This window comes from Pseudomonas sp. E6002 (genome assembly GCF_013385565.1).
Classification (GTDB): Bacteria; Pseudomonadota; Gammaproteobacteria; order Pseudomonadales; family Pseudomonadaceae; genus Aquipseudomonas.
On record NZ_JACAPT010000015.1, the window covers coordinates 45,932 to 101,799 of the forward strand.

Sequence of the window (55,868 nt, forward strand, 5' to 3'; positions counted from 1 at the left end):
CCACCGAGAAATTATCCGCGTAGTAGCGGTGAAACTCCCGCAGCGACTCAATCAGCATGTAGTTGACCGGCATCCACAACGGCCCGCGCCAGTTGGAGTTACCGCCGTACAGCCGCGAATCGGACTCCGCCGGCTCATAGCGGGCACACAGGGTATTGCCATTCATCTTCAGCGCCAGCGGTTCCTCGGCGAACGCTTTCGAGAGTGAACGAACCCCAAAGGTGGAGAGAAACTCCGACTCATCCAGCATCCGCCGCAGCAAATCCTTGGTCCGCTCCCCCCGCAACAGCGCCAGCAGCAGGCGATTACCCTGCCCCGGCTCGTTCCAGCGCGACACCAGCTTGGCCAGGTCCGGCCGGTGTTTCATAAAACCCAGCAATCGCTCGCGCAACCCCTCCAACCCTTCGTGCTCGCGCTGCTCCAGCACCAGCACCGCAAACAGCGGCATCAGGCCGACGATGGAGCGCAGGCGCACCGGTTCGCTTTCACCGCCAGGCCGATGCAGCACGTCATAGAAAAACTGGTCCTGCTCATCCCACAAGCCTTCATCGCCATTGTCGACGCGGTTGATCGCCCCGGCGATGTACAGGAAGTGCTCAAAGAACTTCACCGCGATATCCACATACACGACATTGCGCTTGGCCAACTCCAGACCGATACGCATCAGGTCCAGCGCGTACGCCGCAACCCACGCTGTGCCGTCCGCCTGGTCCAACTGATAACCCGGCGGCAAATCAGCCGAGCGATCAAACAGCGCAATGTTGTCCAGCCCGAGAAACCCACCCTGGAACAGGTTGCGGCCCTCGGCGTCCTTGCGGTTGACCCACCAGGAAAAATTCAGCAGCAGCTTGTGGAAGATCCGCTCCAGGAAATCCATGTCGCCCACGCCATTCAGCGCCTTGTCCTGCTGATACACCCGCCAACTGGCCCAGGCATGCACCGGCGGGTTGGCGTCGTCGAAACGCCACTCGTAGGCCGGCAACTGACCGTTGGGGTGCATGAAGCGGTCTTTCACCAACAGCAACAGTTGCTGCTTGGCATAACCGGGGTCGATCAGGGCAACGGCCACCGCCTGGAACCCCTGGTCCCAGGAGGCATACCACGGATATTCCCAAGTGTCGGGCATCGAGAGAATGTCGAAATTCGACAAGTGCCGCCAATGGGTATTACGGATATGCAAACGCTCGGGCGGCGGCGCGGGCTGGGCCGGGTCGCCGTCGAGCCATTGATTCACGTCGAAGTAATACAGCTGCTTGGACCACAACAACCCCGCCAGAGCCTGGCGCTGCACGTTGCGTGCGTCTTCATCGGCGATGCCCTGCTGCAGCGCCGCGTAGAAATCATCAGTCTCCTGACGGCGTTCTTCGAACAGCTTGCGCGCATTGATCCACGGCGCCTCCGCCGGGGCGAAGCGCAGGTACAGGGTTTTGCTTTCCTGGCCCGCCAGTTCCAGGATGAAACGCGCGGCCACTTTCGTGCCCGAATCCCGGCGAATCGCCGATTCCAGGCCCGTAGTCACATAGTCGTTGATCCCGTCCTTGAACGGCCCCGGCGCCGGTTGCCCGTCCAGCCTGGGGTAGTTGGTTTCGTTCTCGCAGAACAGCCATTCCACCCCATCCTGGCCCCAGGCACTCAGGTGGCGATCGAACAGCTCATGGTGCCGCGCCACCACCTGTTCGCCCTCCAGGCGCAACTCGGGCCTGGGGGCATCGTGGGTCCAACTCCAGTCGTTGCGCGCCCACAGGTGCGGCAACACCTGCAGGCGTGTGGATTGGTCCGAACGGTTGTGCACGGTAATGCGCATGAACACATCATCGGGCTGGTGCTTGGCGTATTCGACGGTGACATCGCAATAGCGGTTGTCTTCGAAAACCCCGGTATCGAGGATCTCGTATTCGGCATCTCCAAGGCCACGGCGGGCGTTCTCGGTGATCAGGTCATCGTAGGGAAAGGCCGCGTGAGGGTATTTGTAGAGCATGCGCATGTAGGCATGGCTCGGCACGCCATCGACGAAAAAGTACAGTTCCTTGACGTCTTCGCCGTGGTTGCCCTCGGCGTTGTTCAGGCCGAACAGGCGTTCCTTGATGATCGCGTCGCGCTCGTTCCACAGCGCCAGGCCCAGGCACCAGCGCTGGGCCTTGTCGCTGAAGCCCGCCAGGCCATCCTCGCCCCAGCGGTAGGCGCGGCTGCGGGCATGTTCGTGGGGGAAGTAGCGCCAGGCATCGCCGTCGGCGCTGTAGTCTTCGCGCACCGTGCCCCATTGCCGCTCGCTCAGGTAGGGGCCCCAGTCACGCCAGCGCTCGCCGTCAGGCTTGGCCAGGCGCTGGCCTTCAATCGTTTCCAGAATGTTCGTCGCAGGCTGTGCCGTCATCGAGTCTTCCGTCGCGTTCAGAGGTGACGGCCAGTGTAGAGCCCTTCGACGGTGAGATGCACGTGAAGCTGACGTCATCCAGCTCATTCATTTGCAGAATGAAGTCCAGAGGAATCTTCGTTTGCAAGGCGCCGGCAGGCCCAACAAAATCAGGCATCCGTGCTTTTCCTCTCTATAGCCGCCAGGAATTTTTCTATGCCCACCGTCAGCCCTGACGAGATTCGCAAAGGCTTCTCCAAAGCCATGTCCGACATGTACCGCGATGAAGTGCCGCTGTATGGCGCACTGATGGAACTGGTGGCCGAGACCAATGCCCGGGTGCTGGAAACCGACACCGCGCTGGCGCAACAACTGAAGCGCACCGGGGAAATCCAGCGCCTGGACAGGGAGCGCCACGGCGCCATCCGCCTGGGCACCGCTGAAGAACTGGCCATCATCAGCCGCCTGTTTGCGGTGATGGGCATGCAGCCGGTGGGCTATTACGACCTCACGCCGGCCGGGGTACCGGTGCACTCCACCGCCTTTCGCGCCGTGCATGAAAGCGCCCTGCAAACCAGCCCCTTCCGGGTGTTCACTTCGCTGCTGCGCCTGGAGCTGATCGAAAACCCGGAACTGCGGGCCTTCGCCCAGTCAGCCCTGGCCAAGCGTTCGATCTTCACCCCACGCGCCCTTGAGCTGATCCAACAAGCCGAAGCCGACGGCGGCCTCGACGCCGCCCATGCCGAAGAGTTTATCCAGCAAGCCCTGGAAACCTTCCGCTGGCACCACACCGCCACCGTCACTGCCGCGCAATACCAGCAACTGAGCGACCAGCACCGGCTGATCGCCGACGTGGTCGCCTTCAAGGGCCCGCACATCAACCACCTGACACCGCGCACCCTGGACATTGACCAGGTGCAGGCGGCAATGCCCGGCAAAGGCATCACCCCCAAGGCGGTGATCGAAGGCCCGCCCCGCCGCCAGTGCCCGATACTGCTGCGCCAGACCAGCTTCAAGGCCCTGGATGAAGCCATTGCCTTTACCGATGCCAAGGGCAGCCACAGCGCGCGCTTTGGTGAAATCGAACAACGCGGCGTGGCGCTGACCCCCAAGGGCCGCGCGCTGTACGACCAATTGCTGAATGCCGCACGGGATGAATTGGGCGCGTTTCCGAATGAGGCCAATGCCGGGCGCTACACCGAATTGATGGAGCAGCACTTCCAGGCGTTTCCCGATAATTACCAGCAGATGCGTGAGCAGGAGCTGGCGTACTTCCGCTACTTCGTAACCGAGAAAGGCTTGGCCGCCCAGGACAAGTTTAAAACCCTGGACGAACTGATCGCCGCCGGCCACGTGGACGTGGAGCCGTTGGTATACGAAGATTTTCTGCCGGTGAGTGCGGCGGGGATTTTCCAGTCGAACCTGGGGGATGCGGCGCAGAGTCACTACGCGGCCAACTCCAACCAGGCCGAGTTTGAAAAGGCCTTGGGTCGCCAGACTATCGACGAGTTGAAGTTGTACGGTGAAACCCAGCAGCGCTCGATTGACGAATGCAAGCGCGCGCTGCTGGCTTGAAAGAGAGAGTTCGCCCGGCCACAGCGCATTCCATGCGCCGTCTAAGAGCCCCAGTGCCGGGCGAACGGTTGGCATGATAGGCAGCGGCGGTGCTGCTGTCTTTCGGGCAATTCTGAACAAATCTTCTACTTGGCCGTCGCTTTCTCCAGTTGCTCGACGATCTTGTCTTTGATCAACAGGCGTTTCTTCTTCAGCTTCTCCAGCTCCTCGTCACCGCCGCTTGAGGACTCAAGCTCCAGCACCTCCTTGTCGGCGCTGTCGTATTGGTGGAGCAGCGAATCCAATCGGTTATCGCTCGCCCTGCGTTCATGAATAGCTTCCTTGCTCAAACCCAGGTCCTGATACAGGTCGTGTTTCACTGGCATGGAGTACCTCCGCAAGTTGATCATTGACTGAATGCCCCTTGAAGCTAGCCCATCCGGCGGGCTCTTGTCATGTTTGAGATCAACCTGTCGCGTTTGCGTCCCCGTTCGTCGCGGGGCAGACGATTTCATAAAACCTTTGGCGCACGCTGCCCTCCACTGTAGATCGTCACCCGATGGAGAACAGGTTCCATGAATCACGCTGCCAACGCTGTCGACACCCAGTGCATCAACACCATTCGTACCCTCGCCATGGACGCTGTGCAAAAGGCCAACTCCGGCCACCCCGGCACTCCCATGGGCCTGGCGCCCGTCGGTTACACCTTGTGGAGCCGCTTTCTGCGCTATCACCCCGAGCACCCCGACTGGCCCAACCGTGACCGTTTCGTGTTGTCGGTGGGCCATGCCTCGATGCTGTTGTATTCGCTGCTGCACCTGGCGGGCGTGGTGGAGATTGACGCCCACGGCAAGCGCTCCGGCCAGCCGGCCATCAGCCTGGACGACATCAAGCAGTTCCGGCAGATGAGCTCCAAAACTCCCGGCCACCCCGAATACCGCATGACCACCGGCGTAGAAACCACCACCGGCCCCCTCGGCCAGGGGTGCGCCAACAGCGTCGGCATGGCCATGGCCGAGCGTTGGCTGGCCAAGCGTTTCAACCGTGACGACCAGGTGCTGTTCGACTACAACGTCTACACCCTGTGCGGCGACGGCGACATGATGGAAGGCATCAGCAGCGAAGCCGCGTCCATCGCCGGGCACTTGAAGCTGGAGAACCTGTGCTGGATCTACGACAACAACACCATCAGCATCGAAGGCCACACTGAACTGGCCTTCAGCGAAGACGTGATCAAGCGTTTCCAGGCTTATGGCTGGCACACCTTGCACGTCACCGATGCGAACAACCTGCTGGCCCTGAGCGACGCGCTGAGCACGTTCCAGAAAAACACTGGGGCACCGACGCTGATCGTGGTCGACAGCGTGATCGGCTATGGCTCGCCCCACAAGCACAACACCGCGTCGGCCCATGGCGAGCCTTTGGGCGAAGAAGAAATCCGCCTGACCAAAGCCGCGTACGGCTGGCCCGAAGACTCAAGCTTCCTGGTGCCGGATGAAGCACGCACGGTCCTGCGGGATGCACTGCTCAAGCGCAGCAAGCCGCTGTATGAGCAATGGACTGAGACCCTGTCCCACCTCGAACAGTACGAACCGGAACTGGCCGATGAACTGCGCCGCATGCGTGCCGGCGAGATGCCCGAGCATTGGCAGGAGCAACTGCCGAGCTTTGCCACTGATGCCAAAGGCGTCGCCAGCCGTGCCGCCGGTGGCGAGGTGTTGAATGCGTTTGCCAAGCAGATCCCATGGCTACTGGGGGGCTCGGCCGACTTGTCGCCGTCCACCAAGACCAACCTGACGTTCGACGACGCCGGGCGCTTCAGCGCCGAGAACTACGGCGGGCGCAACCTGCACTTCGGCATTCGTGAACATGCCATGGGCGCGATTGCCAACGGCATGGCGCTGTCATACCTGCGGCCCTACACCTCGACCTTCCTGGTGTTCAGCGACTACATGAAACCGCCGATTCGTCTCGCGGCGATCATGGAACTGCCGGTGGTGTTCGTGTTTACCCATGACTCGATTGGTGTCGGCGAAGACGGCCCCACTCACCAGCCCATCGAACACCTGACCCAGTTGCGGGCGACGCCGGGGTTGCTGACCCTGCGCCCGGGCGACGCGAATGAAACCCTGGAAGCCTGGAAGATCGCCCTGGCCCAGACCCATCGGCCAACCTGCGTGGTGCTGTCGCGGCAGAACCTGCCGACCCTGGACCGCACGAAATACGCAGCGGCGACGGGTACATCCCGTGGTGCTTATGTGCTGGCCGGCGCCGATAAGCCCCAGGTGATCCTGATGGCCACCGGCAGTGAAGTCAGCCTGGCGGTGGAAGCCTATGAGCAACTGAAGACTGAAGGCGTGGCGGCGCAAGTGGTGTCGATGCCCAGCTGGGAACTGTTCGAAGAACAGGACCAGGCCTATCGCGACAGCGTGCTACCACCCGCAGTGAAGGCACGCCTGGTGGTGGAACAGGCCGGCCCGTTGGGTTGGGATCGCTACGTGGGGCAAACCGGGGCCAAGGTGGTGATGAACAGCTTTGGCGCCTCGGCACCGCTGTCCAAGTTGCAGGCCAAGTTCGGCTTTACCCTGGACAATGTGGTGAAGCTGGCGAAGGAGCAAGTCAGGCTCAACAGCTGAGCCAGTGCATGCATGCCGGGCGTGGCCTACCGAGGGAAACCTCGGCGCCACGCCCTGCTGCTCATTTCCCGCCGGTGACATCCAGGAACGTACCGGTGATGAAGGACGCCTCGGCGCCTGCCAGCCACAGGATCGCCCGAGCCACTTCTTCAGGCTGACCGCCGCGGCCCATGGGGATCGAATCCTTCACGCGATCAACCCGCCCTGGCTCCCCGCCACTGGCGTGAATGTCGGTGTAGATATGCCCCGGGCGGATGCAGTTGACGCGTATTCCCTCCCTGGCCACTTCCTTGGCAAACCCGATGGTGAAGGTCTCGAGAGCCCCCTTTGATGCGGCGTAGTCGACATATTCGTTGGGGCTGCCCAGCCGGGCGGATGCCGACGAGATATTGATCACGGCACCACCCCGCCCCTGGTGACGAAACGACATGCGCTTCACCGCTTGCTGGGCACACAGCATCGGCCCGATCGCGTTGACCGCGAAAATCCGCTGCATCCGCTCGAACGGCAAGTCTTCGACCCGGGACTGCAATGCGTTGATCCCGGCGTTGTTAACCAGCACATCGATGCGCCCGAACGTCCGATCTATCGCCGCAAATAACTGGACGACCTGCTCCGGGTCTGCGCTGTCCGCGCGTACAGCCAACGCCCGGCGCCCTGCCGCTTCTACATCCGCCACCACCGCGAGGGCGGCAGACTCATCGGAAACGAAGCTGATCGCCACGTCATAACCTTGTGCGGCGGCCAGCCGCGCGGTGGCGGCGCCAACGCCACGACTTCCACCTGTTATCAGAATCAGCGGTGCCTGCGGGACGGTATCCATTGCGCGAACCTTCATGTGGTGGTGGAAAATGCTTTGCCTGCTGTCAGCCGATCAGGATGGTGCCCGTGGCAATCACCACGCACGCCAGCACCTTGCGGACCGTCAGTGTCTCGCCCAGGAAGAAATAGCCGATCAGTGCCGCAAACAGCACGCTGGTCTCGCGCAAGGCCGAGACCGCGCCCATGGGCGCACCGGCCATGGCATAGATAATGATTCCGTAGGCCAGGAGCGACACCAGCCCACCGGCGAAGGCCGTGAAAAACCCGGGCCGCAGGCTGAACAGACTTTTCGGGCCCCGCAGGCCGATATACACCGCCGGCATCAACACGCCCCACAAGGCGCACATCCACACCGTGTAGGCCATCGGCGCACCCGACAGGCGCGCGCCGATGCCGTCTGTCACGCTGTAGGCGGCAATGAAACAGCCGGTGCCCAGGGCGTATGGCAGGCTGGGAACGGCGAGCCGGCGCCCCCTGAACGCCAGGGAAATGATGCCGCCCGACACCAGGGCAATGCCCAGAAGCGAGCTGGCCGAGACACTCTCCCCGGCAAACACGGCGGCACCCAAAGTGATCAGCACCGGCGAGGAGCCCCGTGAAATCGGGTAGGTCTGCCCCAGGTCTCCGACTTTGTAGCTGCGCACCAGGAACAGGTTGTAGCCCACGTGCAGCACCGCTGACAGCACCACATAAAACCAGCTGGCTGGCGCCGGAGGGTCCAGGAACACCGCAACGCCGCCACTGGCGATAGCGACCGCCAGGCACATCACCGTCATTGACCAGAGTCGGTCGGCGCCGCCACGCAGCAGCGCATTCCAACTGGCGTGCAGTAAGGCAGCGAAGAGGACCAGGAGAATAATGGGATAAGGCATGGGCCCATCCTAAGCAAACCGGCGCCTTAACTGAAGCGAAGTCTGCTCATTGAAGAATGAGCAAATCCTCATGCTTTATTCGTAAGCCAGTCCGGCGTTTACGGCTTCCTGCATCAGCCAATCACGAAAGCTGACGATATGCGGCTGGGACTCGATGCCTTTGGGGCAGACAAAGTAATAAGCGACCGGTGACGGGAACGGCACATCGAACAGCCTCACCAGGCTGCCATCGCTCAGCTCTGACTCCACATGCCCACTGCGCGCCAATGCAATGCCCTGGCCGAGCAAAGCCGCCTCGATCGTCATGTTGGTGTCCGCAAACCTGACACTTTCCTTGAGCGGCGCAATCGCGAGCCCGACGTGCTGGAACCAGACTTCCCACTTCGGCACCAGGTCGGCGCCGTCGCGCATCAGCAAGGGATAGCGCAGCAATTCGGCGGGTGTGTGTGGCCGGCCAAAGCGTTTCAACAGATCGGGACTGGCCACCGGAAAAATCTGCTCGCGGAACAGGAACTCCGAGTACAGCGCCGGGTAATTCCCGTTGCCCAGGCGGATCGCAACATCAGCCTCCGCGCTTGAAAAGTTGATGATCTTGTCGCTGGAGTCGAGGGTGACCAATATTTCAGGGTGCCGTTGGGCCAGGCTCGGCAATCGGGGCAGCAGCCATTTCAGCGCGAAGGAATAGGTGGTACTGACCTTGAGCCGGACCCTGCCCTTTTGCTCGCGCAGGTCCGCGAGTGTCGCCTCAAGGTTCATGAAAAACTCGCGCACGATCGGCGCAAGGGCTGCTCCGGCAGGCGTCAGGCTGAGTGACTTGCCCCGCTGGAACAACTGCAATCCCCAGAGTTCTTCAAGGTGCTTGAGCTGATGGCTGACGGCACTCTGGGTGACATGCAACTCTTCTGAAGCCGAGGTGAAGGTTGCGTGGCGTGTGGCAACCTCAAAGGCGCGCAATGTCGAGGTGGGTGGCAGGTCTCTCATGGCATTGCTTCACCGTTTATGAATAGATGCTCATGATAGAACATCTATCCATTGCGCTGTAGGCCGCCCCTCAACCCAGCTGGAACCGCGCCGTGTTGTCGCTCAACGCCCGGCTGCCCTTGCTCAACCTATCCGCCGCCTGGTTCACCGCCCGCGCGCCGTCGAGCAAGCGCCCGGCGGCCTGGTCAACCTGCTGGATATTGCCGCTCACTTCATCCGCCGTCGCTGCCTGCTCCTCAACCGCCGTGGCGATCTGCGCCAGGGTGTCAGTGACGCTCTGCACCGCGCTGGCGATCTCCCCCAGGCGATGGCCTAGGCCCGTGACGGACTCGGCATCGGTCACCGCCTGCTCACAGGCCACGCCCATCAGGGTGACCGCCTGGCTCACCGTCGCGCGCAAACTGTCGACCGTGCCGGCGATCTGCGCCGTGGAGGCCTGGGTCCGTTGCGAGAGGCTGCGCACCTCATCGGCCACCACCGCAAAACCCCGCCCCTGTTCACCGGCCCGCGCAGCCTCGATGGCAGCGTTCAGCGCCAGCAGGTTGGTCTGCTCGGCGATACCCCGAATGGTGTCAACCACCGACTGGATCTGCTGGCCCTGCTGGCTGACGCGCTCCAATGCATCGGAGGTGTCGGTCAAGCGCTGGTTGAGTTGCTGGATACTCGCGGTGGTGCGCTGGCTGTCGCGGCTGCTGTCTTCGGCAATCTGCCGGGTTTTCTGCGCGCTGCCGGAGGCCTGCTCGCAGCTCTTGGCGACGCCCATGGAGGTCGCGGCCAACTGTGTGGCGGCCGCTGCAATCTGGCTGATCTGCTGTTGCTGGTCTTCCACTTCGGTCAGCGTACTGCCCGATTGTGAATTGAGTGTCAGCACCGCAGAGCCCAACTGCTGCGTCTCGTGATTGACCCCCAGCAGGCTGGTGCGCAACTGCACCACCGCCACGTTGAGCGCCGTGCTGATGGCCGCCAATTCATCGCGCCCTTCCACCGCCACTTCAACGCACAGATTACCGTCGCGCAGGGATTCGGCCAGGGTGGTGATGCCGCTGGCACTGCGGCGAATCGATGCCTGCAAGCACACGAACAGGTACAGGGCTGCCAGCGCCAGCACGCTGAACGTGACCGCCACCGGGATGAATTGCTTGAGCGAGCTGTCGCGGTAGTAACCCAGGCGCGCGTCCAGCGAGGTCAGCGACTGTTTACGCAACGCGCCGAGGGTACCGAGCATGCCATCCACACTGCGTTCGAAGCCGGTGGTATCGAGCTTGATGGTGCCCCCGAACACGCCTTCGTCCAGGGTCTTCAGTTCGTTGTCCAGCAGTTGCAAGCTGTCGTCGTATTGCGCGATCCAGGTTTGCAGCCCCGGGTATTGCTTGGCCTTGAGGGATGCGGCGGCCTTGACCAACTGGTCCCTTGCGTCGCCGATGCGACCGCGCAAATCCCGCATCTGCAAACGGCTTTGCAGGGTGAACTGCCCCGATGCGATGGATGACTGCCCGACGCTCGCCATACGCCCGATACGCTCGATCAGGTCGGGGGTTTGCTGGGTGGAAATCTGCATCAGCAAATAGGTTTCAAGCCACGGATCGAGGATCAACCCGGTGTCCATGGTGATCTGTTCGCGCAGGGTTTGCATCGCGCTCAGCGCAGACGTGAAGCGGTCATAACCATCCGGCCACCAGCCCACGGTGCGCAGGGATTGGGAATCCATGCCTGTGACCGAGGCTTGCAATGCCTCAAAACGTGCAAGGGTGTCCGGGCGGGCGTTCTGGGATTTGAGGGCCTCGCCCAGGGCCTGCACGCTTTGCAGGATCAGCGGGAAATTGGTATCGACCGCAGTCATGGCCGCCTTCGCCGCGGGTGTCTGGTCGTGGAGGATGTCGGCGGCTTTCCAGCGCGCCGCCAGGTTGCGCTGGGCGGTCAGTTGGGCGTCCAGGGCATCCAGCGCCAGCAGTTCGCGCACCCCGGATTGCTCATTGGAAATCACCGTCAGCTTGGTGCGGTACTCCTGCGCGATCATCCACAGGCTGCCCGCCAGGGGCAGCATGAACAGGAAAAACAGGATCTGGAACTTGCGCGCGAATCCAAAACGTCCGAGCAGGCGGATACCTGGCGACAACACACTTTGCATGTCCGACTACTCCTAGAACCACTCGCCTCTACAGCGAATCAAGCTTTGAAATGATTGACGGCAAAATGCCATGTCATTGATTAAGCTGGCTCTAGCAAGAAACGGACCGCTGTTGTCGGGCCCGCTGGATAGGCGGGACGTCGTGCAAAACACGCTGTACCGTGCGCGAAAATGGGGCGAAAGCACTCAGCGCAGGTGGCAGAACGGTAACCGTCTGACCAATACCGCAAGCGTGAGGGCGGCCGACAACCTGTGGCGAGGGAGCTTGCTCCCGCTGGGCTGCGAAGCGGCCCCAAAACAGGCACTGGTAGTCCGTCAGGTCGATATCGATTGCAGGGTTTAGGGCTGCTTCGAAGCCCAACGGGAACAAGTTCCTTCGCCACAGGATGGGTGCTTGCTGAATCAGGATTGCCGACTGGCAAACACCAACACTTTCTCCAGCATCCGGTCACAGGCCTCAAGCTGCGCAACGCTGATGAACTCGTCAGGCTTGTGCCCCTGGTCCATGCTGCCCGGTCCACATACCACGGTGGGAATGCCCGCCTGATCAAACAGCCCGCCTTCGCTGCCGAACGCCACTGTGCCGTATGCCTGAGAGCCACAGAAGTCGGCAACCCATTCAGCCGCCTGGCTCTGCGCTGATGTCGACAACCCTGGGTAACTCGACAGCTCACTGAAGTGGATTGCACACTGCCCGCTCACCGCCTGCATCGCGGGCAATAAGGTGTGCTCGGCGTAACCCCGCAGTTGGTCCGCGACGTGCCAGAGATTCTGTGCGGGCAGTGAGCGCACTTCGAAGTCGAAGCTGCAGTTTTGCGGGACGATATTCAGGGCGTTGCCACCGGCAATCATGCCGGTTTGCACGGTGGAGAACGGCGGATCAAAACTCCCGTCGTGATGTTGCGGCGCCTTGAGTTCTTCACCGAGCCGGCCCAGTTCGATGATCAACAGCGCGGCATATTCGATGGCGTTCACACCCGACGGCGCATACGCCGAATGGCACGCCGCGCCATGTACCTCGCAACGCATCGCCAGCTTGCCCTTGTGGCCCAGCACCGGCTTGAGTTCGGTCGGTTCGCCGATCACGCACAGTAACGGCTTGACGGTTTTTGCATGGAACGCTTCGATCAGCGATCCCACGCCCAGGCAGCCCACCTCTTCATCGTAAGACAGCGCGATATGCACCGGCATGCGCAGCGGTGCCTGCACCAGCGCCGGTACGCTGGCCAGCACGCAGGCGAGGTAGCCCTTCATGTCGGCGGTGCCACGCCCGTACAGCTTGCCATCCTTCTCGGTCAGTTCAAACGGCGCAACGCTCCAGCACTGACCGTCTACAGGTACGACGTCGGTATGGCCCGAAAGCACGATACCGGGCACCTCCGCCGGACCTATGGTGGCCAACAGATTGGCTTTGCTCTTTTGCTCGTTGAACAACAATTCACAGCTCACGCCATGGTGCTGCAAGTAGTTGCGCACGAAGTCGATCAGGGCGAGGTTGGATTCGCGGCTGGTGGTGTCAAAGCTGACCAGGTGCGCCAGCAGGTCACGGCTGCGGCTCATCGGTCATCTCCCGGCACCGCGTAGCCAGGGGCGCTTTGCGGGTTGATGGCGCGGTCGATATAGTCCTGCATTTGCCCGCGATAGGCCTGCCAGAGTTGGTCCAGGGTGCCGATCGGATCCACGTCGGCCCAGTCCACCCGCAGGTTGACGATGGGCCACAGGTGGTCACCGACCACCACCAGCGCGGCAGAATGTACTGGCCCCGCCTCGCCGCCTCCCGCCGCCCCCGCCTGCATGGAGGCGAGCAACCGGTCGGCGAGATGCCCGGGCGTATCTTCGAAGGCGCGCACCATGGCTTCGATCACACCGGTATTCGCCAGCATGTTCCCTGCCGCCACGCATTGCTCGCCGCTGACCGCGTGGTGGATGCCCAGGGTCTGCGCGCCGCTGAAGTGTGCGGTTCGGCCAGTGCTATCGATCACTGTCACCTGGCGATATTCGCTACGGCTCTGCGGGGTGAGCGCGGTGGCCAGCGCCTCGCTCGGGGCCATGCCCTGGGCCAAAAGGTCCAGGGTTTGCGGGCCGAGGGCCGGCAACGTGATGTTCTGCGACGCCACCGCGCCCACGCCGGGGCGCAGCCACGGGCAACGGGCGCCCACGGCAATGCTCGACGAGCTGATAGCGATACCCAACTGGCCGGTTTCGGCACAGCGGGCGACAACCGAAAAGGTCATGGGGGTTCCTGCCTGTGAGGGGTGAAATCAGTCGAGCAACGAAGGGTCGGCGTCGATCATCAACTGCTTCATTTCTTCAAAATGCCGTTGCGAGAAATCCGTGATGCCTTCCCATCCCCGCGCGGTCTTTTCAGCCACTTCGTCAGACAGTATCCGCAGCGGCTGGCCGGTGGACCACGCCGTGACGAGGATCTGGCAGGCGCGCTCCAGGGTCCAGATATCATCGAATGCCTCGCCGATGGAGGTGGCTGTGACCATCACCCCATGGTTGCCCATCAACAAGCGGCTCTTGCCATCCAGCAAACCGGCGAGGCGCTCGCCCTCGGCCTCGGTGTCGGCCATGCCACCGTACAGCTCGTCCACCGCCACGCGATTGAAATAGCGCGCGGTGTTCTGGTCGATCGCAGGGATATGCGGCTTGGCCAGGCAGGCTACCGCCGTGGTGTACACCGGGTGCAGGTGCAGCACGGCGCGGGTTTGCGGCAACAGCCGGTGAATCTGCCCGTGGATCGACCAGGCGGTAGCGTCTACCTCCGGATGATCGGCACCGCCGGCGTCGTCGGCATTCAACAGCAGCATGTCACTGGCGCGGATACGCGAGAAGTGCTTCCACTTCGGGTTGAGCAGGAACTGTTTGCCGTCGGCCGACACCGCCGCGCTGAAATGGTTGGCCACTGCCTCATGCATGCCAAGGTGCGCAACGATGCGGAAAGTTGCCGCCAGGTCGATGCGGGTTTGCTCTTCAAGTGATAACGCCATGTAGCTTTCTCCGCAGGACAAGTACCCCATAATCTGTAGTGAGCAAGCTCGCTCGTCACAGGTATGGCGTGTTCCTTAAGTGAACAGTTTCCGGTCAGGACTTCGGCATCAGCTCGGCGATGTCGGCATCGGTAGGCGCCTGGAAGTTGTATTTCTTGAGCAAGGCGGCGTATTCAGGGGTGGCGCTGAACTTCTTGATGCCTTCGATCAAGGCGTTCTTGACCTCGTCATTGCCCTTCTTCACACCAAAGCCGTTCAACACCGGGTAGATCAAGGTATCGGAAGAAATCACCACGCGCCCGCCGAGTTTTTCCACTGCGCCACGGGCCACGGCCGCATCGGTGATCTGCGCTTCAACAGCATGAGCCAGCAAGGCCTGGGTGGTTTGCGGGTCGGTACTGTACTCGCCGATCGCGATCGGCTTCAGCCCTTTCTTCACACAGTACTCATCCGACAGCTTGTGCATCTGCGCCAGCCAGGAGGTGGCGCCCATCGAGCCGATCTTGTGGCCGCAGAACTCTTCAGGGGTCTTGGGCTGGAAGTCGCTGCCCTTGAGCGTCAGGATCGACTCACCGCTTTTCAGGTAGGGAATCATATCGATGACTTTCACCCGTTCGGCGGTGATGTACATCGAAGAGTTGGTCACGTCGAATCGCCCCGCCTGCAGGCCGGTGATCAGGTTGGGAAAGCGCGTGTCGAGGGTCTCGACGGTGCGCCCCATGGTCTTGGCCAGGCCATCCATGAATTCGATATCAAAGCCGGCGGGCTTGTTGTTATCCATGTATTCATAGGGAAAGAAGGTCACATCGGAACCTGCGACGATTTTCCCGTCTTTCTGGAAAGCCGAAGCCGCCAACGACGTCATTGCAACCGCAGCGCCCAGCAGGCACACGGCAATAGGGCGAGCAATCATCTGAAACGCTGTCATGGTAATACCCTGCAAGGTGAGAAGAAGGTTAGGCAGTGACTGAATCCTGGCCGGCCTGTTGCACAAAGAAAGAGGCGCCACGGGGCTTCTGCGGCAAGCGCAGGTGGTTTTCCGTGGAACGCACCAGCCCACTTTCTTCACCGGCCACTATCAGGCCGGCGTGCGCGCTGGGCAGCGGGTTTTCGCCGAATGGAAGCGCGTCTTCAGCGGCGTAGACGCTGATGAACAGGGTGCGCGGCAGTTCGGTCTCGTTAGGGCTTGAAGCGTGCAAAAGACGGGTGTGCATGAAGCACACGGAACCGGCCGGGCCATAACAGGCGACCGGGTCGTGGCACAGGTCGTCGACCACCGTGTCGTCCACCGAACCGGTGAAACGCTGGTCGTGCCAGTGGGACCACAACGGGCCTTTGTGGCTGCCGGGAATCACATTCAACGGGCCATTCTGCGGTGTGACTTCACTGACCATCAGCAAGGCCGTGACGATGTCGTCATTGCTGTGGGGCGTGAACAGGAAGTCCTGGTGCCACTTCACCTGCGTGGCGGTGTGGGGCAGTTTCGAGTTGATCTTGCTGTGATGAAAACGCGTGCCGCCGCCCCCGATCAGTTGCGCGGAGATCGCTGCCATCCGCGAATGCAACGCCACACGCTGGTATGCCGGCGAAATTTCGGTGGGCGAACTCACTCGGCGCAGCGAGGGATGATCCGGGCGATGGTCGCCTTCCAGGTCGAAACGCGCACGGCCATCTGCCGTTTCACCCCAGCCCTGTTCGTGGCTGCGGCTGTCTTCTACCCACTGGTCGAAGTCGTGCTGCAACGCGGCGACTTCTTCAGCCGACAGCACGTCTTGCACCACCAGAAAACCGTCCCGGTGAAACTGTTCAATTTGCGCTTGCTCGATCATGTTGTGGCTCTCTTGTCGCTCGAACGTTAAAGGGGTTACGCCAGCGAGACGTCCTTGAGGAACGCCTCCACACGTGGGTTTTCGCCGCTGCGCAGCGCCTGCGGCGTGTCGTCGCACACCACACGGCCTCTCTCCATGAACACGATCCGGTCGGAGACCTTGAACGCGAAATTCATCTCATGGGTGACGATCACCATGGTGATGCCTTCCTGGGCCAGGGCCTCGATGACCTGCAGGACTTCGTTGACTTTTTCCGGGTCCAGGGCCGAGGTGGGCTCGTCAAACAGCATGATTTGCGGGCGCATCATCAGGGCGCGGGCGATGGCCACGCGCTGCTGTTGGCCACCGGAAAGCTGATGCGGGTACTTCCAGGCGTGATCGAGCATGCCGACCTTGTGCAGCAGCGCGTAGGCTTGTTGCTTCAGCTCATCCAGCTTGCCGAGGTGGTGGTACTTCGGCGCCATCAGCAAGTTGTCGAGCACGCTCAGATGCGGGAATAGATTGAAGCTCTGGAACACCATGCCGATGTTCAGGCGATGCTCGGCGTGCTCGACATACTGCGGCTTCTGCGCGCCGACTTTGTTCAGGTGAATAAAGGGTTGGCCGTTGATCTGGATCTCGCCGTTGTCCAGTTGCTCAAGACCGTTGAGCAGGCGAATCAGGGTGGTTTTTCCGGAGCCCGAAGGCCCGATCACCGACACTACTTCGCCGGGCTGGATCTGCAGGTTGACCGAGCCCAGTACCTCTACATCGTTGTAGGCCTTGTGCAGCAGGCTGGCCTGCAGCGCCGGGCCTTCGGTACTGACAGGGCGTTGCAGGGCGACGTGCTGTCGGGTCGCCAGCGCCAGCACCTCGGCATCAGGTACCCGGGACACGTTGCGTTGATTGACGTCGAGAAAACGCTCGAGCCGTTTGAGCAGGAAGTCGAACACCGTGACGATGAACACGTAGAAAAAAGCCACCGCCGCCATCGTCTCGATCACCAGGAAATTCTGCGAATACAGGCGCTGGCCGACCATCAGGATCTCGGTCAGCGAAATCACCGACACCAACGAGGTCAGCTTGACGATGGAGATGTATTCGTTGGCCAGCGACGGCAGCGCCACCCGCAATGCCTGCGGGATCACCACCCGCCACTGGATCCCGAAAAACTTCAGCCCCAGTGCCCGGGCGGCCTCGCTCTGACCTTTGGGAATCGACAGCAGGCCGCCCCGGTGAATCTCAGCGACATAGGCGGTTTCGCAGATCACCAGCGCCAGCAGGCCGGCCCAGAACGGGTCCGCCAGAATCACCGACGTGGCGGGAATCGCCTGTGGCAGGTTGTAGATGAAGATCAGCAGCACCAGCAGCGGCAGGCTGCGGAACAACCAGATATAGCCACGCGCCGGCAGGCTAATCAGCGCGTGCTTTGACTGCTTGGCCAGGGCCAGCAGGAAGCCCAGCGCGATACTCAGGACCCATGTCAACGAACTGAGCTGGATGACCGTCCATGTCGCCCGCCAGAACTCGGCATCGGCCAGCAAACCAAACATGTAATTCCAGTTGAAAGTCATCGTCACTGTGCTCGACAAAAAAAATGAAAATGCCCACCGAATGCTCAACGTGAAGGTCGAACCCTGATCTGCACCGATGGATTGAGATTCGTGGGGAGAGGCCCTTGGGGTCAATTCGTAAAAGCCGGCCTATTGGGTAGGGAGAACCTACGCAGCGTCACCGTTCCCTGGGTGACGACTGGACTGGTAAAACAGCCTGTCTCTTAATGGGGCGACACCTCGCCCATCAGGCAATCAGCGCCACATCTTGGTGCGAAGCAAACGCGATCCCCTGTGGGAGCTGGCTTGCCTGCGATAGCATCGCCCCGGTGTACCTGGAAGACCGAGGTGCCTGCATCGCAGGCAAGCCAGCTCCCACAGAAAAGCAGGAAAGCACGCGGCTCAGCCCGCGCCGTTCAGGGTGCGCACCGCATGGGCATCAAAAAAGCTCGGGGCCGCCATGCCCGGGATGTACTGGTCTGAAACGAACATGCGGCAACGCTCGGCAAACGCCGACACCACGCGGGACAATTGGGTATTGCTCGCCGTGGCATAGCCCAGCTGCATGGGCCGGTGCGGGCCGGACAAGCGCAGGCGGATCAAGCGCTTGCCGTCCTGGGAAAGATTGGCTTTGGGCCGGGCATTCGCGAAGGAATAGCCGATGCCATTGGCAACCATCGAGCGCACGGTTTCAAGGTTGCTGGAGCGCATGATGATGTTCGGTGTGGTACCGGCCTGCATAAAGAAGCTGAGGAAATATTCCCGACTCCAGGGCGTGTCCAGCAGCACCACCGGGTAATCCTCAAGGTCGAGCATGCTCACCGCCGACAGGCTTGCGAGCGGGTGGTACTCACCCACCATCACATACGGCGGTAATTGCGCCAGCGGCTGGAAGTCGATGTCGTCACTGGTCACCAGGTCGTAGGTCAGGGCGATATCGATCTCGGCGCTGCGCAGTTTTTCCAGCATTTCCTCGTGGTTGCCCTCCACTTGCGTGAGGCGTACACCTGGAAACGCGCGGCCAAAACCAAACACCAGCTCAGGGGTGATCATCGGCGCCAGCCACTCCAGGCAACCCACCCGCAGCGGTCCGCGCACGGTGTTCAGCGACTCGGAAGCGATGGTGTAGAGGTTGGTCATCTGCTCCAGGATCAGCTTGGCCTCCTGCATCACCTGGCGCCCCACTGCCGTGAGGGAAATGCCCTGGGCGTGATGCCGCACAAACAGCTGGATGCCCAACTCGGCCTCCATGTGGGTGATCGCAGCCGAGATAGACGGCGACGACACATGAATGCGCTCAGACGCCGCACTGATGCTGCCTGCCTCACCGGAAGCCACGAAATATTCCAGTTGGCGCTGGGTAATACGACTGAGCATCACGCCTCCACATCATCAATAAGCTGACGCCAAGCCGGCGCCGCCTGCCTCAAACACAGCGTTGCATGGTTCATGCCGATTGCTGTTTTAGCCCGACGCTGACTCCGGCGGATGGCGCTTCGGTTTTGCCTAAGCATTACCTCGCGCAAATGCTGGTTTCGCGCGGGCGAGGCCAATGTGAAGCTGGATTTATTCCGCGCCTCATGAGTTGCCAGCAATGCCCACCCATACCCGTATCCGCATGTTCAACACCAAGCAGACCTACCCCAACCAGGCGCTGGACAACGACCTGTGCCAGGCCGTGCGCGCCGGCAATACCATTTATGTACGTGGCCAGATCGGCACGGACTTCGACGGCAACCTGATCGGCCTCGGCGACCCGCGCGCGCAAGCCGAACAGGCAATGAAAAACGTCAAGCAACTGCTGGAGGAAGCCGGTTCCGATTTGTCGCACATCGTGAAGACCACCACCTACCTGATCGACCCGCGCTACCGCGAACCGGTGTACCAGGAGGTCGGCAAATGGCTCAAGGGCGTGTTCCCGATCTCCACCGGCCTGGTGATTTCGGGTCTGGGCCAGCCGGAGTGGTTGATGGAGATCGATGTGATTGCGGTGGTGCCGGATGACTGGAACCCCAACCAGCAACCATGAGCCACCTGGAGCTTGCCATGCCCCGCACTGTGTATTTCCTCAACGGCCCCAACGCCAACCTGTACGGTCTGGACAAGAACGGCACCTACGGCAGCGAAAGCTTCGCCAGCATCGAAGCGTGCTGCCAGCGCCACGCTATCGAACTGGGCCTGACCCTGGATTTTCGCCAGAGCAACCATGAAGGGGTGCTGGTGGACTGGATTCAGGAGGCCCGGCTCAACGCCGACGCGGTGATCATCAACGCCGCCGGCCTGACCTACAGCTCGGTGCCGATTCTCGATGCGCTGCTGGCGTTCGACGGCCCGATCATCGAAGCGCACATGAGCAACATCTGGAAGCGCGAGGCTTTCCGTCATCACTCCTATGTGTCCAAAGCCGCCACCGGCGTGATCGCAGGCCTCGGCGCGCTGGGCTACCGCCTGGCCCTGACGGCGGTGGCCGAGCTGCTGGAGGCCGATTGAAGGGCTTTGGTTTTGCCTAACCTCTACGTTCAAAAAGCATAATTTCCGGCTGGCGGTTGCTTGATCACACTGATACCGGTCGATGGTCGCTTATCTTTAGGAAGCTCACATGTCAGTTGAAAAGATCAACACCCTGGTGGTGGGCGCAGGCCAGGCGGGGGTCGCCATGAGCGAGCATCTGTCACTCATGGGCGTGCCGCACATCGTGCTGGAGCGTAACCGCATCGCCGAGCGCTGGCGGTCCGAGCGCTGGGACTCGCTGGTCGCCAACGGCCCGGCCTGGCACGACCGTTTTCCCGGCATGAAATTCGAAGGCATTTCCCCCGAGAGCTTCCCGCCGAAAGAGCGCATGGCGGCCTACTTTGAAGAGTACGTGAACATGCTGAAGGCTCCGGTGCGCACCGGGGTTGAAGTGCAGCAAGTGGAACGCCACGTGGGTCGCCCCGGGTTCAAGGTGACCACCTCGGCGGGTGTGATCGAGGCCACCAACGTTGTTGCGGCGACAGGCCCGTTTCAACGTCCGTCCATTCCGAATCTGGTGCCCGCACACGCCACGGTTCAACAGCTGCACTCCTCGGCCTACAAGAATCCCGGCCAGTTGGCCGAGGGTGCTGTGTTGGTGGTGGGCGCTGGCGCATCGGGTTCACAAATTGCCGAGGAACTGCAAAAGGCCGGCAAGACCGTGTACCTCTCGGTGGGCGAACACTATCGCCCTCCTCGCTCGTATCGTGGCCGTGATTACTGCTGGTGGCTGGGCGCGCTGGGCTTGTGGGACGAGGTCAAAATCCAGCCGAAGAAGAAGCATGTGGCGTTTGCCGTCAGTGGCTATGAAGGCGGCAAGACCGTCGACTTCCGCCGCCTGGCGCACATGGGCATTACGCTGGTGGGTGTTACTCGGTCGTGGAATGAAGGCGTGATGGAGTTTGAGCCCGGCCTGGCGGCTAACGTGGCTGAAGGTGACCGTGCCTACTTTGATGTGCTGCGGGATGCCGACGCCTATATCGAGCAGAACGGCCTGCCGTTTGAGCCGGAGTCGGAAGCGTGGGAATTGTTGGCTGACCCGGAGTGCCTGGTGAATCCGATCCTGAGCCTGGATTTGGCTGAGGCTGGTGTGACCACGATTCTGTGGGCCACGGGTTTCAGTTTTGATTTCAGTTGGTTGAAAGTGAATGCGTTCGACGAGAAAGGTGAGCCTTTCCATAAGCGCGGGATTTCGGCGGAAAGCGGGATTTACTTTTTGGGTTTGCCGAACCTGGTGAACCGCGCGTCTTCGTTTATCTACGGGGTTTGGCATGATGCGAAGTACGTGGCCGACCATATTGTCTTGCAGAATGAGTACATGGCCTATAGCAAGCCGTGAGGTGCCTTGCCCCATTGCCTACAGTTGCGTCAGAATCCGCCGGCTTGTGCGCTTGGGTATGGGGCTCTGAGGTTGCTCGGTCGCTGAAACCTCAGTGATCGGGTTTAGTAGCCCGAAGTATTCTAGGCAATGTGCATAAGCATCATCTGTCAGACGTCTTTGTCTGTGCTTAATGGTGGCTGTGTGCAGGGCGCCCTCGGGCGCGCCGGTTTTGTCTGGAATATCCGCTCTACTAACCTGCACACAGCTGCCACCTTTCGTTTAGTGGCGATAAGGCGGGGGCCAAAATGGAGCATCCAGACAATGTTCAAGGTTACCCCTAATCCTCCGGGAACTTCCGATCCAAAACTCCACCAGGCCGCCCAGCGCGCCATGGATCACTACCTCAATCCCAGTTCCAAACCCGCCCCAACGCCCTCAGCCCTGTTCAGCGTTCCCAGCCTCAGCTTTTGCTCGTTCAACTCACCCTCACCGAGGGTAATTTGCTTGTGGATCATGGCAGCACACGCACAGCTTGTTGCCATCAGTATCTCGAAAATACGCGCCGTAATAATCGGGGTGGTAGTGAGGCCTTAATCCAGGCTCTCCTTCACATATCCCGCCGAGCGCCAACGCCGCTCTATAACTTCTTCTAACCGCTTCCCGACTGGGCGCAAGTAGCCCCACCATCTGCCCATTCCCGGGTGCACTCGGGTTGCCATCAAATGGCGCCCCAATGACGAAGATCGGGCGAGGTTCGGTTTCAGCCACCCAACCGGCCCACGGTTTATCCGCATCGCAAAATTTCAACCTGAGGCCCAACTCAGCCATCACCTTCGAATAGAAAGCAAAAGCCCGATCAAAATCACCTGTACCTAAAAACACATGGGAAATCATGGTGGCTACCTTGGGGCGATGAATGCCCATGAGTCTGGCGCGAAATGATTGCTGGCGAAAGCCTGATGACTCCGTCCGGCATATGTACGGCTCCCCTCCCCTCATACGCTCATAAAAACCGCAAATCCCAACAATCCGCAGGGTGCCGCCCGGCATTTTGTCAACCCATAATGGGCTTACAACAATAAAGGGGCTCACCCCGGGGCGTGTAAGCCATGTACAGAGACCATATCGTCAAGACCCGCATGACGGACAGCGCGGTATTCATGGGCGCGGTGGCCGTGGTGATTTTCATCATCACGCTCGCCTGCGGCGTCGGTGAAGGCCGCCTCTCCCACTTGATGGGCCCCATCGTTCTCGACCTGAAGGCACCACTGGCACGAGATATTGCAGTGGGCGGCACGTTCACCCTGACGGTGGTGCTGAACCTGTTCATCCTTGGCCGCTTTCCCTTACGCGCGCAGATCATCACGGTCTGGTGCGAGTTGCTGGTGCTGTTCCTGTTGTTCTTCGACACCTTCAACCTTTCCTACAGTTTCATCGCGACCAAAATCGGCTTCATGATCACCCAGGGGGTGTTCACCACCGTCTACGTGTCGGCGATTTCGATTGCGATTGCGTTCGTCCTGGCGCTGCTGGGCGCCACCGCGCGCTTGTCTTCCAACGGCTTCGCGATTGCGATTGCGAGCTTCTACACCTCGTTTTTCCGCGGCGTCCCGCTGCTGATCCAGATCTATCTGATTTACCTGGGCATCCCTCAGCTGGGTTATGTGGTCGGGGCGGTTCCAGCCGGGATCCTGGCGCTCTCGCTGTGTTATGGCGCCTACATGACGGAGATCTTCCGCGCCGGTATCAGCAGCATCTCGCGGGGCCAGTGGGAAGCCTCGCGGGCGATTGGCCTGAACCCGTTCCAGACGATGACCCGGGTGATTCTCCCGCAGTCCATGCGCTTGATCATTCCGCCAACGGGCAACCAGTTCATCTCGATGCTCAAGGACAGTTCGCTGGTGTCGGTGATCGGCGTCTGGGAGCTGATGTTCCTGGCACGAACCCAGGGACGCGCCGAGTTCCGGCACCTGGAAATGCTGATCACCGCCGCCGTGCTGTATTGGCTGCTGTCGATCGTGCTGGAAACCGTCCAGGCCCGCCTGGAAAAGCACTTCAACCGCGCCCATCGCTGAACCAGGAGCATGACGATGAATCAGCCCTCAATAGTCCCTGCTCCATACCCTGCAATATCGATCCAGGACATGCACAAATGGTATGGCGATTTTTATGTGCTCAAGGGCATCGACCTGCACATTGCCAGCGGTGAAATCGTGGTGGTCTGCGGGCCGTCGGGCTCCGGCAAGTCCACGTTGATTCGCTGCCTGAACCTGCTGGAAGACTTCCAGAAAGGCCACGTGTTCATCGAGGGCACCGAGTTGACCCGTGATGCCGCCTGCGTGGCGGGCATACGGCGCCAGGTCGGCATGGTGTTCCAGCAGTTCAACCTGTTCCCGCACATGACGGTGCTGGAGAACCTCATGGTAGGACCGCGTCTGGTGAGCAAGCTCAGCGAGCCCCAGGCCCGCGAGCTGGCCTATGAATACCTGGACCGAGTGCGCATCGGGAACCAGGCCGACAAATACCCCAGCCAGCTCTCGGGCGGCCAGCAGCAGCGCGTCGCCATTGCCCGGGCCTTGTGCATGCGCCCGCGCATCATGCTGTTCGACGAGCCCACGTCGGCCCTTGACCCCGAGATGGTCAAGGAAGTGCTGGACGTGATGGGCGAACTGGCCCAGGACGGCATCACCATGGTCTGCGTCACCCACGAGATGGGATTCGCCCGGCGGGTGGCCGACCGGATCATCTTCATGGACCAGGGCTGCATCATCGAGCAAGCCAAACCCACCGAGTTTTTTGACAACCCGCAGCACGAGCGTGCCCGGGAATTCCTGTCGCAGATTCTCAGCCACTGAGCAGCACCGTCGAACCTTGCGAAGTCACCGATAAAAACAACAGGCACCGCACTCAAGATACTGGAGGCTTACCCATGATCTCGTTCACTCGCTTCTTCACCGCAGCCGCTGTCGCCACCGCCCTCACCAGCCTCACAGGCGCGGCCTGGGCGGGCTCGACCCTCGACCGCATCCATGAAACCAAGGTGATCAAGGTGGCCACCTCGGCCAACTGGCCACCGCAATCGTTCCTGGGCCCGGACAATAAGCTGCAAGGCTTCGATATCGACGTCGCCAGCGAAATCGGCAAACGCCTGGGCAGCAAAGTCGACTTCGTGACGCCCGAATACGGGATCATCACCGCCGGGCGCTGGTCGAGCCGCTGGGACCTGTCGGTCGGCTCCATGACGCCTACCACCGAGCGCACCCGGGTGCTCGACTTCCCCGCGATCTACTACTACACGCCGTATGTATTCGCGGTGCACAAGGACGCGGCCGAGACCAAAGTGGCGGACCTGAACGGCAAGATCATCGGCGTCGAAGCCGGTACGACTTCGGAGGACTATATCAACCGCCGCCTCAAGATCGACGCCGCCGACGTGCCGCCGTTCACTTACGAAGTCACCCCCGGCGAGGTTCGCACGTACGGCGACAGCATGGGCCCGCTGGATGACCTGCGCATGGGAGACGGGGTGCGGCTGAACGCAACCCTGTCCGCCCTGCCCACCATCGTCGCCGCCGTCAAGAATGGCTACCCCATCGTCAGGGTGGAAGGCAAACCCGCCTACTACGAACCCCTGGCCATCGCCGTGGACAAAGGCGATGAGGCGTTCAACAGCGCGCTGACCAAGATCGTCGCCGACATGAAAGCCGATGGCACGCTCAAACAATTGTCAGAGAAATGGTACGGCGCCGACCTCACCCAGGTGCAGTAAAAACCCCCACAGGCCGTACAGGCGCCCCGTCCCCGACGCGGCGCGCTGTATGCCTGCGCCGCGAAAAAAGGACGACCGACTTCATGTACACCTATAACAACAATTACTACACCGCCACGATGCGCGACACGACTGAACGCCAGGCGCTGTGTGGCAACGCCCAGGCCGATGTGTGCGTGATCGGCGCCGGGCTGGCGGGGCTGAGCACGGCGTGGGAGCTGGTCTCCCGCGGGCAGTCGGTGGTGCTGCTGGATGCCGGTCGCGTGGCCTGGGGAGCGTCGGGGCGCAACGGTGGCTTCGTGCTCCAGGGCTGGTCCGAAGGGTTGGCCGCCATCGAGCGACGCTGCGGCAAACCGACGGCCGCCGCGCTGTTCAAACTGTCGCTTGAGGGCGTCGAAATTGTTCGGGGCATGATCGCCCATCATCAGTTGCCCGGCTGCACGCCAACCCCGGGGAAACTGAGTGTGGTGCGCTACGAAGATGGCGACAACCTGCAGCGCGTGCGGGACAAAATGGCCGCGGATTTCGACTTTCACCTCGACTACCTGGATCGCCAGGCGGTGCGCGAAAAGCTCAAGACCGAGCGGTATTTCCAGGCGCTGCGCGACAACCATGGCTTTCACTTCCACCCCTTGAACTATTGCCTCGGCCTGGCCCGACTGATCGAGCAAAGTGGTGGCAAAATCCATGAACGCTCGCCCATGACCGCCGTCGAAAGCCGCAACGGGCGACACCGGGTCATCACCGATCAGGGCACTGTCGATTGTGCCCACGTGGTGTACTGCTGCGGCGGCTATGGGGGGCCTGAGTTCGGCAAATTACGCCGCGCCTTCCTGCCGATCGCGACCTATGCAGTGCTGACCGAGCACCTGGGCGATCGCCTGGCCGAGGCGGTCTGCACCTCCGATGCCGTGGGTGATAACCGCCGGGCCTCGGACTATTACCGCATCGTCGAGGGCGACCGCCTGCTCTGGGGCGGCCGCATTACCACGCGCAACCTGCAGGATGAGAAACGCCTGGGGCAATTGCTGACGCAGGATATCCTCGACGTTTATCCACAATTGCGCGGCATCAGGATCGACAAGGCCTGGTCCGGGTTGATGGGTTATGCGCGGCACAAGATGCCGCACATTGGCCCGCTGGGGCAGGGATTGTGGGCGTGTACATCATTTGGTGGCCATGGTATGAACACCGCGCCGATCGGCGCACGCGTCATCGCCGAGGCGATCTGCGGCGAAACCGATCGCTACCGCCTGTTCGATGCCTACGGCCTGGAATGGAATGGCGGCCCCCTGGGCCCGGCGGCCGCACAAACGGTTTACGCCGGCCTGAAAATGATGGATATGTTTCAGGAAAAGCGCTCGCAACACAGGGCGACTCATAAAAACTGAACCCCAGCGAGAGTCAAGGACGTGTCCATGGATACGCAGAATCCCGGTCCACTGTTTAACCTCACCGACAAGGACAGGCAATTGCTTGGCCTGCTGCAAGCCAACGCACGCGAACCCACCGCGTCATTGGCCCGCAAGCTCGGGGTCTCGCGCTCTGCGGTGCAGGAGCGGATTACCCGCCTGGAAAAGGCCGGCGTCATCACCGGCTACAGCGTGCGCATCGACCAGGACCGACTTCAGCAGACGGTTACCTGCTTTACCATGACCTCCTGCACCAACAAGAGCTACACCGATGTGATGACCTCGCTGCGCAGGATGGAAGCGGTGCAGGCCGTTTACGCGGTTTCGGGAGAGTCCGATTTCATCATTCACCTGGCCACCGCCACCCTGAGCGAACTCAATGCCGAGCTCATCAGGATCAACATGATCAAAGGGGTGGCGCACACCGCTTCGCATATCGTGATGGAAACCAAGTTCAGCCGGAAACTGATGGTGTGAAGTGCTGCTGGCCGTGGGAAACCGCGCGCCTCACGCCCCCCCCTCGGCTGCCATAGCGACTCAGCCACCTGACAAGTCATTCCTTGCAAAATAATTCGCCTCAACGCAATATTAAAAGCAATTGCTTGGTTAATTACCTCAAGCCTGACGCTTAGCCCTTCGCCGGCTTCCATACCGCGAACGCATTACAAGGAATCGTTGATGCAAACCCAAGACAGCAGTTGGGGCGAGTTGCTTAGCGGCAAGAACGCCACCCGCTCCATTGCCCTTTCAGGCGGCATCGCGCTGTATGCCACCAACACCTATATCGCCACCACCATCCTGCCGTCGGTGGTGGCCGAAATCGGCGGCCTGGCGCTTTATGCGTGGAGCACCACACTGTACGTGGTGGCCTCGATCCTCGGTTCCGCCCTCACCTCCAAGCTGTTGCAACGCACCGGTCCACGGCTGGCGTATGCGCTGGCCACACTGGTGTTCATGGTAGGCGTGCTGATCTGTGCCCTGGCGCCGAACATGCCGGTGATGCTCGCGGGGCGCTCCATCCAGGGGCTGGGCGGCGGGGTCTTGCTGGCCCTGTGTTACTCGATGATCCAACTGGTGTTCGAAGAGCGCCTGTGGCCGCGCGCAATGGCACTGGTGTCGGGGATGTGGGGCGTGGCGACGCTCGTCGGGCCGGCGGTGGGTGGTGTGTTTGCCGAGATGGACGCGTGGCGCCTGGCCTTCGGCTCGATGGTGCCGGTGAGCCTGGCGTACATGGTACTCACCAGCCGCGCCCTGCCCCCGCGCGACACCACGGCGACCGCCACCGCCCGTTTGCCGGTGCCGCAACTGGTGCTGCTGGCGGGCGCGGTGCTGGCGGTGTGTGCCGGCAGCGTCTCGGCGCTGCCGAGCTGGAACCTGTTGGGTATCGCCACCTGCGTCGTGCTGGTGGTGCTGTTGATCCGCAAGGAGTCCAGCGCCACCGTGCGTCTTTTGCCCCGGGATGCATTGAAGTTCAGCACCCCGCTCTGCGCGCTTTATGCGACCACCTGCCTGTTGGTGATCGGCATGAGCAGCGAGATCTTCATGCCGTACTTTCTGCAGCACTTGCATGGCCAGTCGCCGCTGATCGCCGGTTACATGGCCGCGCTGATGGCGGCCGGCTGGACGGTCTCGGAAATCATCAGCTCCGGCTGGACCGGCCGCGGTCCACATCGCGCCATCATCGCGGGGCCGCTGTTTATCGTGGCGGGCTTGATGATGCTGGCGATCACTACGCCCATCGCCAGCCAGGGCGAATGGACATTGCTGGCCCCTATCTGCCTGGGGCTGTTCCTGGTGGGGTTCGGCATCGGCCTGGGTTGGCCGCACCTGCTGACGCGCATCCTGCAAGTGGCTTCGGAACAGGACAAGGACACGGCCGCTTCGTCGATCACCACCCTGCAACTGTTCGCCATGGCCATGGGCGCGGCGCTGGCGGGGGTGATCTCGAACATGGCGGGCATCAATGAAGTGGCGGGCAATGGCGGCATCGCCCATGCCGCGCGCTGGCTGTTCGCGCTGTTTACCCTGGCACCCGTGTTGGCGCTGTTGATGGCGCTGCGGGCAACGCGGACAAAGCCGATCGAAGGCGCGCCCCTCGACCTTGGAATCGTCCAACCTGCCCCCATAACTAGCGAGGTATCCAACAAGGGGAAGCACAGACCATGACCAACCCGACCGAAACCGCCCTGCTCGCCGGCGGCTGCTTCTGGGGCATGCAAGACCTGCTGCGCCGCTACCCCGGCGTGCTGCACACGCGGGTCGGCTACACCGGCGGCGATGTGCCGAATGCCACGTATCGCAACCACGGCAACCATGCCGAAGCCATCGAGATCGTCTTCGACCCGACGGTGATCACTTACCGGCAGATCCTCGAGTTCTTTTTTCAGATCCACGACCCCAGCACGCCCAACCGCCAGGGCAACGACCTGGGCCCCAGCTACCGTTCGGCGATTTATTACCTGAGCGAACAGCAACGCGACATCGCTGAAGACACCGCAGCGGATGTGGATGCCTCGGGGTTGTGGCCAGGCCGTGTCGTGACGGAAATCGAACCGGCGGGGCCGTTCTGGGAAGCGGAGCCGGAGCATCAGGATTACCTGGAGCGGATTCCGAATGGCTACACCTGCCACTTCATCCGACCCAACTGGAAACTGCCGAAACGCGGTTGAAAATGTGGGAGCGGGCTTGCTCGCGAAGGCGGTGTGTCAGTCAGCAAGTTCTTCACTGACACACCGCCTTCGCGAGCAAGCCCGCTCCCACATAAAGCAGTTCCTACACAAAGCGCCTCCCTCACAAGGCGCATTTCCCTCAGCGCATTTGCAGAATGATCGGGCTACTGCTCGCCGGGCCCGTGTGCTCACGCAACTTGCCCACCGCCTTGGCATCCACCGCCCCACCCTGATTGCCCCAGGTGCCGCGCACAAACGTCAGCACTTCAGCAATCTCCTGGTCCGACAACTGCTCACGGAACGCCGGCATGCGATAAGCGTCCGCCACATTGGCCGCCACTACGCGCTGCGAGCCATTGAGGGTGATGTTGATCGCCGAGGCGTCCTCCTTGGCCAGTGCGGAGGTGGCGCCCGCCAGCGGCGGCATCCAGTCCGGTTGCCCTTTGCCTTCCAGCCCGTGGCACGAGGCGCAGCGGGTCACATAGGTATGCGCACCCGGCGCATCCAGGCGTTGCGCAGCCGATACCGCCTGATACTGCCAGGCCGCACCATCGCGCTGCTCGTCGCCCGGCAATGACCGCAGATAGCGTGCAATCGCCGCCAGGTCATCGTCGCTCATGAACTGCGTGGAGTTGTTGAACGCCTCGGTCATCGAGCCATAAACCACCGCATGTTTGTTGCGACCGGTCTTGAGGAACTGCACCACTTCCGGCTCGCTCCAGCGCCCCAGGCCGGTGTTGGGATCATCCCGCAGGCTCGGTGCATACCAGCCGTCGAGCAAGCCACCGGCCAGGTACGGCTTGCCACTTTCATCCAGTGCCTTCTCGTTGAAGGCCAGGCCCCGTGGTGTGTGACAACTGCCGCAATGCCCCGGGCCCTGCACGATGTAGGCGCCCCGGTTCCACAGTTCATCCTTCCCGGCCTTCGCGACATACGGCTTGCTGTCGGTAAACACGCCGTTCCACAGCGCGATCGGCCACCGCATATTCAATGGCCACGGGATCGAACTCTTGATATTGGCCTGCTGCACCGGCGCCACGCCCTTCATGAAGAACGCGTACAGGGCGCGCACATCATCGTCGCTGAGCTTGGCATAGGACGGGTACGGCATCGCCGGATACAGGCGGCGCCCACCCGGCGCGACACCCTGGCGCACCGCGCGGTCGAAGTCGGCGAGGCTGTAGCTGCCAATGCCGGTTTCCGGGTCTGGCGTGACGTTGGTGGCGTGGATCGCCCCCAGCGGCGTGGCCATTTCCAGGCCACCGGCAAAGGGCTTGCCGTTGGGCACGCTGTGGCACGCCACACAGTCGCTGAGCCGGGCGACATACTCGCCTCGGGCGACCAGCGCCGGGTCCGTGGCGACGGGCTCGGCCCCCAGCGGCGAGACAGGCTCGCGGGTGACATACCAGGCCAGCAGGCCTGCGACGACCAGGCACGGCAGCGCCAGCCAGCCAACGGTTCTTGCGAATCGACGGTTGTTCATAAGTGCTCAGGCCCCGGTCAGGTGAAGGAGTGGCGGCTTAACGGCATGCTGCGAACGCGCTGCCCGGTCAACGCCGCGACGGCGTTGGCCACGGCAGGCGCCACGGCGGGCAGCGGCGGTTCGCCAATACCGCCCATTTTTTCCCCGCTCTCGATCACGCGCACGTGCACCCGGGCCATCCGCGAAGGCGGCAGCACCGGGTACAAATCGTAGTTACGCGCCCGAGGCAAGCCGTCCACATACACCGCTTCCTCCAACAGCACCTGGGACAAGCCCAGCGACACCGCCCCATTCACCTGCGCCTCGACAATCGCCGGGTTGACGATGCTGCCCGGGTCGACTGCCTGCCAGATGTCATGCACCTTGACCTGGCCGTTCTCGATCGACACCTCGGCAATCACCGCCGTCTGGGTGCCGAACGGTGACGCCATCGCCACCCCGCGTGCGCGCTTGCTGCCGTCCTCGGCAACAAACGGCCCACGTTTCCAGCCACCCGACAACTCGCCCACCGCCTTCAGCAGGGTGGTCAGCCGCTGGTTATCCCGCAACAGATGCAGGCGCAACTCGAACGGGTCCTTGCCCCCCTTGTCGGCCAGTTCATCCAGGAAGGATTCGTAGAAAAAGTCATTCAGCGAATTGCCCACCGAACGCCAGTAGCCCAGCATCACCGGGCCCTTCACATAGATCTGCGCGATACGCTTGTTGGGAATCGCATAGGACTTGCCGGACAGTCCCTCAAGGGCCGTCGGGTCGAGCTTCTCGCCCTGCTTGCCCGCCAGGGCCTCGGTCGGTCCCTCCGTGGCGCTCACCGCTTCAATCGCCACCGGCCAGCCGTCGCTGTCCAGCGCCCCACGGAAATTCACCGCTGCGACCGGGCGCAGCACATCCCGCAGGAATTCTTCTTCGCGGCTCCAGATCAACTTCACCGGGCGCCCCACCGCCTTGGCCAACTCGATGGCCTGCGGGTAAGGACTGGCCGAGTCATACAGGAAGTGCCGTCCGAAAAAACCACCCAACAACGGCGAATGCAGGGTAATCCGCTCCGGGGCCAGGCCGGTGCGCTTGGCGATATCGGCCAGGAACATGTCCTGCGCCTGATTCGGCAGCCAGATCTCCAGCGAACCGTCAGGGTTGAAGCGCGCCAGCGCCGAAGGCGGCTCCAACTGGGCATGGTGCAGGTACTGGTTGTGGTAAGTGGCCTCGACCCTGGTCTTGGCATTGGCCAGCGTGCCGGCCACGTCGCCCTCGTTCTCATCATCACGGGCCGGGCCGGTTTCTGCGGCCAGGCGCTTGAAATGCTCGTCGCTGGAAAAGTCCTTCGGCATCCCGCGCACCTTGGAATCAGCCGTCGGCTCCAGCCAGTCGACCTGAATCGACTCCACCGCACGCTTGGCATGCCACCAACGCTCGGCCACCACCGCCACCGCACCGGGCAGGCGATGCACCGAGTGCACGCCCGGCATGGCCTTGACCTGGTCTTCGTTGCGCAGGCTGCCCACGGTCATGCCGAGTCGGGGCGCATGCTGCACGGCGGCATGGAGCATGCCGTCGACCTTCATATCAATGCTGTACAGCGCCTTGCCGGTGGACTTGTCATACGCATCGAGACGCTTCACCGGCTTGCCGATCCAACGGAACTGGCTTGGGTCGCGCAGCTTCACACTGGACACATCCGGTACCGGCAGGTCCATCGCCCGCCCGGCCAACTCGCCATACGCAAGGGAACGCCCGGACGCCGCGTGTACCACCTTGCCCGGCTCGGTCGACAGCTCGCTCACCGGTACCTTCAGCGCCTGCGCCCCGGCCTCCAGCAACATGGCCCGGGCCAGCGCACCCAGCCGGCGCATCGTGGGGTAACTCATCCGCACCGACATACTGCCGCCGGTGATGCGCATGCCGTTCTCCATCACCACAAAGGCTTCACCGGGCGGGGCACACTCAACCAGGAACGTGGCCGGGTCGGCGTCCAACTCCTCGCCGACAATCTGCGCCATCGCGGTGAACGTGCCCTGGCCGCCTTCGATAAACGGGCTGAGCAAACGAATCGTGTTGTCCGGGCGAATCTCCAGGAAGGCCGGCACCTGCGTACCGCGTTCGGCGGTGGCCGCGGCGGTGGCCGCCTGCACTCGGCCAGACCCCAGCGGCAGGCCAAAACCGATCACCAGCGCGCCCACGGCCGTACTGGCCAGGAAGCGACGGCGGGACAGGTTCACCGGGTCAGTCAGCGCCGCGACCAAGGGCAGCGCAGTGGGATCAATGCGAATGTTCATCAGGCCTCTCCCTTCTGCGCAAGGTCATGCACGGCCGCATGAATGGCGTTATAGGTGCCACAGCGACAGAGGTTGACCATGGCGGCCTCGATCTGCGCATCACTGGGCTTGGGCGTGTGCTTGAGCAGCGCGGTGGCCGCCATTACCTGGCCGGATTGGCAGTAGCCGCATTGGGCGACCTGGTATTCGACCCAGGTGGCAACGACCCGCTTGCCGACGTCATCGGACTCGATGGCTTCGATGGTGGTGATTTCGCGGCCGACCACGCCGGAAACGGGCGTGACGCAGGAACGCACGACATTGCCGTCCACAAGCACCGAACACGCACCGCATTGCGCCAGGCCGCAGCCGTATTTGGTGCCGGTCATGCCCAGGTTGTCGCGGATGACCCAGAGCAGGGGCGTGTCGGGTTCGGCGTCGACTTGGTGGGTCTGCTGGTTAATTCGTAATTCCATGGCTCACCCGCTGATCATCGGTTGGTGTTGCATTTTTTAGTATTTTTAGACGGCAAGACGGGGCCTCGCCGCTGGGCATCGATGGCCCGTCTGGTTCGCGCGCGCGTGGTTTGAGTAGTCTAGCGGGCGATGGGAATGACTTTAGACCCTGGTTCATCAAGGCGCTATGCAGGGGTGGGCAAGATCGCAGGATTAGGCAAGTATTCAAGAGGATTGCGTCAGGGGGAGCGGCCCGTGGTGTCAGTGGCGGTCACGCCGGGTGGTGTTCCACCAGAAAGTCGACAAATGCCCTGACCCGCGCAGGCATCGCCGCGCCGCCGACGAACACCGCGTGAATCGGCTCCTGGTCTCCGGGGTTGTACGCTTCAAGCAACGGCACCAGATCACCGCTGGCCAGGTCATCTGCCACGCTGAATGCGCCAATGCGCGCGATGCCGGCACCCAGCTTGGCCAGCTGGGACAATACCTCCCCGCTGTTACCCTCGATCGTACCCGACACCTGCAGCGAAAAATCGCGCCCGTCCACGTGAAACGGCCAGTCGGGCGCTGCCCGGCGGAAGTTGAAACGCAGGCAGTTGTGGTTGAGCAAATCCTGCGGCACCTGCGGCGTGCCGTGACGCGCCAGGTAGTCCGGGGAAGCCACGATCACCTCGCCGATGGAGCCGATAAGGCGAGCGGTCAAGGGGCTGTCGGCCAATTGACCGAAGCGGATTGCAACGTCCGCTTGCCCGCCCAGGATATCCACCACCTCATCCTCCAGCCGCAACTCAACCACGATGGCCGGGTAGCGCGCGCTGAACGCGGCAACCAGCGGCACGATCGACAGCCGCCCGTGTGCGAGCGCCGCGCTGACCCTCAGCCGCCCCCGTGGCGCGCCCTGGTCGGTGATCGCATCCTCGACTTCGGCCATGTCCGCCAGGATCCGCCGGGCGCCGCGCAAATACGCTTCGCCTTCGGCGGTGAGCGTGATCGCCCGGGTGGTGCGCAGCAGCAGGCGGGTGCCTATGCGCCCCTCGATGCGGGTGATGATGCGGCTGATGGATGACGGCGTGAGGCCCAGCACCCGAGCCGCCCCCGAGAGGCTACCCTGCTCCGCGACCATGGCGAACACCGCCATCTCCCCCGACCGACCGCCTATGTCCACTTGTGATCTCCACGCAAAGCTGTAGTGCCCTGCCGAGGGCTACCGCCTGAAAAGTCGTGATTGTAGCATTTGATACAAAGATGAGGAGTCACCCATGCGTATCAACCCACCCCTTGTAGCACTGTCCATCGGCGCCTTCGGCATCGGGGTCACCGAGTTTGCCCCCATGGGCATGTTGCCCGGGATCGCCGCCGACCTCGGTGTTTCCATTCCCGCCGCCGGGCTGCTGGTCAGCGCCTATGCCATGGGCGTGCTGATCGGCGCCCCGATCATGACCCTCGCGACAGCCAGGGTAGCGCGCCGTTATCTGCTGGTGGGCCTGATGGCCATTTTCACCCTGGGTAATCTGCTGTCCGCCCTGGCCACCGACTACCAGACCCTGATGGTCGCCCGGTTGGTGACATCGCTGAATCACGGGGCATTCTTCGGCATCGGCTCCATCGTGGCAGCGAGTGTGGTAGCGCCCGACAAACGCGCGGGGGCCGTCGCCGCGATGTTCCTCGGGCTGACCCTGGCGACCATCGGTGGCGTGCCCCTGGCAACCTGGTTCGGCGAGAACTTCGGCTGGCGTACGGCGTTCTGGGGCATCAGCGGGCTCGGGGCGTTCGTGATGGTGGCCCTGTGGTGGGCGCTACCGAATACGCCCGCTCCAAAAGGGGCAAGCCTGATGGCCGAAATCCGCGTACTGGGCCGCGGGCCGGTACTGGCAGCGCTGGCGTTGACCGTGGTGGGGTCCAGCGCCATGTTCACGGTGTTTACCTATATCGCGCCGATTCTGCGGGATGTCACCCACGCCTCGACCAACTTCGTCACCGCAATGCTCGTGCTGTTCGGGATCGGCCTGACCCTCGGCAACGTCTGGGGCGGCAAGTCTGCGGACCGTTCGGTGGACCGCACCCTGATAACGTCGCTCGTGGTCCTGATTGCCGTGCTGCTGGCCTTCTCTGTGCTCATGCAATGGCCGCTGCCCGCCGCCTTGTCGATCCTGCTGTGGGGCGCCGCCAGCTTTGCGCTGGTACCTCCCCTGCAGATGCGCGTGATGGAAGCCGCCAAGGATGCACCCAACCTGGCCTCGGCGATGAACATCGGTGCGTTCAACTTCGGTAACGCCATTGGCGCGGCGCTGGGGGGAGCAGTGATCAACGCAGGGCTGGGCTACCCGGCCATTTCGCTGGCTGGTGCGATCATGGCGGCCCTGGGTTTGCTGATGGTGCTGGGCCTTGGCTGGCGCTCGCGGCGCACAGGTTCACGTGTCTGCCAGGAACCGGCGCAGGCATAAGGACAGCCGCGCTCACACGGATCCCTACACCCTCCCCTCTGAAAAGCCCCGAATCCCGGGGCTTTTTTGCGTCTGCCTGGCCGCCATCCATCGCTGCAAAAAATTTCAACTAGTGACTTTCATTATGAAATCCACTGTGCAATATTACTTGCGTAATATTTAGCAACAGTTCCCGGAGCCCCTCATGAAGAAAGCCAGCTTCCAACTCATGCCCTGCCCGGTCGCCCGTGCCCTGGAGCACATCGGTGATAGTTGGAGCCTGTTGATCCTGCGTGATGCGTTCTACGGGCTGCGCCGTTTCGACGAGTTCCTGCAGAGCCTCGGGATCGCCTCGAACACCCTGACCCGCCGCCTGAATGCGTTGGTGGCCGGCGGCTTGCTGGAACGGCGCCCGTACCAGGACAACCCGCCGCGCCATGAGTACCACCTCACCGAAGCGGGCCGGGACTTGCGCCAGGTCATCCTCACGCTGATGGCCTGGGGCGCGCGGCATGCCGAGGGCTCGACCAAGGTGTTTCTCGCCGATGAGGCCACCGGGCGCCCGGTGGCGCTGGCGTTGATGGATGCCAACACCGGCAAACCCATCACCCGTGCGGGCCACCGCGTACATGTCAGCGCCGATGCCGAACCGCTGACCCTGTGGCGCGCACGAACCGGCCGGGCCTACGCCGAAAAAGACCAGTTGGTCAGCCCCTTCCCCCACTAATATTCAACGAGGTCATTTCGTCATGGACGCTCCAGTCAGCGCTGTGCCCGAACCCACCCAACCATCCCGGCGCAAACAGGTTTTACGCCTGGGGCTGCTGACCCTGGCCGTGGCGGGCGGCGTGTGGTACGCCAGTCACTGGTGGCTGGTCAGCCGGTTTATCGAAGACACCGACGACGCCTATGTCGGGGCGGATGTGACGGTGATCAGCGCCAAAGTGCCGGGCTATATCAGCGAAGTGACGGTGCAGGACAACCAGTTCGTGCGGGCCGGCGACGTGCTGGCGCGCATCGATGTGCGCGACTACCGCACGGCCCTGGCCAAGGCCGACGGCGCCGTGGCCGCGCAACAGGCCTCGCTCGCCAACCTCGACGCCACCGAACAACTGCAACTGGCGGTGATCAACCAGGCCAAGGCACAGATCGACGCCACCGATGCCGAAGCACAACGGGCCGGCGACGATCAAACGCGTTACCAGAACCTGGTGCGCAGCCAGGCCGTATCGGTCGAAAGCGCACAGCGGGTCAGCGCCGTATGGAAGACCGCCCGCGCCGACCACTCCCGGGCACAGGCCGGGTTGATGGCGGCGCGCCGGCAAATCGACGTGATTGAAACCCAGCGCGGCCAAGCGCGTGCCGCGTTGCAACAGGCGCAGGCCGAACGCGACCAGGCGCAATTGAACATCAGCTATACCGAACTGCGGGCGCCGGTGGATGGTTACGTGGGCAATCGCCGCGCCCGGGTCGGCGCCTACGCCGCGGCCGGCAGCCAACTGATCTCGGTGGTGCCCGCCAAGGGGTTGTGGGTGGATGCCAACTTCAAGGAAGACCAATTGGGGCGCCTGCAGGTCGGGCAAAGCGTGAGCATCCGCGCCGACATCCTCCCCGGCCGTGAATTCCACGGGCACATCGAGAGCCTGGCCCCTGCCACCGGGGCGCAATTCAGTGTGCTGCCGCCGGAAAACGCCACCGGCAACTTCACCAAGATCGTGCAGCGAGTGCCGGTGCGCGTGCGCCTCGACAGCAATGACGCCGACTTCGGCGCCCTGCGTCCGGGCCTGTCGGTGATGGCGAAGGTCAACACCGATGAGGCGTTCGAGGACCAGGCCAGCGCCCTCAAGGCCCAGCTATGAACAGCCCGTTGCCCGCCCTCAGCACCGCACAAAAGGTCGCGGCCTTCGCCACCATGTGCGTGGGCATGTTCATCGCCTTGATCGACATCCAGATCGTCTCCGCCTCCCTCAAGGACATCGGCGGCGGGTTGTCTGCCGGCGCGGACGATACGGCGTGGGTGCAGACCGCCTACCTGATCGCGGAAATCATCGTGATCCCCATGTCAGGCTGGCTCTCCCGGGTGATGAGCACGCGCTGGCTGTTCGCGGCGTCGGCGGCCGGGTTCACCTTGACCAGCCTGCTGTGCGCGATGGCCTGGAACATCCAGAGCATGATCGCGTTTCGCGCCTTGCAGGGGTTTCTGGGGGGCTCGATGATTCCGTTGGTGTTCACCACCGCGTTCATGTACTTCAACGGCAAGCAGCGGGTGATCGCCGCCTCCACCATCGGCGCCATCGCGTCCCTGGCCCCCACATTGGGCCCGGCCGTGGGCGGTTGGATCACCGACATCTCCTCCTGGCACTGGCTGTTCTACATCAACCTGCTGCCCGGCCTGTTCGTGACCTTTGCGGTGCCGATGCTGGTCAAGGTCGACCGCCCCAACCCGTCATTGCTCAAGGGCGCCGACTATATTGGCATGGCGTTGATGGCGGTGTTTCTCGGCTGCCTGGAATACACCCTCGAAGAAGGCCCGCGCTGGAACTGGTTCAGCGACAGCACCATCTCGACCACGGCCTGGATAGCCGCCATCAGCGGCGGGCTGTTTATCTGGCGTTGCCTGGAGATCAAGGAGCCGATCGTCGACCTGCGCGCGCTTCGGGACAGGAACTTCGCCCTGGGCTGCCTGTTTTCATTTATCACCGGCATCGGCATTTTCGCCACCATCTACCTCACGCCGCTGTTTCTCGGGCGGGTGCGCGGGTACGGCTCGCTGGATATCGGCCTGGCGGTGTTTTCCACGGGGGTGTTCCAGTTGCTGGCGATCCCGGTGTACGCCTTGCTGGCCAATCGTTTCGACCTGCGCTGGATCCTGATGTTCGGGTTATCGCTGTTCGCCCTGTCGATGTGGGACTTCTCCCCCATCACCCATGACTGGGGCGCCAAGGAGCTGCTGCTGCCCCAGGCCATACGCGGGTTTGCTCAACAAATGGCAGTGCCGCCGGTGGTCACCCTGACCCTCGGCGCACTGGCCCCAGACCGCCTGAAGCTCGCCTCGGGCCTGTTCAACCTGATGCGCAACCTCGGCGGCGCCATCGGCATCGCCGCCTGCGCCACGGTGCTCAATGACCGCACCAACCTGCACTTCCTGCGCCTGGCTGAACACCTAAACATCCGAAACGAATCGATGAACGTGTGGCTTGACCAGCTTTCGGGGAACGCCCAGTTGCTGGGGCAAAACAGCCTGGATTCGAGCCAGTTCGCGCTGAGTCAGCTGTGGGCGCTGACCTGGCGCGAGGCGCAAACGCTGACCTATGCGGACGCATTCCTGATGATCATGGTGTGCTTCATCGTCGCCGTGCTGCTGGTGCCGTTGATGCGCAAGGTGCAACCGCCGAAGCAGCCGACGGCGGATGCGCATTAGAGAGGACTTGTCACAACGTTTGAGGCTGTGAGTACAGCACCCGGCTCCATTGCCTACAGTCGCGTCGGAATTTGCCAGCTTGTGCATCTGGGAGGCACCTCTCTAAGGTTGCCCAGGCGCTGAATACCCCTTTACCTGTACTCAACCTCGCGTCGACAAGATGTAGCCATCTAGCTACAAATGGAACTATGATCAACAAGAAAAAAATATACGAGATCCACCAAACACCCGAGTTCGAGAGCTGGCTTAAACGTATGAAGGACACTCAGGGAAAAGCGGCAATTCTGACCCGACTGGATCGTGCCGGAGCGGGCAACTTTGGTGATTGCGAATCGGTTGGCGATGGGATGAGCGAAATGCGTGTTTTTGTTGGCCCGGGCTACAGAATTTACTATGTGCGCTCGGGAATCGCAGAGTACTTGATGCTCAGCGGGAGCGATAAAACGGATCAAAAACGGGGCATACAAAAAGCTAAAGCAATACTCGCTGGCCTGAGAGGTAAATGATATGAGCGATAAATTCAATCCCGAGGAGATGCCAATCCTCAGCCTCGACACGACGGGTACGACTCATTACGAAGCCTCGCGCTTTCTCGATAGCCCGGAAGCAATGGCGGCCTATTTGGCTGAAAGTCTGAAAACCGGTGATACCGAGGGCCTTATTCATGCGTTGGCCGAGGTCGCAAAAGCCAAAGGCGTAAATAAGGTCGCCAAGGATGCGGGGGTCAATCGTGAAAGCCTTTATAAGGTGCTGAAAGCCGGCTCGAAAACGCGATTTGAGACCATAAGGAAGCTGATGACCGCAATCGGTGTCGAACTCACCGTACAACCGGTAACAGCGCTGGCTGTCACTTCAAAACCCGTTGATCCAAGGGCTGGCAAGCCCGTTTCAGCCGCCAAGCCTGCAGCGAAGACGCGCTCGTGATCATCACTGTGTGTTTTGTTGTGGCCGTGTTGCTGGTGCCGTTGATGCGCATTGAGTCGCCGTCAGACAGTGAGGTACTGGATCACCTCGCCCATCGCGTCAATATCGGGAGCATCGCTCACTGCTGCTTCCGAGTTGCACCATGGGTAACTCAGACCTGACACCCACTTCATGACGCTCCCCAAATCCGCAGCGGGCAGCGTCTTCATATGCTCGATAGTGATGGTGAGCTTTTCAACAAGCCCCGACTCAACACTGAACTGCCACTCATACACCCCACACCCAACCCGGGCTTCGCCGGAGTTTTTGTCGGACATCCCCACCAGCCATTTGCACTGATAGGTTTTGGCCCCCGCTTCGGGTGGCTGCCCCAGGCAAAACGTATAGACGTTTTCAAAGGTCTGCCCGAACCGCCTCACCAGCACATCGCCAATGCCGCCCACCCCTTCGACGTGGGGCGGAAACGAGATGGACCCGGTGCGCACCACCATGTCCAGGATTGCCTCGGGAACAAACGCCCGGCTGAGCAAATGCGGGCGGTTGCCGTCCTTGGCGAGTATGTAGTGCTGAATCGCGAGTTGAGCAGTGTTCATGGTTTTTCCGACGATTCCCTATCAGGTAATGCTTAGGCCTTCTGGATCAGCTCTCAGAGGTAACAACAGGCTCATCACCGGACTCGGCAGCCAGCTTCAATCGGTCTGCTTTGCTGATGTATTTATCCTTTTTGGCCGGTGCCAATTTGGCGCTGGCCTTTTTGGCCTTGGCCTTGAACAGCTGCTGTAGTTTTTTTTGACGATTCATGTTTTCTATCCGGTGTGTAATCAGTGCTTGCCGGCGTGATTATCCATCTTTCATGCCTTTATCGAAGCAGATTTAATTCACGGCACTCCACAGCGCCACCGCGGTCTGTCCCTATACGCCTCTATTCTCGCCCAGCGGAGCCACCATGATCATCGTCCACCACCTCAACAACTCCCGTTCGCAACGTATCCTGTGGCTGCTCGAAGAACTCGGCCTGCCCTACGAGCTCAAGCGCTACCAGCGCGACCCGAAAACCAACCTCGCGCCCCCTGAACTCAAGGCGATCAATGCCCTGGGCAAATCACCAGTGATTCAAGACGGTCCCCACGTGGTGATCGAGTCCGGCGCCATCATCGACTACCTGATTCGCCGCCATGGCAACGGCCGCCTGCAACCGGATCCGGCCACTGCCACCTATGACGAATACGTGCAATGGCTGCACTTCGCCGAAGGTTCGGCCATGCTGCCACTGATGCTCAACCTGTACGTCGGGCGCCTGGGTGACGCGGGTGCGCCGTTGCATCCGCGTATCGAATCCGAGGTGGCGAACTACCTGGGTTATCTGGACAACGCACTGGGGCTCACGCCGTACCTGGTGGGTGACGAATTGACCGGCGCGGATATCCAGATGAGCTTCATCGGCGAAATCGCCCGGGCTCAGGGCAAGCTGCAGGCCTACCCGAATGTGGCGGCGTGGGTGCAACGCTTTCAGGAACGGCCGGCGTATCGCAAGGCGCTGGAACAGGGTGGCGCATACGCGTTCGCGAAGTAAAAGGCCAGGCGGTTTCGGCGGGTGTTCATCTGTATTGCGTTAATCCCCGGGATGAGGATTACTGTAGGACGCATCCGGCATTGAGATAACACAGCATGTTCGAACTCGCCCCCATCCTGACGTATGTCGCCGTGGTCATCGGCCTTTTCCTGATTCCCGGCCCAGCCGTGCTGCTGGTGATCACCCGCACCCTCCAGGGTGGGCGCAAGGTCGGGATTGCCACCGGGCTGGGGGTGGCCTCGGGCGACCTGATCCATACGCTGTGCGCGGCGCTCGGCCTGTCGGCCATCCTGATGACCTCGGCCGTGGCGTTCAACGTGGTCAAAATCGTCGGTGCCTGCTACCTGATCTACCTGGGCGTACGCGCCTTCATGGCCAAGCCTGGCGTAACCACGCGCAAAGACCTGCCCACGGTGACCTCGACCCAGGCGTATTTCCAGGCGGTGGGTGCCGAAGTGCTGAACCCGAAAACCGCGATTTTCTTCCTGGCCTTCCTGCCGCAGTTTATTCACCCGGAATCGGGTTCTTCCCTGGCGCAGTTCGCGGTGTTGGGGTTGATCTTCTCGGGGCTCAGTGCGGTGTACACCACGCTGATTTCGGTGGCGATTCGTCCGTTGAGCCAATGGATGGTGGGCCTTTCAAGGCTGCGCCGTTGGGAGGGGAAGATCATTGGGACGTTGTTCATGGGATTGGGGCTGAAGATTGCTTTCCAGCAGCGTTAATCGGTTGCAAACCGCTGCCTTTTAACCCGGTACATCTCACCATCCGCGTGGCTGAGCAGGCTGTCGGCATCTGCCCCATCCGCCGGGTAAAAAGCTACGCCGATACTGCAGGACGGCATCTTGACCGCGCCAAACTCAGCGCTCAGGGGCTGGGTCATCACCGCAACTATCTGCTGCACTTTGGCCGACACGGCTTCCGGTGACTGAATATCCGTCAGCAGCACGGTGAATTCATCCCCGCCCATCCGGGCCACCAGGTCGCTCTCACGCACACACCCTTCCAACCGTCGTGCAATCACGCAAAGCACGCGGTCGCCCACGGCATGCCCGTGCACATCATTGATGGCCTTGAAGTCATTCACGTCCAGAAACAGCAAGGCCAGAGGACTTTTGTGGTGGTGGGCGGCTTGCAGGGCCTCGTCCAACCGGTCATTGAACAGCGAGCGATTGGTGAGGGCCGTCAACGGGTCGTGATGGGCGAGGAAACGCAGCTCTTCCTCCGCCTGCGTCAGGGCGGTTACGTCCCGCGCAACACCGATCCGCGCCCCCACTTCCTCGGACCAGAAGGCCGCCCACAGAATGTGCACCACGCTGCCATCCTTGCGGATATAGCGGTTGCGGAAGTCGACGTGGGGCTTGCCATTCATGACCCGCACAATCGACGCCCGGGTGCGGGCCAGGTCTTCAGGGTGCATGTAGTGGGTGATCAGGGTGCCGGTCAGTTCCTCGGCGCGGTACCCCAGCAGCGCTTCGCAGGCATCACTCACAAACACGATCTGATTTTCACTGTCGACCACGAACACCGTATCCAGCATCAAGTGGATCAGTTTGGGATAGAGGGCTTGCAGGTCAACGGGCATAGGTCTGGGGAGCGTCTGGTTCGGATTGGGCGATCATAGCCCGATCCCGAAGGATGGCGAAAAGGAATCATAGCGGCCCGCAGAATAGCCCCCGGCAATGTTGCTGCGCCAACTGCGTCGCCACCAGCAGGCTGCGCCACCCTTCAAGGTCGTAGGAGAGCGCCCGCCAGAGCAGCCACGGCCAATGGTCGCAGAGGTGGAACACGCACCAGATCATTCGACACTCGGTTTTTATAATGAACGAATGATTGCTATGCTGAACACCCGGCGACAAAGCGTCAACCCATTTATGGATGATTTGAAGAACAAATGACCGACATAACGAACAATCTCAATCCAAGCCGAATCGACCTGCTGGCCCTGTCGATCAAGCGTGAACGCCAGGCTGCGGGGCTTTCATTGACTGAACTGGCAAAACGCGCAGGCGTGGCGAAGTCGACCTTGTCCCAGCTGGAGTCCGGCATCGGCAACCCCAGCATCGAGACCCTGTGGTCGTTGGCCACGGCGATGGGCTTGCAGGTGACCCGGTTCTTCGAACAACCCCAGCAACACCTGCGGGTAATTCGCGCCAACGAGGGCCTGACCACCTATACCGAAACCGGCCACTACGCGGCCACACTGCTTGCGGATTGCCCGACGGGCGTGCGTCGCGATATCTACCGGCTAAAGGTACAGCCGGGCGACGCGCGCCTGTCGCAGCCCCACCCTGCCGGCACCGTCGAGCACGTGCTGCTGTGCAGCGGCAGCGCGAATATCGGCCCGGCCGGTGCGCCTGTGCTGCTGCACGCCGGCGACTACATCAGCTACCTGGCGAATGCGCCCCATGTGTTCGAAGCACTTGAGGCGGATACCACGGCGGTGATGGTGATCGAACATCCCTAAGCCGCGGGGATGTGCCCTCAGGCATGGATAGGCAGGGCCAACCCGAACAGCACAAAAAACCCGCCGCAGACTTTATTGAATCGGCGCCCGGTTCGCGCCAGCCAGGGCCGTACCCGGTGCGCGGCGCTGGCCACCAGGTACTCGACGATGAACTCCACCACGGCGTAGGTCAGGGCGATGGTGAGCGTCTGCGCAACGATGCTCCGGTGCGGGTCCAGGAACGGTGGAATAAACGCGGTGAACAGCAGCAAGGCCTTGGGGTTCGAGATCGCCGATACCAGCCCCTGGCGGAACAGCGGCCAGCTCCGCGAGCTGGTGGTGCCGGTCGCCTCAAGGCTGACCGGTGCCGCCCGCCACAGCCCGAAGCCCAGCCAGATCAGGTACAGCCCACCCGCCACCTTCAAGGCCGTGAACAAACTGGCCGATGCCTGGATCAGCGCACCCAACCCCAACGCACACAGCGCCAGCACAATCGCAAAACCGAGCACGCCGCCGCTGATGGTGAACAGCGTTTTGCGGCTGCCGTGAAGCGCACCGTGGGTCAGCGCCAATAACGCATTGGGCCCTGGCACCACCGAGATGCCGAAGCAGGTAACCAGGTAAAGCAACCAGGTATCAAAGGGCATGGATCCGATCCAGAAGATGTTGGTTCAAGGCAGAATGTTGCGGGTGAACAAGCGACCATGAAAAGCGCATAATTCAGGCCTTAGCCATTCGATTAACGAATAGAGGTAAGCGCGATGCCCGCCAGCGATTTGCAACTCGATTGGCTCAAATGCTTTGTGGCCGTGGTGGATGCCGGCTCGTTGTCTGGCGCCGCCCACGAGGTCAACCGCTCGCAGTCCGCCGTCAGCATGCAGATGAAGAAACTCGAAGCCGCCCTTGGACGACAGCTCTTGAGTCGCGGCCCGAGGCACCTGCAACTGACTGCCGATGGCCAGACGCTGCTGAGCTACGCCCGGCGCATGCTCGCCCTGCACGCTGAAACCCAGGCGGCGTTTCATGGTGAAGAGCTGACCGGGCGCATCCGCCTTGGCGTTGCCGAAGACTACGCGGCCCGGTACCTCACGCCGCTGCTCAAGCGCTATTCGCCGCGCTACGCCGGTGTGGAAATCGAACTGACCTGTGAACAGTCGACCACGCTGATCCCGCAGTTGCGCAGCGGCGATCTTGACCTGGCGCTGGTGTCTCGGGACTCGCCCCAAAGCGGCACCTTCCTGTTCAAGGAGCCCATGGTATGGGTAGGTTCACCGCAGTTCGAACTGTGGCGGCGCGACCCGATCCCCATCGCCGTCTACGAAAGCGCAAGCCTCGCCCGGCGGTATGCGGTGAACGCACTCACCCAGCAAGGCCGCGAGTTCAAGGTGGTGTACAACAGCTCCAGCCTTGCCGGCCAGGTGGCCGCCGTCGAGGGCGGGCTCGCGATTGCCGCGATTACCCAATGCACCGTGCAGGATTCGCTTCAGGTACTCGGTGACGAGCACGGTTTGGGCAGCATTGAGCCCATGGAGGTTTCGATTCTGCGTAGCCGGGCGTCCCGCGGGTCCAAGGCGGTCAATAGCCTGCATGCGTTCATCATCCGGACGCTGAGGGCTCAGCCTTAGTGGGCAGAGCGTTTCGGCACAATCATCGAGCGCTTCGGCGCAGTGCCGTGCCTACGCGCTGTTTAGGATCAAGGCTCAAACCACGCCTGGACATCACCGCAATGAAACTCAAAGGACTTGCCCCCGCGATCACCCTGATCATGGCCGCCAGCGGACACGCCGCCAGCTTCTCACTCAACAGCCCGGACATTGCCGACCAACGCCCGCTGACGCACCTGCAGGAATTCAACGGCTTCGGCTGCAGCGGCGGCAACACCTCCCCTGCCCTGTCCTGGGCCAACGCCCCGGCGGGTACCAAAAGCTTCGCCATCACCGTCTACGATCCCGACGCCCCGACCGGCAGCGGCTGGTGGCACTGGACGGTGGTGAACCTGCCCGTCACCGTCTCCAGCCTGCCGAGTAACGTGGGCACCCACCTGCCAGCCGGGGCGGTGCAAGGCCGCACGGACTACGGCCAACCCGGCTTCGGCGGCGCCTGCCCGCCCGTGGGTGATAAACCGCATCGCTATCAATTCACCGTGTGGGCGTTGAAAGTCGACACCCTGCCGATCGACAATCAATCCAGCGGCGCCCTGGTCGGCTACATGCTCAATGCCAACAGCTTGGCCAAGGCCACAATCACGGCCCCTTACGGACGCTAGTCACGATGGATGTTCACGAAGGTCTGCGGCACCGGGAAAGCATCATCGAAAGCTGCGTGATCAGGGCCCGGCAACACCATACCCTGCAACGCGTGCCGATCTTCATGACCGCCCTGTGCCGCGTGCGACAGGGGCAAAAACTGATGCAGTGGGATGAGCGCGAAATGCGCGCCGGCCCACAGCACCTAATTCTACTGCCGGCAGGCCGCGAGCTTGGGGTGACCAATTTTCCCGGTGCCCAGGGTGACTACATCGCCGACGTGGTGTCGTTTCCGGTGCCGGTGTTGCGTAACTTCGTTGCCCGGTATGGCGCGCAGTTCAAGGGCAGCATGCATGCCGACCTGTGCGTACGCCTGGACAAACAGACCCGACAAGCCTGGGACCAACTGCTGACCGCACTGAGCACCGGCGCCCCGTCGGCCCTGTGCACCCACTATGGCGAGGCCGTGTTGCTCTGCCTGTGCCTGGCCGGCCAGGCGGGACCGTTGCTGATGGATCGCAACGACCCCTTGAGTGAACGCGTGCAGCGGTTGATCGGCAGCAACCTGTCCAGGGACTGGACCGTTGCCACGGTCGCGCAGCAGTTGAATCTGGGGGAATCGACGTTGCGTCGGCAACTGGCCAATGAGGATGCGAGCTTCAGGGCCATCCTGGAAAATGTTCGGCTGGGGGCGGCGTTGCAACAGCTGCAAACCTCCAGGGATTCCATCGGGGAGATTTCCAGTGCGTGCGGGTATGCGTCGGCGTCGCGGTTTGCGGTGAGGTTCAAGTCACATTATGGGCTTTCACCGCGCTCGTTGCGGGCGGCGATGTGAGGTACACACTCGCTGAGTAGCCCGTCACCTGTGGCGAGGGAGCTTGCTCCCGCTGGACTGCGCAGCAGGCCCATTTTTTTGGGGCCGCTGCGCGCCCCAGCGGGAGCAAGCTCCCTCGCCACAGGTACTTCGCGGTTATTGAAGCGCTTTGGCAACCGCATCAAAGGCAAACATATCGTCGATCACCTTGCCACCCGTGGGTTTGGTCTGCGCCTGCCACACCACAATCACCACATTCCTGGTCGGATTGATGTAGAGGTACTGACCAAACGTACCGGCCGCCGTAAAGGCTTTATCCGCTTTGGAAGCGTCGGTCCAACCTGGCCACCACATGGACGCAAAGTCACCGTACGCCGCATCTGAACCGGTAGTCGCGCTGGCAAAACTCAACCAGCCTTCAGGCAACACTGGCTGCCCACCGGCCTTGCCACCGCTAAGCACGAACTGCCCAAAACGCCCGTAATCCTCAAGCGTCGCGCTGATACCGCTGCCGCCCACTTCATTGCCATTGAGGCCGTCGAGCCACCACTTGGCATCGGTTTGCATGCCGTAAGGCGCCCAGATCTTCTCGCTCAGATATTGCGTCAGTGGCTTGCCCACCGCAGCGCTCACCAGTTGCCCCAACACTTGAGTTTCACCGGTGCTGTAGTTGGTGCGAGTGCCAGGCGGCGCGGCGGTGGGCAGGCTGGCCATGAACTTGAGGAGCGACCCGGGCACTTGTTCACTACGCAGTTTGATCAAGTGGCGCTCGTCCGAGGTAGGGTCCGTGTATTGCTCGTTCCACTTGATCCCGGAGCGCATCGACAGGATCTGCCGCACGGTGACCTGGTCGTAACCGCTACCGGCCAACGCGGGTAAATAACGGGTGACCTTGTCATCCAGGCTCTTGATGGCGCCGTCCTGCAGCGCCGCGCCCACCAGCGTCGAGGTGATGGACTTCGCCACCGACATCGACATCCACCGGGTGTCGGCGGTGTTGCCTTTTTCATAACGCTCATCGACGATCTTGCCGTCCTTGAGCACCAACAGCCCGGTTACCCGGTTGATCGCCACGTAGTCATCGAGGCTGTAATGCTTGCCTTTGTAGTCAAAGGCAACCGGCCCAAGTGGCTGGCTGCTGCGGGGTAACGGGAACGGATGGCCGCCCGCCTTGATCGTGCGCGTCGGGAACAACCGGTCGGTATTACGGAAGGTAGTGACGGCCAAGTCCTCGCTGAGCCTGCCGTCATAGATCGCCTGCACGTCGCCGATCGGTTCCTGTGCATGGGGATAAGGCTTCGCGGGATCCGGGGTGGCCGCGCAGGCGGTTAACGACAGCGCAAGTGTCGACGCACACACCAACACATGAAGCGCACTGCGTTCAACCGGGGATGAAGGGCGATGAAGCACGGGCATAAGCACCTCTTTATTATTGTTTGATCGGCCTTGAAACGCTTCGGCACATCAGCAAAAACCGACATGCCGAGGCTCAGGATGCAGCGGGGGATTTTTTCTGGCGCGCGGGATCGGGCCGGATTACGCGCGGAGTCGGGCCATGGGCAATCGAGAGGGTCTACACGGAAGAGAACGCTCTACGCAGGCAGTCTTATCAACGAGACTGATGATTACTATCGAACCGGTCGCCTATTGGCTTACCAAAACCCATTCCTATAATCGCCTCCACTTTCTCCCTCCCGTCTGCCCGCAGGCGAAATCTCCTCCCGGAACCCAACACCATGCCAAGCGCAAGCCGGGCCCCTAGCGGCCTCCCCGAACATAATCAACAAACCGTCCTGCAGCAGTGGCTGGCGATTCTTTCCGTTGCCGTAGGCGCCTTCGCCCTGGTCACCAGCGAGTTCCTGCCGGTAGGCGTACTCAACGACGTCGCCGCCGACCTCGGCATCAGCGCCGGCCACGCCGGGCTGATGGTCACCCTGCCCGGCATCATGGCCGCCCTCGCCGCCCCGTTGCTGTCGGTGGGCATTGGCGCCATGGACCGTCGCTACCTGCTGATCGGCCTGACCCTGATCATGATCATCGCCAACATGGTGGTGGCCTACGCCAGCGACTTCAGCCTGCTGCTGTTCGGCCGCGTACTGCTGGGCATCAGCATCGGCGGCTTTTGGGCCACCGCCATCGCCCTCAGCGGCCGCCTGGCGCCCAAGGGCGTGGGCGTCGCGAAAGCCACCTCGATCATCATGATGGGCGTGACCCTGGCCACCGTGCTCGGCGTACCCGTCGGCACCTGGCTGAGCGGCCTGATGGGCTGGCGCATGACCTTCCTCGTCACCGCGCTGGTGGGCATCCCGGTACTGCTGGCGCAGATGTTCCTGCTGCCCCGCCTCGAACCGGAAAAAGCCATTCGCATCGCCGACCTGCCGGCCCTGTTCATCAACCCACAAGCACGGGTTGGCTTGATCGCCGTATTGCTGATCGGCCTGGCCCACTTTGCCGCGTACACCTACGTCGCGCCGTTCTTCAAAAACAGCTCCGGCTTCGACGGCCCGACCATTGGCTCCCTGCTGCTGCTCTACGGCGTGGCCGGCGTAATGGGCAACGTCTTCGCCGGCTTTGCCGCCAACCGCAGCGTGCGCCACACCTTGCTGCTGGTGGCGCTGATGATCGGCACCAGCACCGCCCTGTTCCCCTACTTCGCCACCGGCATGAGCGGCGCAGTAATGCTGATCGCACTGTGGGGCTTTGCTTTCGGTGCCTTCCCGGCGTGTGCGAGTATCTGGATGTTTGTGGTTGCGCCCAAGGATGTGGAGCGTGGCATGCCGCTGTTCGTCGCGTTGTTTCAGGTGATCATTGCCGTGGGCTCGTTCTTTGGCGGGCAGATTGTCGACAAGATGGGCACTTCGGTGCTGTTGAGTTTGGCGACCGCGTTGGTGGGCGCCGGGTTTGTGACGGTGCTGGTGTTGGGGCGCAAGGTGAGTAATAGCCTGGCGGCTCAGCCTGCTTAATCGAGGAAAACGGGACTGATTGAATTCAGTCCCGTGGCTGGAGGCAGTGAGCGCCGCACCTTGCTCCATTGCCTACAGTTGCGTCAGAATCCGCCGGCTTGTGCACCTGGGTTGGGGTCTCTAAGGTTGCTCGGTCGCTGAAACCTCAGTGATCGGGTTTAGTAGCCCGAGGTTCAACCTAACGTGTGCATGAGCTTCATCTGTCGGACGTCCTTGTCTGTGCTTGATGGTGGCTGTGCGTAGGGCGCCCTCGGGCGCGCCGGTTTTTGTTAGGTTCCCCCGGTCTACTAACCTGCGTACAGCTGCCACCCCCTCGTTTAGTAGCAACGGGGTGGAAGCCCGAGCAAGGAACTTAACGATGTTCAAGGTAACGCCGAATCCTCCGGGATCTCCCGATTTGAAACTCAACCAAGCCGCGCAACGTGCCTTGGATCACTATCTCAATCCCTCCTCCGCCAAAACCGCCCCGCCGTCGGGTGCGCTGTTCAGTGTGGCTGCTGATGCCAGCAGTGAAAGTCTGATTACCAATAGCTATGAAACCTTTGCCTCGGTCAGCGCGTTGCTGCTTGATCTGTCGGACGAGCTGAGCGGGAAAGACCGTGATGTGGCGTTGGCTATTCATCAACTCAGTGAGTTGGGGGTGCTGTTGATGGGTAAGTTGATGGATCGGGAGGTGCCGTCTAGCTGAAACCGGACGCTGTCCAGGCTACTCAACTAGCTCAATCGACTGATCGCCGAGGCGCTGTAGGCATCTACGGCGGCTCAGCGACGACGATGCCGCTTTAGTTGAGTAAGTCGCCGCTCATGCTGCGCTCAATAGCGGTTTCAGGCCATTTGCCGCCATTACGAAACGCCGTTTTCGACTCCAAACGGACACTCCACTGATGTCAGGCAGGTGTGGGATTTCAGCTTCTGGTGGTCGCGACAAGAATGGGCTTTGTACCGTTGCGCCCTTTAAAGACCATTGTCACATCGACCACCGTATCCATTCCCTCAAAAAACACATCCGCGTTGACCCCATCGAGCCGTTTCTTCAGAGGGGTAGTACTGGTGATGTGGCGGCTCAGTAGGCTTTCAAAGTCAGCCCTATTGCTATCAATCCACCTCTTCAGATCGGTTCTGAGCTGCTCGATTGGCTTGAGCTTTTTACCCGACGGCTTTCGCTTGGGTCCTAGCGTGTCGAGAACGCTGATCTCGTCGATTGAGTAGAGAACCGGGACCATGCACAGTTCGGTCCCGTTCTCGTTCTTCAAGATGGCAACAAGAGTCGTGTCGGAAGGCGCCCGAGCAAGATCTTTTGGGGTGACGGAGAGTGTCACATCCACCCGATCGAACGGTTTAGGCAGAATCCCACCAATGGTCATGCTTTGAGCGAATTTCGTGATTTGTTGGCTCGCAAGCCTTGCCCAGCCGACCTTCTGTTGATTGAGCACGCATAGGCAACGGCTCGACTTAATCATCCGGGGGAGCACGATGCCGTTCTTCCTGGTCCACTGGAGCAGGTCAACCTTCGCATCAAATTTCAGTCGTGCAGAGCCCTCAGATGGCTTTACTGTTCCGGTGTATTTCGTGCCGGAAGGTGCGCCAGACCGAACGGCAGCACCAATTGCAGCTAGGTTCTTAGCCTTTCGTGCAGCTCTCTCTTGTTCCTGCTGATCCCGAGCAACCTGGACTCGCTTGGTAGGTATCGGCTTTACCCTGAATCTTGGACATCGCTTCGTTGAATTCTTCGAAAGCCTTTTTGGCTAAGCGAACATCCTTCTCCATCCGCAACACCCTGGCCCAGTCGATCAATTCCAGATCCGGGTCGTCAATCCAATCATTGACCACGCTCCGAACTCGCTCACAAGAATTGGCTTTACTGTTATCGAAACAAACACTCAACTCCTTATTTTTCGAGGCCCCCCTGAAGGTAAGGTTCTGGCTGCCAAGTGTGACGAAGTCAGCCTCGTCCATGATGACTTTCGCATGAAGGTCCTTCACCTCGTAAATCGTGCACTTGTTGATGAGCAACAGCTTGAAGGCAGCGATTGTTGACGCCATACAGACGAAGTCCCTTACCTCGAACCGTGTGTAAAACGTTGCTTGCTTGTTGGCCAAGAGCTTAAGCGTGCTGTTTTCTGTGATGTAGGGGGACAGCACTGTCAGAGGCGTGGTGGCTTCTCGGATCTGCCGATTCCATCGAGGAGCCAAATTGGTTCTGATGCGGATCATTCAACCGTCCCTGGTCTGCCTGGGCGCGAGGCGCGGGGTATATTGGAATCCCTCCAGTATACCGCCGGCGCAGCTGACCATCACAGGCTGTAACCTTGATCGGCAGAGAACAGCCAAAAGCGAACGATCAAGAGAGTGTCAGATTTTTTGTGTACGAGCGGTGATGGCCTACCGTGAGGCAAGCCTTCATTCGACAGTCGCCACCGCCCCTCTTCCGGGACTGATGAGCAAACCTCATGAAGCCTTGCCGATTTACCCGTCTAGTCCTCAGTCGTTAGCGCGCTTACTGTCTCCCCACGCCCAACGGGAGATCAACATGCACAAACGCACACTCGGCAACAGTTCACTCGAAGTATCCGCCCTCGGCCTCGGCTGCATGGGTCTGAGCCATGGCTATGGCCCGGCCACGGATACCGAGCAAGCCATCGCACTGATCCGCTCAGCCGTTGAACGAGGCGTCACGTTCTTCGATACCGCCGAATTCTACGGCCCCTATATCAATGAGCAAGTAGTCGGCGAGGCGCTGGCGCCAGTTCGCGACCAGGTTGTGATCGCTACAAAATTCGGCTTCGCCGTCGGCACCGACAATACAAAACAGGCTCTGGACAGCCGGCCCGAACGTATTCGAATAGCCGTCGAGGGTTCGTTGCGTCGACTGAAGACCGATTACATCGATTTGCTCTACCAACACCGCGTCGATCCGGACGTGCCGATTGAGGACGTTGCCGGGGCGGTGAAAGACCTGATTAGCGAAGGAAAGGTCAAGCACTTCGGCCTGTCGGAGGCAGGCGCGCAAACCATTCGTCGCGCCCATGCGGTACAGCCGGTCACGGCGCTGCAAAGCGAATACTCGCTGTGGTGGCGCGAGCCTGAGCTGGAAATCCTGCCGACCCTTTGGGAGCTGGGCATCGGCTTCGTACCGTTCAGTCCATTGGGTAAAGGCTTTCTCACCGGCACGGTGTCGGCCGATTCCACTTATGGCAGTGACGACTTCCGCAGCATCGTCCCGCGTTTCAGCCAGTCGGCGCTGCAGGCAAATCAGGGTCTGGTGGTGTTGATCCGTCAGATTGCTGCGCAGAAACAAGCGACACCGGCCCAGATCGCGCTGGCCTGGCTGCTCGCGCAGGCACCGTGGATTGTGCCGATTCCGGGCACGACCAAACTGCATCGCCTGGAAGAAAACCTCGGCGGCGCGAACATCACCCTCGACGCTGCCGAACTCAAGGCCATTGATACCGCGCTGGCGCAGATCCGCATCGAAGGCGAGCGCTATCCCGAGGCTCTCAAGGCGCGCGTCGGTCGATGAGTACCGATCACGATCCGCTGCGGCGCACGGTCATCGCCGCACTGGCCAGCGCCCCGCTGCTGTCGCTCGCCGACGCGCAAGGCGCCAGTGAAACACCGCGTTCGGGCTCGCGGATTCTGGTCGCGTATTTCTCGCGCTCGGGCAATACCCGCGTGGTCGCCGGGCTGATCCAGCGTGGACTGGGTGCCGATCTGTTCGAGATTCGCCCCGCCCACGCCTACCCCGAGGACTATCTGCAAACCGTGGAACAGGCGCGCCAGGAACGTGACAGTGGCTTCGAACCCGAGCTGCAAAACACGGTTCACGCCCTCAGCGACTACGACACGATCTATCTCGGCTTTCCGATCTGGGGTGAAACCGCCCCGCCGATCGTGCGCGCATTCCTCAGCGCCCACGATCTGACCGGCAAGACCCTCATCCCCTTCAACACCCATGGTGGATATGGCCTGGGCAACAGCCGCCGTGTGCTGGTCAAGCATGCGCCGAAGGCCAAAGTGCTGGAAGGTTTTGTGATGGAGGGTGAGCAGGAGCGCAAGACCATGGAACGCGTGAACGGCTGGCTGAAAGATCACCCTCTCACGCACTAATCGAATTCTGTACGGAGTAACTCCATGAAAATCCGCACGTTGGGTAATGGCCTGGAAGTGTCCGCCTTGGGTCTTGGCTGCATGAGCATGACGTCGGCCTACGGGCCGGCAGCCGACCAAGCCAGCATGATCAAGCTGATTCGTTCGGCCCACGAGCAAGGCGTCACCTTGTTCGACACCGCCGAAGCGTATGGCCCGTTCGCCAATGAAGAGCTGCTGGGGGAGGCCTTGCAGCCGATCCGCGAGCAGGTCGTCATCGCCACCAAGTTCGGTTTCGATATCGACTTGATCACCGGCGCACGTGGCGGCGGCACCAACAGCCGCCCGGAGCATATACGCGCCGTGGCCGAAGCGGCGTTGAAGCGTCTGCGCACCGATTGCATCGACCTGTTTTATCAGCACCGCGTTGATCCCCAGGTGCCCATCGAAGACGTGGCCGGCACCGTCAAGGATCTGATCGCCGAGGGCAAGGTCAAGCATTTCGGCCTTTCTGAAGCGGGTGTGGAAACTATTCGCCGGGCCCACGCGGTGCAACCGGTCACGGCGGTGCAAAGCGAATATTCGCTGTTCTGGCGTGGCCCGGAGCTGGAACTGCTAGCCGTGCTGGAAGAACTGCGGATCGGCTTCGTACCGTTCAGCCCGCTGGGCGCCGGTTTCCTCACCGGTCAGATCGACGAGAACACGCAGTTCGACGCGAGCGATTTCCGCAATTTCGTCCCGCGCTTTTCCCCTGAAGCGCGCAGGGCCAATCTGGCGTTGGTCGATGTGGTGAAAACCGTCGCGCAACGCAAACACGCCACGCCGGCGCAAGTGGCACTGGCCTGGTTGCTCGCACAGAAACCGTGGATTGTGCCGATACCGGGCACGACCAAACAGCATCGCCTGGAAGAAAACCTGGGCGCGGTCGAGCTGCAATTGAACGGCGACGATCTGCGCGTGATCAACGAACAGATGGCACAGATTCGGGTGCACGGCGAACGTCTGCCGGAGTCGGCACTGAAAATGACCGGACTCTGAGTCTGCCCGACGCGGCGCCATGTGCGGCGTCGCTTTCTCTGTCTGACCGGAGAACTCATCCGATGAACCGATTGATTGCGCCACTCGTTGCTTTGTCACTGATGGCGGCAGAGTCCCAGGCCGCCAGCGAAATCCGCGTTACGCCGAACGGATCCCAGCCTTCGATCAAGGGCGCAGCGGAAAACTTTACCGGCTCTGTACGCGTCGATGGCCTGTTCAAAGGTGAAGCGCCCGCGCGCATCGGTGGCGGCACGGTGACCTTCGAACCCGGCGCACGCACGGCGTGGCACACCCATCCGCTGGGACAAACGCTGATCGTCACTGCCGGCGTCGGCTATGTGCAGCAAGAGGGTGGCGCGCGTCAGGAGATC

General features: G+C 61.6%; 55 protein-coding genes and 1 pseudogene (2 of these 56 running past the window's edge). 30 read left to right on the forward strand and 26 right to left on the reverse strand.

Annotation, left to right across the window (positions count from 1 at the left end; all coding sequences use genetic code 11):
- Both HX815_RS13745 and HX815_RS13750 read right to left on the reverse strand, forming a co-directional pair.
- Positions 1-2,371 (reverse strand): annotated as a pseudogene (locus tag HX815_RS13745) (glucosidase) (it extends 250 nt beyond the left edge of the window).
- Positions 2,331-2,528, reverse strand: coding sequence for a hypothetical protein (locus HX815_RS13750; protein ID WP_177022110.1), 198 nt, complete (start codon positions 2,526-2,528; stop codon positions 2,331-2,333). The pseudogene HX815_RS13745 and the gene HX815_RS13750 overlap by 41 nt, the downstream one beginning before the upstream one ends.
- Positions 2,529-2,566: 38 nt before the next feature.
- Here HX815_RS13750 and HX815_RS13755 point away from each other — a divergent pair, with 38 nt between their 5' ends.
- Positions 2,567-3,925: a VOC family protein gene (locus HX815_RS13755; protein ID WP_177028415.1), complete on the forward strand. Its 1,359-nt coding sequence runs from the start codon at positions 2,567-2,569 to the stop codon at positions 3,923-3,925.
- Between the two features lie 125 nt (positions 3,926-4,050).
- Here HX815_RS13755 and HX815_RS13760 read toward each other — a convergent pair whose 3' ends face one another.
- Positions 4,051-4,290 (reverse strand): DUF465 domain-containing protein, encoded by a 240-nt coding sequence (locus HX815_RS13760; RefSeq protein WP_003215657.1) that lies wholly within the window; start codon positions 4,288-4,290, stop codon positions 4,051-4,053.
- A gap of 189 nt (positions 4,291-4,479) precedes the next feature.
- On the opposite strand from HX815_RS13760, the gene tkt reads away from it, so the two are divergent.
- Positions 4,480-6,540, forward strand: coding sequence for a transketolase (gene tkt / locus HX815_RS13765; protein WP_177028416.1), 2,061 nt, complete (start codon positions 4,480-4,482; stop codon positions 6,538-6,540).
- Positions 6,541-6,601: 61 nt separating this feature from the next.
- Here tkt and HX815_RS13770 read toward each other — a convergent pair whose 3' ends face one another.
- From HX815_RS13770 to HX815_RS13820, 11 genes are all read right to left on the reverse strand, one after another.
- Positions 6,602-7,363 carry an SDR family oxidoreductase gene (locus HX815_RS13770; RefSeq protein ID WP_003215653.1) on the reverse strand — a complete coding sequence of 254 codons (762 nt, stop codon included), beginning with the start codon at positions 7,361-7,363 and terminating at the stop codon, positions 6,602-6,604.
- Positions 7,364-7,406: 43 nt separating this feature from the next.
- Positions 7,407-8,234, reverse strand: coding sequence for a DMT family transporter (locus HX815_RS13775; RefSeq protein ID WP_008434678.1), 828 nt, complete (start codon positions 8,232-8,234; stop codon positions 7,407-7,409).
- A 75-nt stretch (positions 8,235-8,309) separates the two neighbouring features.
- Complete coding sequence (gcvA, locus tag HX815_RS13780; protein WP_087693730.1) at positions 8,310-9,215, reverse strand: transcriptional regulator GcvA; 906 nt, start codon at positions 9,213-9,215, stop codon at positions 8,310-8,312.
- 70 nt (positions 9,216-9,285) lie between these two features.
- Positions 9,286-11,343 (reverse strand): methyl-accepting chemotaxis protein, encoded by a 2,058-nt coding sequence (locus HX815_RS13785; protein ID WP_177028417.1) that lies wholly within the window; start codon positions 11,341-11,343, stop codon positions 9,286-9,288.
- Between the two features lie 402 nt (positions 11,344-11,745).
- On the reverse strand, positions 11,746-12,903 hold the full coding sequence (gene argE / locus HX815_RS13790; RefSeq protein ID WP_003215645.1) for an acetylornithine deacetylase: 1,158 nt from the start codon (positions 12,901-12,903) through the stop codon (positions 11,746-11,748).
- Positions 12,900-13,577 (reverse strand): DUF1028 domain-containing protein, encoded by a 678-nt coding sequence (locus tag HX815_RS13795; protein ID WP_008434686.1) that lies wholly within the window; start codon positions 13,575-13,577, stop codon positions 12,900-12,902. The genes argE and HX815_RS13795 overlap by 4 nt, the downstream gene beginning before the upstream one ends.
- 27 nt (positions 13,578-13,604) lie before the next feature.
- Positions 13,605-14,336 carry a class II aldolase and adducin N-terminal domain-containing protein gene (locus HX815_RS13800; protein ID WP_008434687.1) on the reverse strand — a complete coding sequence of 244 codons (732 nt, stop codon included), beginning with the start codon at positions 14,334-14,336 and terminating at the stop codon, positions 13,605-13,607.
- A 94-nt stretch (positions 14,337-14,430) separates the two neighbouring features.
- Positions 14,431-15,264: an ABC transporter substrate-binding protein gene (locus HX815_RS13805; RefSeq protein ID WP_177028418.1), complete on the reverse strand. Its 834-nt coding sequence runs from the start codon at positions 15,262-15,264 to the stop codon at positions 14,431-14,433.
- A gap of 28 nt (positions 15,265-15,292) precedes the next feature.
- Positions 15,293-16,165: a phytanoyl-CoA dioxygenase family protein gene (locus HX815_RS13810; RefSeq protein ID WP_003215632.1), complete on the reverse strand. Its 873-nt coding sequence runs from the start codon at positions 16,163-16,165 to the stop codon at positions 15,293-15,295.
- 35 nt (positions 16,166-16,200) lie between these two features.
- On the reverse strand, positions 16,201-17,718 hold the full coding sequence (locus HX815_RS13815; protein WP_177028419.1) for an amino acid ABC transporter permease/ATP-binding protein: 1,518 nt from the start codon (positions 17,716-17,718) through the stop codon (positions 16,201-16,203).
- Between the two features lie 381 nt (positions 17,719-18,099).
- Entirely contained in the window at positions 18,100-19,074 is a 975-nt protein-coding gene (locus HX815_RS13820) for a LysR family transcriptional regulator (RefSeq protein WP_008434694.1), read from the reverse strand.
- Between the two features lie 217 nt (positions 19,075-19,291).
- Here HX815_RS13820 and HX815_RS13825 point away from each other — a divergent pair, with 217 nt between their 5' ends.
- From HX815_RS13825 to HX815_RS13835, 3 genes are all read left to right on the forward strand, one after another.
- Entirely contained in the window at positions 19,292-19,726 is a 435-nt protein-coding gene (locus tag HX815_RS13825; protein ID WP_003215629.1) for a RidA family protein, read from the forward strand.
- Between the two features lie 17 nt (positions 19,727-19,743).
- Entirely contained in the window at positions 19,744-20,187 is a 444-nt protein-coding gene (locus tag HX815_RS13830; protein ID WP_023658744.1) for a type II 3-dehydroquinate dehydratase, read from the forward strand.
- A 109-nt stretch (positions 20,188-20,296) separates the two neighbouring features.
- Positions 20,297-21,547, forward strand: a complete 1,251-nt coding sequence (locus tag HX815_RS13835; protein ID WP_008434698.1) for an NAD(P)/FAD-dependent oxidoreductase — start codon at positions 20,297-20,299, stop codon at positions 21,545-21,547.
- A gap of 468 nt (positions 21,548-22,015) precedes the next feature.
- Here the strand turns inward: HX815_RS13835 and HX815_RS13840 are convergent, their stop codons facing one another.
- Entirely contained in the window at positions 22,016-22,423 is a 408-nt protein-coding gene (locus HX815_RS13840; RefSeq protein ID WP_083853205.1) for a VOC family protein, read from the reverse strand.
- Positions 22,424-22,638: 215 nt separating this feature from the next.
- On the opposite strand from HX815_RS13840, the gene HX815_RS13845 reads away from it, so the two are divergent.
- The 7 genes from HX815_RS13845 (at position 22,639) to msrA (ending at position 29,379) form a co-directional block, all read left to right on the forward strand.
- Positions 22,639-23,604 (forward strand): amino acid ABC transporter permease, encoded by a 966-nt coding sequence (locus tag HX815_RS13845; protein ID WP_008434702.1) that lies wholly within the window; start codon positions 22,639-22,641, stop codon positions 23,602-23,604.
- Positions 23,605-23,619: 15 nt separating this feature from the next.
- On the forward strand, positions 23,620-24,384 hold the full coding sequence (locus tag HX815_RS13850; RefSeq protein WP_023658742.1) for an amino acid ABC transporter ATP-binding protein: 765 nt from the start codon (positions 23,620-23,622) through the stop codon (positions 24,382-24,384).
- 74 nt (positions 24,385-24,458) lie between these two features.
- On the forward strand, positions 24,459-25,298 hold the full coding sequence (locus HX815_RS13855; protein WP_003215621.1) for a transporter substrate-binding domain-containing protein: 840 nt from the start codon (positions 24,459-24,461) through the stop codon (positions 25,296-25,298).
- Positions 25,299-25,381: 83 nt separating this feature from the next.
- The gene (locus HX815_RS13860; RefSeq protein ID WP_177028420.1) at positions 25,382-26,689 is read left to right on the forward strand and encodes an FAD-binding oxidoreductase; all 1,308 of its coding nucleotides are present in this window, start codon (positions 25,382-25,384) and stop codon (positions 26,687-26,689) included.
- Between the two features lie 27 nt (positions 26,690-26,716).
- Positions 26,717-27,187 carry an Lrp/AsnC family transcriptional regulator gene (locus HX815_RS13865; RefSeq protein WP_003215617.1) on the forward strand — a complete coding sequence of 157 codons (471 nt, stop codon included), beginning with the start codon at positions 26,717-26,719 and terminating at the stop codon, positions 27,185-27,187.
- Between the two features lie 201 nt (positions 27,188-27,388).
- Entirely contained in the window at positions 27,389-28,876 is a 1,488-nt protein-coding gene (locus HX815_RS13870; RefSeq protein WP_003215615.1) for an MFS transporter, read from the forward strand.
- Positions 28,873-29,379: a peptide-methionine (S)-S-oxide reductase MsrA gene (msrA, locus tag HX815_RS13875; RefSeq protein ID WP_102605137.1), complete on the forward strand. Its 507-nt coding sequence runs from the start codon at positions 28,873-28,875 to the stop codon at positions 29,377-29,379. Before HX815_RS13870 ends, msrA begins: the two co-directional genes overlap by 4 nt.
- 139 nt (positions 29,380-29,518) lie before the next feature.
- Here msrA and HX815_RS13880 read toward each other — a convergent pair whose 3' ends face one another.
- The 4 genes from HX815_RS13880 to HX815_RS13895 form a co-directional block, all read right to left on the reverse strand.
- On the reverse strand, positions 29,519-30,862 hold the full coding sequence (locus HX815_RS13880; RefSeq protein ID WP_177028421.1) for a cytochrome c: 1,344 nt from the start codon (positions 30,860-30,862) through the stop codon (positions 29,519-29,521).
- 17 nt (positions 30,863-30,879) lie between these two features.
- Entirely contained in the window at positions 30,880-33,132 is a 2,253-nt protein-coding gene (locus tag HX815_RS13885) for a xanthine dehydrogenase family protein molybdopterin-binding subunit (RefSeq protein ID WP_177028422.1), read from the reverse strand.
- On the reverse strand, positions 33,132-33,587 hold the full coding sequence (locus HX815_RS13890; protein WP_003215609.1) for a (2Fe-2S)-binding protein: 456 nt from the start codon (positions 33,585-33,587) through the stop codon (positions 33,132-33,134). The genes HX815_RS13885 and HX815_RS13890 overlap by 1 nt, the downstream gene beginning before the upstream one ends.
- Before the next feature lie 250 nt (positions 33,588-33,837).
- On the reverse strand, positions 33,838-34,731 hold the full coding sequence (locus HX815_RS13895; RefSeq protein WP_177028423.1) for a LysR family transcriptional regulator: 894 nt from the start codon (positions 34,729-34,731) through the stop codon (positions 33,838-33,840).
- A gap of 94 nt (positions 34,732-34,825) precedes the next feature.
- Here HX815_RS13895 and HX815_RS13900 point away from each other — a divergent pair, with 94 nt between their 5' ends.
- The 6 genes from HX815_RS13900 to HX815_RS13925 all read left to right on the forward strand — a co-directional run bounded on the left by HX815_RS13900 (position 34,826) and on the right by HX815_RS13925 (position 40,334).
- Positions 34,826-36,010: an MFS transporter gene (locus HX815_RS13900; RefSeq protein WP_177028424.1), complete on the forward strand. Its 1,185-nt coding sequence runs from the start codon at positions 34,826-34,828 to the stop codon at positions 36,008-36,010.
- Between the two features lie 184 nt (positions 36,011-36,194).
- Positions 36,195-36,716, forward strand: a complete 522-nt coding sequence (locus tag HX815_RS13905) for a helix-turn-helix domain-containing protein (protein ID WP_177028425.1) — start codon at positions 36,195-36,197, stop codon at positions 36,714-36,716.
- Positions 36,717-36,738: 22 nt separating this feature from the next.
- Positions 36,739-37,848, forward strand: coding sequence for an HlyD family secretion protein (locus tag HX815_RS13910; RefSeq protein ID WP_008434719.1), 1,110 nt, complete (start codon positions 36,739-36,741; stop codon positions 37,846-37,848).
- A complete protein-coding gene (locus HX815_RS13915) occupies positions 37,845-39,410 on the forward strand; it encodes a DHA2 family efflux MFS transporter permease subunit (protein WP_008434720.1) in 1,566 nt (521 codons plus the stop codon). The genes HX815_RS13910 and HX815_RS13915 overlap by 4 nt, the downstream gene beginning before the upstream one ends.
- Before the next feature lie 188 nt (positions 39,411-39,598).
- Entirely contained in the window at positions 39,599-39,916 is a 318-nt protein-coding gene (locus HX815_RS13920) for a type II toxin-antitoxin system RelE/ParE family toxin (protein WP_008434722.1), read from the forward strand.
- A 1-nt stretch (position 39,917) separates the two neighbouring features.
- Positions 39,918-40,334 carry an addiction module antidote protein gene (locus HX815_RS13925; RefSeq protein WP_008434724.1) on the forward strand — a complete coding sequence of 139 codons (417 nt, stop codon included), beginning with the start codon at positions 39,918-39,920 and terminating at the stop codon, positions 40,332-40,334.
- 62 nt (positions 40,335-40,396) lie between these two features.
- On the opposite strand, the gene HX815_RS13930 is transcribed toward HX815_RS13925, so the two are convergent.
- Both HX815_RS13930 and HX815_RS13935 read right to left on the reverse strand, forming a co-directional pair.
- A complete protein-coding gene (locus HX815_RS13930; RefSeq protein WP_102605919.1) occupies positions 40,397-40,927 on the reverse strand; it encodes a hypothetical protein in 531 nt (176 codons plus the stop codon).
- Between the two features lie 46 nt (positions 40,928-40,973).
- Positions 40,974-41,135 carry a DUF2986 domain-containing protein gene (locus HX815_RS13935; RefSeq protein ID WP_008434728.1) on the reverse strand — a complete coding sequence of 54 codons (162 nt, stop codon included), beginning with the start codon at positions 41,133-41,135 and terminating at the stop codon, positions 40,974-40,976.
- Positions 41,136-41,280: 145 nt separating this feature from the next.
- Between HX815_RS13935 and HX815_RS13940 the strand changes: the two genes are divergently transcribed.
- On the forward strand, positions 41,281-41,907 hold the full coding sequence (locus tag HX815_RS13940; RefSeq protein ID WP_102368774.1) for a glutathione S-transferase family protein: 627 nt from the start codon (positions 41,281-41,283) through the stop codon (positions 41,905-41,907).
- 95 nt (positions 41,908-42,002) lie between these two features.
- On the forward strand, positions 42,003-42,629 hold the full coding sequence (locus tag HX815_RS13945; RefSeq protein ID WP_177022092.1) for a LysE family translocator: 627 nt from the start codon (positions 42,003-42,005) through the stop codon (positions 42,627-42,629).
- On the opposite strand, the gene HX815_RS13950 is transcribed toward HX815_RS13945, so the two are convergent.
- Positions 42,626-43,489, reverse strand: coding sequence for a sensor domain-containing diguanylate cyclase (locus HX815_RS13950; protein ID WP_008434731.1), 864 nt, complete (start codon positions 43,487-43,489; stop codon positions 42,626-42,628). The two genes, HX815_RS13945 and HX815_RS13950, sit on opposite strands and share 4 nt — an antisense overlap.
- Before the next feature lie 309 nt (positions 43,490-43,798).
- Here HX815_RS13950 and HX815_RS13955 point away from each other — a divergent pair, with 309 nt between their 5' ends.
- A complete protein-coding gene (locus HX815_RS13955; protein ID WP_177008665.1) occupies positions 43,799-44,371 on the forward strand; it encodes a helix-turn-helix domain-containing protein in 573 nt (190 codons plus the stop codon).
- 17 nt (positions 44,372-44,388) lie between these two features.
- On the opposite strand, the gene HX815_RS13960 is transcribed toward HX815_RS13955, so the two are convergent.
- Entirely contained in the window at positions 44,389-44,997 is a 609-nt protein-coding gene (locus HX815_RS13960) for a LysE family translocator (protein ID WP_003215589.1), read from the reverse strand.
- 114 nt (positions 44,998-45,111) lie between these two features.
- Between HX815_RS13960 and HX815_RS13965 the strand changes: the two genes are divergently transcribed.
- The 3 genes from HX815_RS13965 to HX815_RS13975 all read left to right on the forward strand — a co-directional run bounded on the left by HX815_RS13965 (position 45,112) and on the right by HX815_RS13975 (position 47,431).
- Positions 45,112-45,975: a LysR family transcriptional regulator gene (locus tag HX815_RS13965; protein ID WP_177019879.1), complete on the forward strand. Its 864-nt coding sequence runs from the start codon at positions 45,112-45,114 to the stop codon at positions 45,973-45,975.
- Between the two features lie 101 nt (positions 45,976-46,076).
- The gene (locus HX815_RS13970) at positions 46,077-46,616 is read left to right on the forward strand and encodes a YbhB/YbcL family Raf kinase inhibitor-like protein (RefSeq protein ID WP_177028426.1); all 540 of its coding nucleotides are present in this window, start codon (positions 46,077-46,079) and stop codon (positions 46,614-46,616) included.
- A gap of 5 nt (positions 46,617-46,621) precedes the next feature.
- Positions 46,622-47,431, forward strand: a complete 810-nt coding sequence (locus tag HX815_RS13975; protein WP_177028427.1) for an AraC family transcriptional regulator — start codon at positions 46,622-46,624, stop codon at positions 47,429-47,431.
- Positions 47,432-47,566: 135 nt separating this feature from the next.
- On the opposite strand, the gene HX815_RS13980 is transcribed toward HX815_RS13975, so the two are convergent.
- Positions 47,567-48,826, reverse strand: a complete 1,260-nt coding sequence (locus HX815_RS13980; protein WP_177028428.1) for a serine hydrolase — start codon at positions 48,824-48,826, stop codon at positions 47,567-47,569.
- A 320-nt stretch (positions 48,827-49,146) separates the two neighbouring features.
- Here HX815_RS13980 and HX815_RS13985 point away from each other — a divergent pair, with 320 nt between their 5' ends.
- The gene (locus HX815_RS13985) at positions 49,147-50,373 is read left to right on the forward strand and encodes an MFS transporter (RefSeq protein ID WP_003209751.1); all 1,227 of its coding nucleotides are present in this window, start codon (positions 49,147-49,149) and stop codon (positions 50,371-50,373) included.
- Positions 50,374-50,731: 358 nt separating this feature from the next.
- Positions 50,732-51,061 carry a DUF6124 family protein gene (locus tag HX815_RS13990; RefSeq protein ID WP_032899015.1) on the forward strand — a complete coding sequence of 110 codons (330 nt, stop codon included), beginning with the start codon at positions 50,732-50,734 and terminating at the stop codon, positions 51,059-51,061.
- 217 nt (positions 51,062-51,278) lie between these two features.
- On the opposite strand, the gene HX815_RS31655 is transcribed toward HX815_RS13990, so the two are convergent.
- Together HX815_RS31655 and HX815_RS31660 are read right to left on the reverse strand one after the other, a co-directional pair.
- Positions 51,279-51,806 carry a hypothetical protein gene (locus HX815_RS31655; protein WP_256351101.1) on the reverse strand — a complete coding sequence of 176 codons (528 nt, stop codon included), beginning with the start codon at positions 51,804-51,806 and terminating at the stop codon, positions 51,279-51,281.
- A gap of 187 nt (positions 51,807-51,993) precedes the next feature.
- Positions 51,994-52,587, reverse strand: a complete 594-nt coding sequence (locus HX815_RS31660) for a phospholipase D family protein (RefSeq protein ID WP_256351102.1) — start codon at positions 52,585-52,587, stop codon at positions 51,994-51,996.
- Positions 52,588-52,903: 316 nt separating this feature from the next.
- Here HX815_RS31660 and HX815_RS14000 point away from each other — a divergent pair, with 316 nt between their 5' ends.
- From HX815_RS14000 to HX815_RS14015, 4 genes are all read left to right on the forward strand, one after another.
- On the forward strand, positions 52,904-53,893 hold the full coding sequence (locus tag HX815_RS14000; RefSeq protein ID WP_003209745.1) for an aldo/keto reductase: 990 nt from the start codon (positions 52,904-52,906) through the stop codon (positions 53,891-53,893).
- Entirely contained in the window at positions 53,890-54,480 is a 591-nt protein-coding gene (locus tag HX815_RS14005) for a flavodoxin (RefSeq protein WP_102605912.1), read from the forward strand. The genes HX815_RS14000 and HX815_RS14005 overlap by 4 nt, the downstream gene beginning before the upstream one ends.
- 24 nt (positions 54,481-54,504) lie before the next feature.
- Positions 54,505-55,497, forward strand: coding sequence for an aldo/keto reductase (locus tag HX815_RS14010; protein ID WP_177028429.1), 993 nt, complete (start codon positions 54,505-54,507; stop codon positions 55,495-55,497).
- A 62-nt stretch (positions 55,498-55,559) separates the two neighbouring features.
- Positions 55,560-55,868 carry the 5' portion of a cupin domain-containing protein gene (locus HX815_RS14015; protein WP_008432610.1) on the forward strand. Its footprint extends 159 nt past the window's final position, so the window shows 309 of its 468 coding nt (coding positions 1-309); the start codon lies at positions 55,560-55,562; its stop codon lies off the right edge, out of view.

What these genes read in the sequence shown, in the direction of transcription:
- HX815_RS13750 (WP_177022110.1), bottom strand. Translation starts at nt 2,528, where the DNA reads ATGCCTGATTTTGTTGGGCCTGCCGGCGCCTTGCAAACGAAGATTCCT.
- HX815_RS13755 (WP_177028415.1), top strand. Translation starts at nt 2,567, where the DNA reads ATGCCCACCGTCAGCCCTGACGAGATTCGCAAAGGCTTCTCCAAAGCC.
- HX815_RS13760 (WP_003215657.1), bottom strand. Translation starts at nt 4,290, where the DNA reads ATGCCAGTGAAACACGACCTGTATCAGGACCTGGGTTTGAGCAAGGAA.
- tkt (WP_177028416.1), top strand. Translation starts at nt 4,480, where the DNA reads ATGAATCACGCTGCCAACGCTGTCGACACCCAGTGCATCAACACCATT.
- HX815_RS13770 (WP_003215653.1), bottom strand. Translation starts at nt 7,363, where the DNA reads ATGGATACCGTCCCGCAGGCACCGCTGATTCTGATAACAGGTGGAAGT.
- HX815_RS13775 (WP_008434678.1), bottom strand. Translation starts at nt 8,234, where the DNA reads ATGCCTTATCCCATTATTCTCCTGGTCCTCTTCGCTGCCTTACTGCAC.
- gcvA (WP_087693730.1), bottom strand. Translation starts at nt 9,215, where the DNA reads ATGAGAGACCTGCCACCCACCTCGACATTGCGCGCCTTTGAGGTTGCC.
- HX815_RS13785 (WP_177028417.1), bottom strand. Translation starts at nt 11,343, where the DNA reads ATGCAAAGTGTGTTGTCGCCAGGTATCCGCCTGCTCGGACGTTTTGGA.
- argE (WP_003215645.1), bottom strand. Translation starts at nt 12,903, where the DNA reads ATGAGCCGCAGCCGTGACCTGCTGGCGCACCTGGTCAGCTTTGACACC.
- HX815_RS13795 (WP_008434686.1), bottom strand. Translation starts at nt 13,577, where the DNA reads ATGACCTTTTCGGTTGTCGCCCGCTGTGCCGAAACCGGCCAGTTGGGT.
- HX815_RS13800 (WP_008434687.1), bottom strand. Translation starts at nt 14,336, where the DNA reads ATGGCGTTATCACTTGAAGAGCAAACCCGCATCGACCTGGCGGCAACT.
- HX815_RS13805 (WP_177028418.1), bottom strand. Translation starts at nt 15,264, where the DNA reads ATGACAGCGTTTCAGATGATTGCTCGCCCTATTGCCGTGTGCCTGCTG.
- HX815_RS13810 (WP_003215632.1), bottom strand. Translation starts at nt 16,165, where the DNA reads ATGATCGAGCAAGCGCAAATTGAACAGTTTCACCGGGACGGTTTTCTG.
- HX815_RS13815 (WP_177028419.1), bottom strand. Translation starts at nt 17,718, where the DNA reads ATGACTTTCAACTGGAATTACATGTTTGGTTTGCTGGCCGATGCCGAG.
- HX815_RS13820 (WP_008434694.1), bottom strand. Translation starts at nt 19,074, where the DNA reads ATGCTCAGTCGTATTACCCAGCGCCAACTGGAATATTTCGTGGCTTCC.
- HX815_RS13825 (WP_003215629.1), top strand. Translation starts at nt 19,292, where the DNA reads ATGCCCACCCATACCCGTATCCGCATGTTCAACACCAAGCAGACCTAC.
- HX815_RS13830 (WP_023658744.1), top strand. Translation starts at nt 19,744, where the DNA reads ATGCCCCGCACTGTGTATTTCCTCAACGGCCCCAACGCCAACCTGTAC.
- HX815_RS13835 (WP_008434698.1), top strand. Translation starts at nt 20,297, where the DNA reads ATGTCAGTTGAAAAGATCAACACCCTGGTGGTGGGCGCAGGCCAGGCG.
- HX815_RS13840 (WP_083853205.1), bottom strand. Translation starts at nt 22,423, where the DNA reads ATGATTTCCCATGTGTTTTTAGGTACAGGTGATTTTGATCGGGCTTTT.
- HX815_RS13845 (WP_008434702.1), top strand. Translation starts at nt 22,639, where the DNA reads ATGTACAGAGACCATATCGTCAAGACCCGCATGACGGACAGCGCGGTA.
- HX815_RS13850 (WP_023658742.1), top strand. Translation starts at nt 23,620, where the DNA reads ATGAATCAGCCCTCAATAGTCCCTGCTCCATACCCTGCAATATCGATC.
- HX815_RS13855 (WP_003215621.1), top strand. Translation starts at nt 24,459, where the DNA reads ATGATCTCGTTCACTCGCTTCTTCACCGCAGCCGCTGTCGCCACCGCC.
- HX815_RS13860 (WP_177028420.1), top strand. Translation starts at nt 25,382, where the DNA reads ATGTACACCTATAACAACAATTACTACACCGCCACGATGCGCGACACG.
- HX815_RS13865 (WP_003215617.1), top strand. Translation starts at nt 26,717, where the DNA reads ATGGATACGCAGAATCCCGGTCCACTGTTTAACCTCACCGACAAGGAC.
- HX815_RS13870 (WP_003215615.1), top strand. Translation starts at nt 27,389, where the DNA reads ATGCAAACCCAAGACAGCAGTTGGGGCGAGTTGCTTAGCGGCAAGAAC.
- msrA (WP_102605137.1), top strand. Translation starts at nt 28,873, where the DNA reads ATGACCAACCCGACCGAAACCGCCCTGCTCGCCGGCGGCTGCTTCTGG.
- HX815_RS13880 (WP_177028421.1), bottom strand. Translation starts at nt 30,862, where the DNA reads ATGAACAACCGTCGATTCGCAAGAACCGTTGGCTGGCTGGCGCTGCCG.
- HX815_RS13885 (WP_177028422.1), bottom strand. Translation starts at nt 33,132, where the DNA reads ATGAACATTCGCATTGATCCCACTGCGCTGCCCTTGGTCGCGGCGCTG.
- HX815_RS13890 (WP_003215609.1), bottom strand. Translation starts at nt 33,587, where the DNA reads ATGGAATTACGAATTAACCAGCAGACCCACCAAGTCGACGCCGAACCC.
- HX815_RS13900 (WP_177028424.1), top strand. Translation starts at nt 34,826, where the DNA reads ATGCGTATCAACCCACCCCTTGTAGCACTGTCCATCGGCGCCTTCGGC.
- HX815_RS13905 (WP_177028425.1), top strand. Translation starts at nt 36,195, where the DNA reads ATGAAGAAAGCCAGCTTCCAACTCATGCCCTGCCCGGTCGCCCGTGCC.
- HX815_RS13910 (WP_008434719.1), top strand. Translation starts at nt 36,739, where the DNA reads ATGGACGCTCCAGTCAGCGCTGTGCCCGAACCCACCCAACCATCCCGG.
- HX815_RS13915 (WP_008434720.1), top strand. Translation starts at nt 37,845, where the DNA reads ATGAACAGCCCGTTGCCCGCCCTCAGCACCGCACAAAAGGTCGCGGCC.
- HX815_RS13920 (WP_008434722.1), top strand. Translation starts at nt 39,599, where the DNA reads ATGATCAACAAGAAAAAAATATACGAGATCCACCAAACACCCGAGTTC.
- HX815_RS13925 (WP_008434724.1), top strand. Translation starts at nt 39,918, where the DNA reads ATGAGCGATAAATTCAATCCCGAGGAGATGCCAATCCTCAGCCTCGAC.
- HX815_RS13930 (WP_102605919.1), bottom strand. Translation starts at nt 40,927, where the DNA reads ATGAACACTGCTCAACTCGCGATTCAGCACTACATACTCGCCAAGGAC.
- HX815_RS13935 (WP_008434728.1), bottom strand. Translation starts at nt 41,135, where the DNA reads ATGAATCGTCAAAAAAAACTACAGCAGCTGTTCAAGGCCAAGGCCAAA.
- HX815_RS13940 (WP_102368774.1), top strand. Translation starts at nt 41,281, where the DNA reads ATGATCATCGTCCACCACCTCAACAACTCCCGTTCGCAACGTATCCTG.
- HX815_RS13945 (WP_177022092.1), top strand. Translation starts at nt 42,003, where the DNA reads ATGTTCGAACTCGCCCCCATCCTGACGTATGTCGCCGTGGTCATCGGC.
- HX815_RS13950 (WP_008434731.1), bottom strand. Translation starts at nt 43,489, where the DNA reads ATGCCCGTTGACCTGCAAGCCCTCTATCCCAAACTGATCCACTTGATG.
- HX815_RS13955 (WP_177008665.1), top strand. Translation starts at nt 43,799, where the DNA reads ATGACCGACATAACGAACAATCTCAATCCAAGCCGAATCGACCTGCTG.
- HX815_RS13960 (WP_003215589.1), bottom strand. Translation starts at nt 44,997, where the DNA reads ATGCCCTTTGATACCTGGTTGCTTTACCTGGTTACCTGCTTCGGCATC.
- HX815_RS13965 (WP_177019879.1), top strand. Translation starts at nt 45,112, where the DNA reads ATGCCCGCCAGCGATTTGCAACTCGATTGGCTCAAATGCTTTGTGGCC.
- HX815_RS13970 (WP_177028426.1), top strand. Translation starts at nt 46,077, where the DNA reads ATGAAACTCAAAGGACTTGCCCCCGCGATCACCCTGATCATGGCCGCC.
- HX815_RS13975 (WP_177028427.1), top strand. Translation starts at nt 46,622, where the DNA reads ATGGATGTTCACGAAGGTCTGCGGCACCGGGAAAGCATCATCGAAAGC.
- HX815_RS13980 (WP_177028428.1), bottom strand. Translation starts at nt 48,826, where the DNA reads ATGCCCGTGCTTCATCGCCCTTCATCCCCGGTTGAACGCAGTGCGCTT.
- HX815_RS13985 (WP_003209751.1), top strand. Translation starts at nt 49,147, where the DNA reads ATGCCAAGCGCAAGCCGGGCCCCTAGCGGCCTCCCCGAACATAATCAA.
- HX815_RS13990 (WP_032899015.1), top strand. Translation starts at nt 50,732, where the DNA reads ATGTTCAAGGTAACGCCGAATCCTCCGGGATCTCCCGATTTGAAACTC.
- HX815_RS31660 (WP_256351102.1), bottom strand. Translation starts at nt 52,587, where the DNA reads ATGATCCGCATCAGAACCAATTTGGCTCCTCGATGGAATCGGCAGATC.
- HX815_RS14000 (WP_003209745.1), top strand. Translation starts at nt 52,904, where the DNA reads ATGCACAAACGCACACTCGGCAACAGTTCACTCGAAGTATCCGCCCTC.
- HX815_RS14005 (WP_102605912.1), top strand. Translation starts at nt 53,890, where the DNA reads ATGAGTACCGATCACGATCCGCTGCGGCGCACGGTCATCGCCGCACTG.
- HX815_RS14010 (WP_177028429.1), top strand. Translation starts at nt 54,505, where the DNA reads ATGAAAATCCGCACGTTGGGTAATGGCCTGGAAGTGTCCGCCTTGGGT.